General features: G+C 69.8%; 53 protein-coding genes. 29 read left to right on the forward strand and 24 right to left on the reverse strand.

Features of this window, described 5'->3' with window-relative positions:
* Positions 1–16: 16 nt before the first annotated feature.
* Both HKK74_RS30510 and HKK74_RS30515 read right to left on the reverse strand, forming a co-directional pair.
* A complete protein-coding gene (locus tag HKK74_RS30510; RefSeq protein ID WP_187246852.1) occupies positions 17–271 on the reverse strand; it encodes a WhiB family transcriptional regulator in 255 nt (84 codons plus the stop codon).
* Positions 272–568: 297 nt separating this feature from the next.
* Positions 569–1,486, reverse strand: coding sequence for a diacylglycerol/lipid kinase family protein (locus HKK74_RS30515; protein ID WP_222722931.1), 918 nt, complete (start codon positions 1,484–1,486; stop codon positions 569–571).
* A gap of 71 nt (positions 1,487–1,557) precedes the next feature.
* On the opposite strand from HKK74_RS30515, the gene HKK74_RS30520 reads away from it, so the two are divergent.
* A complete protein-coding gene (locus HKK74_RS30520; RefSeq protein ID WP_187246854.1) occupies positions 1,558–1,953 on the forward strand; it encodes a hypothetical protein in 396 nt (131 codons plus the stop codon).
* Between the two features lie 35 nt (positions 1,954–1,988).
* Here the strand turns inward: HKK74_RS30520 and HKK74_RS30525 are convergent, their stop codons facing one another.
* The 3 genes from HKK74_RS30525 to sodN form a co-directional block, all read right to left on the reverse strand.
* A complete protein-coding gene (locus HKK74_RS30525; protein ID WP_187246855.1) occupies positions 1,989–2,807 on the reverse strand; it encodes an RNA polymerase sigma factor SigF in 819 nt (272 codons plus the stop codon).
* Complete coding sequence (locus HKK74_RS30530) at positions 2,804–3,232, reverse strand: ATP-binding protein (RefSeq protein ID WP_187246856.1); 429 nt, start codon at positions 3,230–3,232, stop codon at positions 2,804–2,806. The genes HKK74_RS30525 and HKK74_RS30530 overlap by 4 nt, the downstream gene beginning before the upstream one ends.
* Positions 3,233–3,386: 154 nt before the next feature.
* Complete coding sequence (sodN, locus tag HKK74_RS30535) at positions 3,387–3,788, reverse strand: superoxide dismutase, Ni (protein ID WP_187246915.1); 402 nt, start codon at positions 3,786–3,788, stop codon at positions 3,387–3,389.
* Positions 3,789–3,875: 87 nt separating this feature from the next.
* Here sodN and sodX point away from each other — a divergent pair, with 87 nt between their 5' ends.
* Entirely contained in the window at positions 3,876–4,226 is a 351-nt protein-coding gene (gene sodX, locus HKK74_RS30540; protein ID WP_187246857.1) for a nickel-type superoxide dismutase maturation protease, read from the forward strand.
* Here the strand turns inward: sodX and HKK74_RS41650 are convergent.
* The 4 genes from HKK74_RS41650 to HKK74_RS30560 all read right to left on the reverse strand — a co-directional run bounded on the left by HKK74_RS41650 (position 4,163) and on the right by HKK74_RS30560 (position 7,557).
* Positions 4,163–4,732: a CGNR zinc finger domain-containing protein gene (locus HKK74_RS41650; RefSeq protein WP_187246858.1), complete on the reverse strand. Its 570-nt coding sequence runs from the start codon at positions 4,730–4,732 to the stop codon at positions 4,163–4,165. The two genes, sodX and HKK74_RS41650, sit on opposite strands and share 64 nt — an antisense overlap.
* A gap of 228 nt (positions 4,733–4,960) precedes the next feature.
* On the reverse strand, positions 4,961–5,797 hold the full coding sequence (locus HKK74_RS30550) for an amino acid ABC transporter ATP-binding protein (RefSeq protein WP_187246916.1): 837 nt from the start codon (positions 5,795–5,797) through the stop codon (positions 4,961–4,963).
* Between the two features lie 14 nt (positions 5,798–5,811).
* A complete protein-coding gene (locus tag HKK74_RS30555; RefSeq protein WP_187246859.1) occupies positions 5,812–6,660 on the reverse strand; it encodes an amino acid ABC transporter permease in 849 nt (282 codons plus the stop codon).
* Positions 6,661–6,669: 9 nt separating this feature from the next.
* Positions 6,670–7,557 (reverse strand): ABC transporter substrate-binding protein, encoded by an 888-nt coding sequence (locus HKK74_RS30560; RefSeq protein WP_187246860.1) that lies wholly within the window; start codon positions 7,555–7,557, stop codon positions 6,670–6,672.
* 385 nt (positions 7,558–7,942) lie between these two features.
* On the opposite strand from HKK74_RS30560, the gene HKK74_RS30565 reads away from it, so the two are divergent.
* A complete protein-coding gene (locus HKK74_RS30565; RefSeq protein WP_312881944.1) occupies positions 7,943–9,127 on the forward strand; it encodes an NAD(P)-dependent malic enzyme in 1,185 nt (394 codons plus the stop codon).
* A gap of 155 nt (positions 9,128–9,282) precedes the next feature.
* On the opposite strand, the gene HKK74_RS41095 is transcribed toward HKK74_RS30565, so the two are convergent.
* Positions 9,283–10,272 carry a C40 family peptidase gene (locus tag HKK74_RS41095; RefSeq protein ID WP_187246862.1) on the reverse strand — a complete coding sequence of 330 codons (990 nt, stop codon included), beginning with the start codon at positions 10,270–10,272 and terminating at the stop codon, positions 9,283–9,285.
* A 258-nt stretch (positions 10,273–10,530) separates the two neighbouring features.
* Between HKK74_RS41095 and HKK74_RS30575 the strand changes: the two genes are divergently transcribed.
* On the forward strand, positions 10,531–11,499 hold the full coding sequence (locus HKK74_RS30575) for a zinc-binding dehydrogenase (protein ID WP_187246863.1): 969 nt from the start codon (positions 10,531–10,533) through the stop codon (positions 11,497–11,499).
* Between the two features lie 122 nt (positions 11,500–11,621).
* Here HKK74_RS30575 and HKK74_RS30580 read toward each other — a convergent pair whose 3' ends face one another.
* From HKK74_RS30580 to HKK74_RS30595, 4 genes are all read right to left on the reverse strand, one after another.
* Positions 11,622–12,365, reverse strand: coding sequence for a PadR family transcriptional regulator (locus HKK74_RS30580; RefSeq protein ID WP_187246864.1), 744 nt, complete (start codon positions 12,363–12,365; stop codon positions 11,622–11,624).
* Positions 12,365–13,195, reverse strand: coding sequence for a DUF4097 family beta strand repeat-containing protein (locus tag HKK74_RS30585; RefSeq protein WP_187246865.1), 831 nt, complete (start codon positions 13,193–13,195; stop codon positions 12,365–12,367). The genes HKK74_RS30580 and HKK74_RS30585 overlap by 1 nt, the downstream gene beginning before the upstream one ends.
* A gap of 127 nt (positions 13,196–13,322) precedes the next feature.
* Positions 13,323–13,502: a DUF6104 family protein gene (locus HKK74_RS30590; protein WP_187246866.1), complete on the reverse strand. Its 180-nt coding sequence runs from the start codon at positions 13,500–13,502 to the stop codon at positions 13,323–13,325.
* 97 nt (positions 13,503–13,599) lie between these two features.
* Positions 13,600–17,340 carry a multifunctional oxoglutarate decarboxylase/oxoglutarate dehydrogenase thiamine pyrophosphate-binding subunit/dihydrolipoyllysine-residue succinyltransferase subunit gene (locus HKK74_RS30595; protein WP_312881946.1) on the reverse strand — a complete coding sequence of 1,247 codons (3,741 nt, stop codon included), beginning with the start codon at positions 17,338–17,340 and terminating at the stop codon, positions 13,600–13,602.
* Positions 17,341–17,623: 283 nt separating this feature from the next.
* On the opposite strand from HKK74_RS30595, the gene HKK74_RS30600 reads away from it, so the two are divergent.
* A complete protein-coding gene (locus HKK74_RS30600; RefSeq protein ID WP_187246868.1) occupies positions 17,624–18,376 on the forward strand; it encodes a DedA family protein in 753 nt (250 codons plus the stop codon).
* Between the two features lie 104 nt (positions 18,377–18,480).
* Here HKK74_RS30600 and HKK74_RS30605 read toward each other — a convergent pair whose 3' ends face one another.
* Entirely contained in the window at positions 18,481–19,563 is a 1,083-nt protein-coding gene (locus tag HKK74_RS30605) for an NAD(P)H-dependent amine dehydrogenase family protein (RefSeq protein ID WP_187246869.1), read from the reverse strand.
* Positions 19,564–19,773: 210 nt separating this feature from the next.
* Here HKK74_RS30605 and HKK74_RS30610 point away from each other — a divergent pair, with 210 nt between their 5' ends.
* Both HKK74_RS30610 and HKK74_RS30615 read left to right on the forward strand, forming a co-directional pair.
* Positions 19,774–20,673 (forward strand): SDR family oxidoreductase, encoded by a 900-nt coding sequence (locus HKK74_RS30610; RefSeq protein WP_187246870.1) that lies wholly within the window; start codon positions 19,774–19,776, stop codon positions 20,671–20,673.
* A gap of 79 nt (positions 20,674–20,752) precedes the next feature.
* Positions 20,753–21,625, forward strand: a complete 873-nt coding sequence (locus HKK74_RS30615) for an enoyl-CoA hydratase/isomerase family protein (protein WP_187246871.1) — start codon at positions 20,753–20,755, stop codon at positions 21,623–21,625.
* 79 nt (positions 21,626–21,704) lie between these two features.
* Here HKK74_RS30615 and HKK74_RS30620 read toward each other — a convergent pair whose 3' ends face one another.
* The 7 genes from HKK74_RS30620 to HKK74_RS30650 are packed head-to-tail and all read right to left on the reverse strand — an operon-like array spanning position 21,705 to position 28,799.
* The gene (locus HKK74_RS30620) at positions 21,705–23,072 is read right to left on the reverse strand and encodes an alkaline phosphatase family protein (RefSeq protein WP_187246872.1); all 1,368 of its coding nucleotides are present in this window, start codon (positions 23,070–23,072) and stop codon (positions 21,705–21,707) included.
* Positions 23,069–24,268 (reverse strand): metabolite traffic protein EboE, encoded by a 1,200-nt coding sequence (gene eboE / locus HKK74_RS30625; protein ID WP_187246873.1) that lies wholly within the window; start codon positions 24,266–24,268, stop codon positions 23,069–23,071. Before eboE ends, HKK74_RS30620 begins: the two co-directional genes overlap by 4 nt.
* A 9-nt stretch (positions 24,269–24,277) precedes the next feature.
* A complete protein-coding gene (locus HKK74_RS30630; protein ID WP_187246874.1) occupies positions 24,278–25,141 on the reverse strand; it encodes a TatD family hydrolase in 864 nt (287 codons plus the stop codon).
* A 5-nt stretch (positions 25,142–25,146) separates the two neighbouring features.
* Positions 25,147–25,851 (reverse strand): EboA domain-containing protein, encoded by a 705-nt coding sequence (locus tag HKK74_RS30635; protein ID WP_187246875.1) that lies wholly within the window; start codon positions 25,849–25,851, stop codon positions 25,147–25,149.
* A 4-nt stretch (positions 25,852–25,855) separates the two neighbouring features.
* The gene (locus HKK74_RS30640; RefSeq protein WP_187246876.1) at positions 25,856–26,749 is read right to left on the reverse strand and encodes a sugar phosphate isomerase/epimerase family protein; all 894 of its coding nucleotides are present in this window, start codon (positions 26,747–26,749) and stop codon (positions 25,856–25,858) included.
* Positions 26,746–27,654 carry an SCO3242 family prenyltransferase gene (locus HKK74_RS30645; protein WP_187246877.1) on the reverse strand — a complete coding sequence of 303 codons (909 nt, stop codon included), beginning with the start codon at positions 27,652–27,654 and terminating at the stop codon, positions 26,746–26,748. The genes HKK74_RS30640 and HKK74_RS30645 overlap by 4 nt, the downstream gene beginning before the upstream one ends.
* Positions 27,651–28,799 (reverse strand): inositol-3-phosphate synthase, encoded by a 1,149-nt coding sequence (locus HKK74_RS30650; protein WP_187246878.1) that lies wholly within the window; start codon positions 28,797–28,799, stop codon positions 27,651–27,653. The genes HKK74_RS30645 and HKK74_RS30650 overlap by 4 nt, the downstream gene beginning before the upstream one ends.
* A 211-nt stretch (positions 28,800–29,010) precedes the next feature.
* Here HKK74_RS30650 and HKK74_RS30655 point away from each other — a divergent pair, with 211 nt between their 5' ends.
* The 3 genes from HKK74_RS30655 (at position 29,011) to HKK74_RS30665 (ending at position 32,554) form a co-directional block, all read left to right on the forward strand.
* Positions 29,011–30,189 (forward strand): ROK family protein, encoded by a 1,179-nt coding sequence (locus tag HKK74_RS30655; protein ID WP_187246917.1) that lies wholly within the window; start codon positions 29,011–29,013, stop codon positions 30,187–30,189.
* A gap of 135 nt (positions 30,190–30,324) precedes the next feature.
* Complete coding sequence (locus tag HKK74_RS30660; RefSeq protein WP_222722929.1) at positions 30,325–31,515, forward strand: ROK family transcriptional regulator; 1,191 nt, start codon at positions 30,325–30,327, stop codon at positions 31,513–31,515.
* Between the two features lie 31 nt (positions 31,516–31,546).
* The gene (locus HKK74_RS30665; RefSeq protein WP_187246879.1) at positions 31,547–32,554 is read left to right on the forward strand and encodes a sugar phosphate isomerase/epimerase family protein; all 1,008 of its coding nucleotides are present in this window, start codon (positions 31,547–31,549) and stop codon (positions 32,552–32,554) included.
* A gap of 97 nt (positions 32,555–32,651) precedes the next feature.
* Here HKK74_RS30665 and HKK74_RS30670 read toward each other — a convergent pair whose 3' ends face one another.
* Positions 32,652–33,578: a polyprenyl synthetase family protein gene (locus HKK74_RS30670; protein WP_246492147.1), complete on the reverse strand. Its 927-nt coding sequence runs from the start codon at positions 33,576–33,578 to the stop codon at positions 32,652–32,654.
* A 650-nt stretch (positions 33,579–34,228) separates the two neighbouring features.
* On the opposite strand from HKK74_RS30670, the gene HKK74_RS30675 reads away from it, so the two are divergent.
* From HKK74_RS30675 to HKK74_RS30705, 7 genes are all read left to right on the forward strand, one after another.
* Entirely contained in the window at positions 34,229–35,599 is a 1,371-nt protein-coding gene (locus tag HKK74_RS30675; RefSeq protein ID WP_187246881.1) for a cytochrome P450, read from the forward strand.
* Positions 35,590–36,537, forward strand: a complete 948-nt coding sequence (locus tag HKK74_RS30680; protein ID WP_222722930.1) for a terpene synthase family protein — start codon at positions 35,590–35,592, stop codon at positions 36,535–36,537. Before HKK74_RS30675 ends, HKK74_RS30680 begins: the two co-directional genes overlap by 10 nt.
* Positions 36,534–38,120, forward strand: coding sequence for a prenyltransferase/squalene oxidase repeat-containing protein (locus HKK74_RS30685; RefSeq protein WP_312881952.1), 1,587 nt, complete (start codon positions 36,534–36,536; stop codon positions 38,118–38,120). Before HKK74_RS30680 ends, HKK74_RS30685 begins: the two co-directional genes overlap by 4 nt.
* A gap of 218 nt (positions 38,121–38,338) precedes the next feature.
* Positions 38,339–40,921, forward strand: coding sequence for a sensor histidine kinase (locus HKK74_RS30690; RefSeq protein WP_187246883.1), 2,583 nt, complete (start codon positions 38,339–38,341; stop codon positions 40,919–40,921).
* A gap of 117 nt (positions 40,922–41,038) precedes the next feature.
* Positions 41,039–41,467, forward strand: a complete 429-nt coding sequence (locus tag HKK74_RS30695) for a roadblock/LC7 domain-containing protein (protein ID WP_312881958.1) — start codon at positions 41,039–41,041, stop codon at positions 41,465–41,467.
* Between the two features lie 5 nt (positions 41,468–41,472).
* Positions 41,473–41,859 (forward strand): DUF742 domain-containing protein, encoded by a 387-nt coding sequence (locus HKK74_RS30700; protein ID WP_187246885.1) that lies wholly within the window; start codon positions 41,473–41,475, stop codon positions 41,857–41,859.
* Positions 41,840–42,460, forward strand: a complete 621-nt coding sequence (locus tag HKK74_RS30705; protein WP_187246886.1) for a GTP-binding protein — start codon at positions 41,840–41,842, stop codon at positions 42,458–42,460. The genes HKK74_RS30700 and HKK74_RS30705 overlap by 20 nt, the downstream gene beginning before the upstream one ends.
* Positions 42,461–42,615: 155 nt before the next feature.
* Here HKK74_RS30705 and HKK74_RS30710 read toward each other — a convergent pair whose 3' ends face one another.
* Entirely contained in the window at positions 42,616–43,461 is an 846-nt protein-coding gene (locus HKK74_RS30710; protein ID WP_187246887.1) for a sirohydrochlorin chelatase, read from the reverse strand.
* Positions 43,462–43,909: 448 nt separating this feature from the next.
* Here HKK74_RS30710 and HKK74_RS30715 point away from each other — a divergent pair, with 448 nt between their 5' ends.
* The 12 genes from HKK74_RS30715 to HKK74_RS30770 all read left to right on the forward strand — a co-directional run bounded on the left by HKK74_RS30715 (position 43,910) and on the right by HKK74_RS30770 (position 56,600).
* Complete coding sequence (locus tag HKK74_RS30715; RefSeq protein WP_187246888.1) at positions 43,910–46,309, forward strand: sensor histidine kinase; 2,400 nt, start codon at positions 43,910–43,912, stop codon at positions 46,307–46,309.
* Complete coding sequence (locus HKK74_RS30720; RefSeq protein ID WP_187246889.1) at positions 46,306–46,725, forward strand: roadblock/LC7 domain-containing protein; 420 nt, start codon at positions 46,306–46,308, stop codon at positions 46,723–46,725. The genes HKK74_RS30715 and HKK74_RS30720 overlap by 4 nt, the downstream gene beginning before the upstream one ends.
* Before the next feature lie 21 nt (positions 46,726–46,746).
* Entirely contained in the window at positions 46,747–47,121 is a 375-nt protein-coding gene (locus HKK74_RS30725; protein ID WP_187246890.1) for a DUF742 domain-containing protein, read from the forward strand.
* Positions 47,102–47,722: a GTP-binding protein gene (locus tag HKK74_RS30730; RefSeq protein WP_187246891.1), complete on the forward strand. Its 621-nt coding sequence runs from the start codon at positions 47,102–47,104 to the stop codon at positions 47,720–47,722. The genes HKK74_RS30725 and HKK74_RS30730 overlap by 20 nt, the downstream gene beginning before the upstream one ends.
* A 105-nt stretch (positions 47,723–47,827) precedes the next feature.
* The gene (locus tag HKK74_RS30735) at positions 47,828–50,071 is read left to right on the forward strand and encodes a sensor histidine kinase (RefSeq protein ID WP_187246892.1); all 2,244 of its coding nucleotides are present in this window, start codon (positions 47,828–47,830) and stop codon (positions 50,069–50,071) included.
* The gene (locus tag HKK74_RS30740) at positions 50,071–50,487 is read left to right on the forward strand and encodes a roadblock/LC7 domain-containing protein (protein WP_187246893.1); all 417 of its coding nucleotides are present in this window, start codon (positions 50,071–50,073) and stop codon (positions 50,485–50,487) included. The genes HKK74_RS30735 and HKK74_RS30740 overlap by 1 nt, the downstream gene beginning before the upstream one ends.
* Positions 50,480–50,905 (forward strand): DUF742 domain-containing protein, encoded by a 426-nt coding sequence (locus HKK74_RS30745; RefSeq protein ID WP_187246894.1) that lies wholly within the window; start codon positions 50,480–50,482, stop codon positions 50,903–50,905. Before HKK74_RS30740 ends, HKK74_RS30745 begins: the two co-directional genes overlap by 8 nt.
* Positions 50,886–51,482, forward strand: coding sequence for a GTP-binding protein (locus tag HKK74_RS30750; protein WP_187246895.1), 597 nt, complete (start codon positions 50,886–50,888; stop codon positions 51,480–51,482). Before HKK74_RS30745 ends, HKK74_RS30750 begins: the two co-directional genes overlap by 20 nt.
* 162 nt (positions 51,483–51,644) lie before the next feature.
* Positions 51,645–53,168 (forward strand): sugar ABC transporter ATP-binding protein, encoded by a 1,524-nt coding sequence (locus HKK74_RS30755; RefSeq protein WP_312881954.1) that lies wholly within the window; start codon positions 51,645–51,647, stop codon positions 53,166–53,168.
* Entirely contained in the window at positions 53,165–54,193 is a 1,029-nt protein-coding gene (locus HKK74_RS30760) for an ABC transporter permease (protein WP_187246896.1), read from the forward strand. The genes HKK74_RS30755 and HKK74_RS30760 overlap by 4 nt, the downstream gene beginning before the upstream one ends.
* Before the next feature lie 137 nt (positions 54,194–54,330).
* Complete coding sequence (locus HKK74_RS30765) at positions 54,331–55,380, forward strand: substrate-binding domain-containing protein (protein WP_187246897.1); 1,050 nt, start codon at positions 54,331–54,333, stop codon at positions 55,378–55,380.
* Between the two features lie 23 nt (positions 55,381–55,403).
* A complete protein-coding gene (locus HKK74_RS30770; RefSeq protein ID WP_187246898.1) occupies positions 55,404–56,600 on the forward strand; it encodes a Gfo/Idh/MocA family protein in 1,197 nt (398 codons plus the stop codon).
* The last annotated feature ends 33 nt before the right edge of the window (positions 56,601–56,633 follow it).

Genomic DNA, 56,633 nt, shown 5'->3' on the forward strand with positions numbered 1-56,633 from the left:
GAGGCGCGGCAAAAGATTACGCGTTGGCCTTCGCCCTGGCACGGGCGTTGCGGCGCTTGAGGGCGCGTCGCTCGTCTTCGCTCAGGCCACCCCAGACACCGGCGTCCTGACCGGATTCCAGAGCCCACTGAAGGCAGGCCTCGGTGACGGTGCAACGCCGGCATACCTGCTTGGCCTCTTCGATCTGCAGTAGCGCCGGACCGGTGTTGCCGATCGGAAAGAACAGCTCGGGGTCCACGTCACGGCAGGCTGCGCGGTGGCGCCAGTCCATGCGGCCACTCCTTCTTCAGCGTGGAGAGGGCACTCCACTTGTGAACAGTTTCACGATCTTATGGAAAAACCCAGGATGTGGATCTGCGATCCCGGGAAGAATTTTCGGTCTTTGGCGCTATCGATCGAGAGGCGGCTGATTCTGGCCCCTGGTCGCTCGGCGCACTTTGAGCGTGTCAGGGGCGCACAGGGCGACGCAAGACCTTTGAGAAAACTTTCTCAAAGTATGGGTGTCGCATGTGTCACACGTCTGAGTCGAACATGTTGCGCTCGGTAAAGCGCGCCCGCCGACCGCGTCTCACACCACGATGCGTAGTGCGTTGGGCACGGAGCGGAACACGACCTCCTCGCGTTCGCCAAGATAGTCGCCGTCGAGCTGGAAGGCGATGGGGCGCGACGAGCGGATGGTGACTTCCGTCGCATCGTGCAGGCTGACGCCGCCACCGCCCCGCCTGGGCGTCGTATGCGGCAGCATCATCTGGCCGATCACGTGCAGTACCGGCCGTACGTCCAGGCTGCGGGCGCCGAACACCGCCAGGCCGGAGTCGAACCCGGACAGCGGGCTGGGATTGATGGGGAAGGGGCCCAGATAGGTCCACGGTGCCGTGTTGGACACGACCGCGAGGAACAGGTCGCTTACGGGGGGAAGTCCCGGACATTCCACCGTCAGCGCCGGCCGCCGCCGGTCGGTGACCGCGAAGAACTGCCGCAGCAGGGTGCGCAGGTAGAGCGTGGGATAGGCCCGCGCGCCCGAGAGACGCAGCGCTTCCACCACCCGAACGACTTCGGCGTCCAGACCCACCCCTCCGGAGAAGGTGAAGTAGCGGTCGTCGGCGAGGCCCAGGCCGACATTGCGATGGCTGTCCGTTCTCAGCGCGGTGAGGATGTGCTTCGCTGAGCGATGTGGGTCGTTGGGCAGGCCGAGCGCGCGGGCGAAGACGTTGGCGCTGCCGGAGGGCAGCACCGCGAGCGCCGGCAGGTCGGGGGAGGGGCCGTGCGTCAGCAGTCCGTTGACGGCCTCATTGATGGTGCCGTCGCCGCCCAGGGCGATGACGAGGTCGTACTGCTCGTCGAGCGCCTTCCGGGCGAGCTGGGTCGCGTGACCGCGGTGCCCGGTGGTGGCGATCTCTAGATTGAGCTCGCCGGAGAAGGCCCGGACGAAGAGATCGCGGGCCCGCCGGGAAGCGGAGGTCGCCTTGGGGTTGGCGATGAGCATGGCGCGCACGGCGCCAGCGTATCCATGGTTCCGAGTCGGGGTGTCCGCGAGCGCGCAGTAGTGTTCCGGGTGTGACCGGACGTCCTATCACTCTGACCGCCGCCGCCGCCGTAGAGGCGACCGAGGGCATCGTCGCGCTCGGCTTCGGGTTCTACGTGGCCTGGGAGACGATCGTCGGCAAGCCGCTCGATCCCGCGAGTGCCATCGGGGTGACCTTGTTCGCGTTCCTCGCCGGTGCCGGGATGCTCGCCGTCGCACGCGGGCTGTTGCGAGCCGAGCGGTGGAGCCGCTCGCCGGCGGTGCTGACCCAGCTGTTCGCACTCCCGGTGTCGGTGTCGATGCTCCAGGGCGAGCAGTACGCGCTCGGTGTGCCACTGATCGTGCTGGCGCTCGCGGCCCTCGTCCTCGTGCTGTGCAAACCCAGCAACAACGCGCTGGTGCACGAGGAGGAGCCGCACGGAGAGTGAGGAACATCATGACCCGCGACGGGCGCGGGCCATGATCATTCCTCGGCGGTCAGGCCCTCACGGAGCTGGGCGAGGGTGCGGGCGAGCAGCCGGGACACGTGCATCTGCGAGATGCCGAGCTCGGAAGCGATCTGCGACTGCGTCATGTTGCCGAAGAACCGCAGCAGAAGGATCTTCTTCTCCCGTGCGGGAAGCTTCTCCAGCAGCGGCTTGAGCGACTCGCGGTACTCCACGCCCTCGAGCGAGTCGTCGATGATCCCCAGAGAGTCGGCGACCGCCGGGGCGTCCTCGTCGCCGGAGTCGGGAGCGTCGAGCGACACGGTGGAGTAGGCGTTGGCCGACTCGAGCCCCTCGAGCACCTCCTCCTCGCTCATCTGCAGGTGTTCGGCCAGCTCGCTGACGGTCGGCGCGCGCCCCTCACGCTGGGCGAGCTCGCTGATCGCCTTGGTGAGGGAGAGCTTGAGCTCCTGGAGCCGGCGGGGCACGCGTACCGCCCAGCCCTTGTCCCGGAAGTGCCGTTTGATCTCGCCCACGATCGTGGGTGTGGCGTACGTCGAGAACTCGACGCCACGCTCCAGGTCGAACCGGTCGATCGACTTGATCAGCCCGATCGTGGCCACCTGGATGAGGTCGTCGAGCCATTCGCCGCGGTTGCGGAACCGGCGGGCGAGGTACTCGACCAGCGGAAGATGCAGCTCGACCAGCTGATCGCGGATGCGCTGGCGCTCCGGATCGCCCTCTGGGAGCTCGTTGAGGCGTTCGAACAGCGTCCGCGCGCGAGTCCGGTCCGGAACCGCGGTCTCTGTCCGCTCGTTGCCGGAGCTGTTGCCCGCCAGGGTGGTCTTCTCCGTCACGGGGCTCCCGCCGCACCGCGGCGCTTCTGCAGCATCACGGTCACTCGGTCGTCGGCGCCGACTCGTGCGTCGACGTCCCCCGCGAGGGACGAGAGCACGGTCCAGGCGAACGTCTCACGACTGGGCACCTGCCCATCGACGGTGAGCACCGAGACGGCGATCCGCATGGCGTCGCCGGTGAGCTCGAACTCACACTCCAGATCGGTTCCGGGAACCGCCTGGGCGAGGAGCATCGCGCACGCCTCGTCTACGGCGATGCGCAGGTCCTCGATCTCGTCCAGGGTGAAGTCCAACCGCGCGGCGAGACCCGCGGTGGCGGTCCGCAGGACGGATAGGTAGGCGCTCGCGGCCGGCAACCGTACGGTCACCAGATCGCGTAGCGACAACTTCGTGCTGGCTGGCATGGCAGCGGTTTCCTCTGTCACGTCACTCCCTATGGGGGCTGGTCCGCTGCTTCGAAACTATCGTCTTAACGGTCCGTTGCGTACGTTCGGCGCGCTCAGTCTTGCAGGTCCGGTACGTGGTGTCACACGTGACGGGCCGGTTCCGCGACCGCGGAACCGGCCCCGCACAGGCGATTCAGGCCTGCTTGGTCTCCCAGAAGATCTTATCGATCTCCGCGATCTTTCCGAGGAGTTTGTCTGCGACCTCGATGTCGACGCTGCCCTTGGTGCCGCTCGCGCCGGCGAGCTTGGTGGCCTCGTTGAAGAGCTCGTGGAGCTGGGGGTACTTCTCGAAGTGCGGGGGCTTGAAATAGTCGGTCCACAGCACCCAGAGGTGCTCCTTCACGAGGTTGGAGCGCTCTTCTTTGATCTTGATGGCCCTGGACCGGAAGATCGGGTCCTCGTTCGAAGCGTACTTCTCACAGATGGCCTTGACCGACTCGGCCTCGATCCTGGCCTGTGCCGGGTCGTACACCCCGCACGGCAGGTCACAGTGCGCGGAGACGGTGTTCTTCGGGCGTAGAAGGTTTACGAGCACCTGCACGGTCCCTTCCCTGGTGTCGGATCATGCTCTCGGCACTGACATTACTCTTGTGCTCTTTCCCACCGAGCACAGAGGCATGACATGAGGTCACCGCTCCGGACCTTCGAGGTCACGGGCGAGTCGATGCTGCCGGCGCTGCGGCCGGGCGATCGTCTGCTCGTGCGCACCGGCGGGCGGGTCCGGGTCGGCGACGTCGTCGTGGCCCGCCATCCGGAACGGCCGGACCAGTTGATCGTCAAACGGGTCACGCACCGCACGGAGAGCGGCTGGTGGCTGGAGAGCGACAACCAGCGGGCGCCCGGGCGGCGGGACAGCTGGGACTTCGACGCCGTGCCGGACCGGTTGATCATCGGCCGGGTGGTGGTGCGCTACCGGCCGCAGTCCCGGCCGCCGATCTCGGCCTCGGCGTTCTCGCGGCGGCGGGCCCGGTAGGCCGCGACGTCGGCGCGACTGGCGCAGAGGTCGGAGCAGTGCCGCCGGGACCGGTTGGCGGTGGTGTCGAAGTAGACCTTGGCGCACAAGGGCGCCTGGCAGATGCCCAGCCGCTCGATGCCGTGGGTGCTGACGTAGACGGCCAGCCCCATCGACGCCCCGGCCGCGTAGCGGTCCGGCACCGAACCGCCCTCGGTCAGGTGCATGTGCCAGTCCTGACCGTCGTGGCCGGAGAGCTGCGGATGGATGGGGTGCTGGATCAGCAGCGAGTTCAGCCGCTCGATCGCGTCCTCGTGACGGCCCGAGACGGCCGAGGTGAAGATCATGCGCAACTCGCCGCGCAGGTCCCGCATCGCGTCGAGGTCCCGCCGCGTCAGCCGGCCACTGAGATGCGGGCGGATCTCGAGCAGGGTTTGCAGCGAGTCGAGGTCGCGTAGGGAGTCCTGAACCGGATCCTGCGTGTTCACAAGTTCGATCACGAGGTCTGCGTAAGAGGCGAGGTCCACGTGCGCTCCTCACGGAGTCGACCCGACCGTGCAAGTCATCCTGGTGCGTCGAGTATGGCACGTTCCGCCATCGCGGACCCGACCCGTTTCGGCGGCTCGTCGAACATTGTCCGCCTGAGCCGCGAAATGGCCGGCACATTCGTCGTGAGGGCGCGCGTGCCACGGATGATTCACGGTCCGGTCCGTACGCCGTGATTCACCGCCCGCGCGCCCCCGCGGCGATCGCGGTCAGTTGAAGCCGGTGGGCGTCACCGGGGGCGGCGGCTCGTCGGCCGGGCTCTTGCGGGCGCCGGCCTGGCGCTCCTCCAGGTCGGCGACCTCGCCGACCTGCGCGTGGGTCGGGTCGAGGACTCGGCGCAGGAAGACGCGGGTGCGTTCCTCCTGTGGGTCGCCGATGACCTGCTCGGCGGGGCCCTCCTCGACGATCACACCCTGGTCCATGAAGACCACCCGGTCGGCCACGTCGCGGGCGAACGCCATCTCATGGGTCACCACCAGCATGGTCATGCCCTCGTCGGCGAGCTGGCGCATGACCGACAGGACGTCGCCGACGAGCTCGGGGTCGAGCGCCGAGGTCGGCTCGTCGAAGAGCATCAGGGTCGGCTCCATGGCGAGTGCCCTGGCGATCGCGGCCCGCTGCTGCTGACCTCCGGACAGCTGCGCGGGGTAGCTGCGCACCTTGTCCGACAGCCCGACCCGCTCCAGGTTCGCCTGGGCGATCTTCTCGGCCTCGGCCTTGCTCCGCTTGAGCACCCTCCGCTGGGCGATCGCGACGTTGTCCAGCACGCAGAGGTGCGGGAACAGGTTGAACTGCTGGAACACCATGCCGACGCGCCGTCGTGCCGCGTTGATGTCCACGTCGGGGTCGGTGAGTTCGATGCCCTCGACCACGACCGTGCCACGGGTGGGCGTCTCCAGCGTGTTCACACAGCGCAGCAGGGTCGACTTGCCCGAGCCGGACGGGCCGATGACACAGATCACCTGGCCGCGGTCGACGGTGAAGTCGATGCCCTTCAGCACCTCGAGCTGACCGAACGACTTGTGCAGATCGCGGATCTCCACCATGGGGGTCAATGAGCTCACCGTGCCTTAACCTGGCGGGCCTCGAGACGTCGTACGAGGTAGCCCAGTGGGATCGTGATGATCAGGTAGGCGAGTCCCGCCGCCACGATCGGCGTGGAGTCGGCCTTCTGGGTGGCGAAGCTCTCACCCATCTTGGTGAGCTCGATCTGGGTGGCGCTCACCCCGATGACGAAGACGAGCGAGGAGTCCTTGAACAGCAGGACCAGCTCGTTGGTGAGGGGCGGGACCACGACCCGCAGCGCCTGCGGGATGATGATCGAGACCATGGCCCGGGTGTGCGACATGCCGAGCGAGCGGGCCGCCTCCATCTGTCCCTTCGGCACCGCCTGGATGCCGGCCCGGATCGTCTCGGCCATGTAGGCGGCGGCGACCAGGCCGAGCCCGATGGCCACCTGGGTGTAGACCCCACCGGGCGGGTTGCTGAAGGCGGGGAACGCGATCGGCAGGCCGAAGGCGACCAGGATCAGGATGAGCAGCGCGGGAAGCCCGCGGAAGATCTCGATGAAGACCAGGCCGAACCACCGGTACGGCGCCACCGACGACAGCCGCATCAGGGCGATGATCAGCCCGAGGACGAAGCCCACGACGTAGGCGGCCGCAGTGTAGAGGACCGTGTTCTTCAGCGCCACCGTGAGCAGGTCGGGGAACATCCCGTCGAGCGCTTTGGTGTCCAGGAGGTACTCGTGGATCCTGCCCCAGTCCGCCGCCGAGATGGCCACGACCACGACCACCACGAACAGGACGTACTGGGCCGCGCGGCTGATCCGCTGCCGCTGCCTGGGGCTGAGCCCGCTCCCGCCGGGGGACTTCCCGGCGGGAGCGGGCTCGTGCGTCGTCGTCGCCATCAGGTCAGATCAGCTGTCTGCCGGCATCGACTTGGGCTCTGAACCGATCCACTGCTTGTAGATCCTGGCCCAAGTGCCGTCCTGGATCGCGGTGGTGACGGTTTCGTTGATGATCTTGAGCAGCTCCGGGTTGCCGCCCTTCTTCACCGCGAAGCCGTACTGGGCACCGGTGCTGATCTCGGCCGCGACCTCGAACTTGGCGGAGACGTCGGGCTTCTTCATCCAGTCGTTGACCACGGGCAGGTCTTGCAGTGCCACGTCGATCGCTCCGGACTGCATGGCGAGGAGCTCTTTCCCGGAGTCCTTGTACTCGGTGGGCGTGAGGCCCTTCGCCTTGGCCATGTCGAGGCTGGTGGTGTCGGCCTGCACTCCGACCTTGAGCCCCTTGGCCTTGGCGTCCTCGATCGTCTTGAGCCCGGCGCCCTTCTTGGTCATCAGGGCGAGGTACTCGGGGAAGTACGGCCGGGAGAAGTCGAGGTTCTGCTTGCGCTCGGGCAGGATCGTCATGCCGGCCGCCGCCACGTCACAGCGGTTGGCGTTGAGCGCCGCCCCGCTCTTGATGACGTTGAAGTCCATGCTGATGATCTCTTGCTCGGCGCCGATCTTCTTGGCGACGAGGTCGATGATGCTGACGTCGAAGCCGACCGTCTCGTTCCCCTGCGGGAACTGGAACGGCGGGTACGGCAGGTTGGTGCAGACCTTGATCTTGCCCGGCGTGACGAGCTTGACGCCCGCCGCCGCGGGCGGCGCGGGTGAGCTCGACGTCTTGTCACCGGAGTCGCTGCTGCCACAGGCGGAGGCGAGGACGATGGCGGTGATGGCCGCTCCGAGCGCGAGCATTCGCGGACGGCGGCCATGCTCTGGCCGTTTATCGGCCGATCCGGGCCAGATTCGCATGGGGGTCCTCCCAGTAGAACAACGCGATTCGAAGATCGTAAGCGATCCTGATGTTTGGTGGACATTTTGGCTGACAACAGCGTCGGCGCTGGTTAAGGATGCGACACAATCGGACAACAGGTCTCTCCCGGAAAAACCTACCTGCTCAGACGAGGTGCACAAGGCACTGGTCCCCGGCGGCCGTGTCGCCGCTTGGACGTGTTTCCCATGAGGATCCCCGGTCGCTGGGTGTCTCACAGCTGCCTGGGTCTGGAGGTCAGGTATGCCACAATCGGGAAACGGGCGACCCCCGTACGTCGAGAGACGACCGCCTGCCTGCGCCACCTGGACCGGTGCCGCCGCGTGGCCGTCTGCCCGAGTTCGCAACCAATCTCAAGGGGTCGCTGTGACCGAAGAGTTCCCGAACACTGATGATCGAGATGCCGATCCCGCCTTCGCGTTGCACCGCGGCGGAAAAATAGAGATCCGTTCCACGGTCGCCGTGCGCGACAAGGACGATCTGTCACTCGCCTACACCCCCGGCGTGGCCCGCGTCTGCAGCGCGATCGCCGAGGAGCCCGAGCTGGTCAACGACTACACCTGGGTCTCCAGGGTCGTGGCGGTCGTGACGGACGGCACCGCCGTGCTGGGCCTGGGCGACATCGGCCCGGCCGCCGCGATGCCGGTGATGGAGGGCAAGGCCCTGCTGTTCAAGCAGTTCGCCGGCATCGACTCCGTCCCGATCTGCCTCGACTGCACTGATGTGGACGAACTGGTCGAGACCGTCATCCGGATGGCGCCGAGCTTCGGTGGCGTCAACCTCGAGGACATCAGCGCGCCGAGGTGCTTCGAGGTGGAGCGACGCCTGCGCGAGGCACTCGACATCCCGGTCTTCCACGATGATCAGCACGGCACGGCCATCGTGGTGCTCGCGGCCCTGCGCAACGCCTCGCGCCTCGTGGGCAAGCCGCTGTCGGCCATGCGGGCGGTGGTGGCCGGCGCCGGCGCGTCCGGTGTCGCGGTGTCGCGGATCCTGCTGAACGCCGGGATCGGTGACATAGCCGTGTCCGACAGCAAAGGGCTGATCTACGACGGCCGGGACGGCCTCAACGAGATCAAGCAGGCACTGGCCGCCGACACCAACAAGGCCGGCCTGACCGGGTCGACCGAAGAGGCGCTCCAGGGCGCCGACGTGTTCATCGGGCTGTCCGGCGGCACGGTCAGCGAGCAGGCCATCGCCGCGATGTCCGGCGACGGCATCGTGTTCGCGCTGTCCAACCCCACGCCGGAGATCCATCCCGAGGACGCGCGCAGACACGCCCGCGTGGTGGCCACCGGCCGCAGCGACTTCCCGAACCAGATCAACAACGTCCTCGCCTTCCCGGGGATCTTCCGCGGCGCGCTCGACGTGCGCGCGCACACGATCACCGAGGGCATGAAGCTCGCGGCGGCCGGCGCGCTCGCCGAGGTGGTGGGCGACGACCTCACCGCCGACTACGTGATTCCGAGCCCCTTCGACGAGAGGGTCGCGCCGGCGGTCATCAAGGCCGTCTCGGCACAGGCCCGGGCAGAGGGCGTCAACCGGATCTGAGGCCGGTCGCCGCCGGGCGGACCGACCTCGGGACGGCGCCGGGATCGGCCGGTGCTCAGATGCCCGGTGCTCAGATGCCCGCGCGCCGGGGTGCCCGGCGTCGAGATGCCGGAACAGGCGGCCCGTGCCCCGGCCGGGGCACGGGCCACGGCGTCTCAGGCGACTCGGACGGCTCCGGCGTAGGGGAGTCCGGCGATCGGTGCGATGCGCACGACGTCACCGGTCTGGGGTGCGTGGATCATTTCGCCGTCGCCGATGTAGAGGCCGACGTGGTGCAGATCGGCAAAGAAGAACACCAGGTCACCGGGGAGCAGGTCGTCCTGCGCGATCTGCGTTCCGGATGTCCACTGGCTGCCGGTGTGGTGCGGGAGCTTGACCTTGGCCTGCTTGTACGCCCACATGGTGAGACCCGAGCTGTCGAAGGACTTGGGCCCGGCGCGGCCGAAGAGGTACGGCGCGCCCAGCTTGGATCTGGCCGCCTTGACGGCGGCGAGCGCCTTCGCCGAAGCCTCCCCCGGACCGTCGGGGTCCGGGGTCTGCGGGGTCGCGGTGGGAGTGGCCTCGCCGCCCGCCCGGCGATCGCCGTCGCGGGCCTTCACGGCCGCTTTGAGGCGATCCTTCGACGTGCTGAGCAGTGACTCGATGCGTCCTTTCTGGGCGTCGATGTCCGCGGCGAGCCGTTGTACGGAGGCCGTCCGAGCCTTCTCGGTCCGTTCGGCGTGCGCGGAGGCCTGGGTGGCGATTCCCAGATCGCGCACTTTGCCGGCGTCCTGCGTGGCGAAGTACCTGAGCGCCGAGGCCCGGTCGAGCAGGTCCTGCGGGTCGGAGGCGCCGACGAACGCGGCCGTGCTCTCGTCGACGCTGCCGTTCATGTACGAAACGCCGGCCAGTCGCCGGATGCGCAACTGCATCTGCCGCAGGCTGCGCCGCTGGAGTTCGGCCTCGGCCTTGGCGGCGCGGGCCGCGCGCTTCGACTGGTCGAGGCGCACGCGCATGCCGTTGTACTGCTCGGTGAGGGTCTCGAGCTGTCCGTTCAGCCTGTCGGCCTCGGCCTTGAGCGCCTCGACCTCCGGGTCCGGCGCGGCCGCGCCCGCGACGCCTGTTAGGACCATGGCGGCGAGCAAGGCGGCGATGACAGGAATCACGGGCTTGACGGCTCGTCGGAGCGGACCCTGGCGGGGGTCGGATAGGTCCACCGATGCTCCTGTTCTGGACGGGGGAGGAGTGATCCCCGATCAGGGAAGATCGTAGGAACTGTCCGGCGTCACCGCTACCGGGATGCGCGAACCGAACTGGGAGGACTCTCTTCGGTGTCTTTGGGTAGCCGGATGATCCCGAAGCGATGCCGATCGCGGTCGCGATGCGGTTCCCGCGTGCACCCGGCGGCGGTCTACGCTGACGGCATGTTCGCTGTCACGGCTGCCCGGATCGACTCAGACAACCCGCTCAACGGACTGGAACTCGGGGAACGACCCGAGCCGGCGGTGCCCGAGGGGTGGACCACCGTAGCGGTGCGCGCCACCGCGCTGAACCACCACGACCTGTGGACACTGCGGGGCGTGGGCGTGCGCGCGGACCAACTCCCGATCGTCCTCGGCTGTGATGCCGCCGGGGTCGATGAGGACGGCAACGAGGTCATCGTGCATTCGGTGATCGGAGACCCGGACCGGGGCGGCGGGGACGAGACCCTCGACCCCAAGCGATCGCTGCTCTCGGAGAAGTACGACGGGACGTTCGCCGAGCGGGTCGCGGTGCCGCGCCGCAACCTGGTGCCCAAGCCGGAGGCGCTGTCCTTCGAGGAGGCGGCCTGCCTGCCGACGGCATGGCTCACCGCCTATCGCATGCTGTTCGACAAGTCCGGCCTTCAGCCCGGTTCGACCGTGCTCGTACAGGGCGCCGGCGGCGGCGTGGCCACCGCGCTGATCGCGCTCGGGGCGGCGGCGGGTTACCGCGTCTGGGCGACCAGCCGCAGCGAGGCCAAACGCGAGCGCGCGCTGGAGCTGGGCGCCGACGCCGTCTTCGAGTCCGGTGCCCGGCTGCCCGAGCGGGTCGACGGGGTCATGGAGACGGTCGGCGAGGCCACGTGGGCACACTCGGTGAAGTCGCTGCGGCCCGGCGGGCGCATCGTCGTCTGCGGTGCGACCAGCGGGCCGATGCCGCCCGCCGAGCTGACCCGGGTGTTCTTCCTCCAGCTGTCGGTCGAGGGCTCCACGATGGGCACCCGCGACCAGCTCGTCCGGCTGGCGCGTTTCTGCGCGACCACCGGCGTACGGCCGCTGATCGACCGTACGCTCCCGCTGGGACGGGCCCGCGAAGGTATCGCCGCCATGGCCGAGGGCGACCTCTTCGGCAAGGTCGTCTTCACCCCCTGAGCCCGGATCACCGTCGTGATCATGCAGTTGTTCGCGCCGCGTGGGCGGTGTCGGTCGTGGGCGGGTGCGCTCAAGTGCATGATCACGGTGGAGGGTGGCCGGGGTGCTCACCCCTGGCGTGGTCAGTCGAGGGCGGGTGGGTTTCGGAAGATCTCAGTGCGCAGGCGTTCGGAGGTCTCGTCGAGCAGTGCGCGGGCGGCGGCCAGCGCCTCGTCATCGGCGTGGGCGCCCCACGCCTCGGTGCGGGCGTCCTCGACGAACCTGCGCAGGGTCTGTTCGAACTCGAGCCGGGGATCGCCGCCGCCCGTGACGGCGTCCGCTCCCCACACCGAGCGCCACGCGTTCTCCCAGTTCTGGCGCAGCTCGTCCTTCAGCGCCTGTCCCTGCTCGCGCCACTGGCCCTTCTGCCGCCGCCACTCCTCCTTCTGCCGCTCCGTGCTGTCCTTCCAGGAGGTCCAGGCCGTCGTACGCCCCTGGTCGCGCACCTCCCGCGCCGCCTGGGTGAGCTCCTCGCGCAGCGACCGTACGGTCTTGCGAACGTCCTGTTGCACCCCGCGGGCGAACTCCTGGGCCGAGGCGGAGATCTCCTCTTCGAGCTCGGCGAGCTCGTCCATCCGCCGTTCCAGCTCCGCCCGCCCTTTGCCGGTGAGCTGGTAGACCTTCTTGCCCTTGATCACCTCGTGCGTGACGAGGCCCTCGGACTCCAGCCGCGCCAGCCGGGGATAGATCGTGCCGGGGGAGGGCGAGTAGACCCCGAGGAACCGGTCCTGCAGGAGGCGGATCACCTCGTAGCCGTGCCGGGGGCTCTCCTCGAGCAGCTTCAGCAGGTAGAGCCGCAGCCGGCCGTGGCCAAAGACGGGGGACATCAAACCTCCACATCGGGCTCGCCGCGGTGGCGAGCGTAGTTTGCCGGGCGGCTCAGCAAGGTGATGTCGCCGGACACCGTCGTGACCGTCACCTCTCCCGCCCCGTCCCCCAGGGTGCCGGTGACGTTCTTCGGCATCGCCCCACCGGCCGGATCGAGCTCGGCGAAGGAGCTGTCGATCCGGCCGCCCACCGTGTTCATCCCGATCCGGGCCGACACCGACGCGGGGAGCCGCAGCGTCACCTCTCCCGCGATCGTGCTGGCCTGGATTCCGCCGTTCGGGGTCAGGTCGACGTCGGCCGCGATCCGCCCGCTCACCGAGCGCGCGGTCAGCCGGTCGAGCGAGCCGCCCGCCAGACCGAGGTCACCGGACACGGAGATGAAGTCGACGGTCCCGTCGAGGCATTGGGCCTCGATCGCGCCGGAGACCGTGTTGGCCGCGATGTGCCCGGTCACGCCGTCGAGGGTGACGTCCCCGGTGGCGCTCTTGAGCGACACACCCGCGGTCAGCCCGGTGATGACGGCGTCGGCGCCGACCAGATCGACCTGAACGGGACAGTCCGGCGGCACGGTCACCGTGACGTCGGCGCTGCACCGCCGGCCGTTCAGCCAGGTGCGCAGTCCCTCCCAGAGGGGGTTGCGGTGCGTGATGCCGAGCATGCCGGCGTCATGGTCGATCTCCAGCGGCTGCCCTTGGACGTCCGTCACCCGGACCGAGGGTCTCTCGCCACCGGTGAGCACGGAGAGGCTTCCGCTCACCAGCACCACCTTGAGAGCGACGACCCCGTCGAAGTCGAGGTTCGTGGCCTCCTCGATCGTCCACCGCGCCATCACGCCCAGCCTTCCCGCTCGACGATCCCTCCAGAAAACGATATATCGCGTCTGGCCCAAGTCAATCTCTGCTGAATCGCCTCGCTCCGCTCGGCGACTCGGGGCGCACCCCTCGCGGTCACTACGGTCAGTCTTCGTCCTCGTCGTCCAGGCGGGCCAGCCAGGTGGCGAGGCGTTCGACGGGCGACTCGAACTCGGGGTTGAGATCCACGAACTCGCGCAACCGCTCCGCGATCCAGGCGAGGGTCACCTCCTCGGGGCCGCGCCGGTCGGCGAGTTCTTCGATGCCCCTGTCGGTGAAGTACATGGTGCCTCCGGAAGACGACTCCGCCGTGATCTCGCGGGTCGTTCGCCCGAACGACCCGCGAGATCACGGCGGAGAGACGAGGGAGAGGGCCGGTGGGCTATGCCTCTCCGAAGAGCCGGTCGAGCAGGGCCTTCTGCTCGATCTCGTGCTGCTTGATCGAGCCGACGGCGGGCGAGGAGTTCGCCCGCCGGGACACACGGGCGAGCTGACGACCGTCGAGATGCGGCGGCAGCGCGAGGGCCATGAACGGCCACGCCCCCATGTTCTTCGGCTCGTCCTGAACCCAGACGATCTCGGCGTCGGAGGGGTACTTCGCCAGCTCCGCCTTGATCTCATCGATCGGCAGCGGGTAGAGGCGCTCGACCCGGACGACCGCGGTGTCGGACCGTCCGGAGGCCATCGCCTTCTCGCGGGCCGCCATCACGTCGTAGTAGATCTTGCCGCAGGTGAGCAGGACCCGCTTGACGCCCGAGGACTCGATCGACGCGTCGTCCGGGATCACCGGCTGGAACACGCCCGTGGTGAAAGCCGACGTCGGCGACGTCGCGCCCTTGTGCCTGAGCAGCGACTTCGGCGTGAAAACGATCAGCGGCTTGTGGCGCCCGGACCGCACCTGCCAGCGCAGCAGATGGAAGTAGTTCGCCGGGTTGGTCGGGTAGACCACCGTCATGTTGTCCAGGGCGCACAGCTGCAGGAAGCGCTCGATGCGCGCCGAGGAGTGGTCGGGCCCCTGACCCTCGTAGCCGTGCGGCAGCAGTAGCACGACCGACGAGCGCTGCCCCCACTTCTGCTCGCCCGACGAGATGAACTCGTCGAGGATCGACTGGGCGCCGTTGACGAAGTCGCCGAACTGCGCCTCCCAGGCCACCAGGGCGTCCGGCCGCACCAGCGAGTAGCCGTACTCGAAGCCCACGGACGCGAACTCCGACAGCAGCGAGTCGTGCACGTAGAACTTCGAGGTGCCCTGGCCGAACTGCTTGAGCGGGGTGTACTCCTCGCCGGTCTTGCGGTCGACGAGCACCGCGTGCCGCTGACCGAACGTGCCCCGGCGGCTGTCCTGGCCGACCAGCCGGACGGGGTGGTTGTCGATCAGCAGAGAGCCGAACGCGAGCAGCTCGCCGGTCGCCCAGTCGATCGCGTCGTCCTCGATCATCTGTGCGCGGCGGCCCAGCACCGGCTGCAGCCGCGGATGCGGGGTGAAGCCCTGGGGCAGGTTCAGCTGGGACTCGACGACCCGCTTGACCGTCTCCTGCGAGATCGCGCTGTCGACCGACGCGTGGTCGACGGGAATCCGCTCCTCGGCCTCGGGCTTGACCACCGAACCGGGCTCGGCGGGACGCTTGAGCGCCTCGCGGGTCTCGGTGAAGGCCCGCTCCAGCTGTTCCTGGTAGTCGCGCAGCGCCTGCTCGGCCTCTTCGACGGTGATGTCGCCACGGCCGATCAGCGCCTCGGTGTAGAGCTTGCGCACCGAGCGCTTGGCGTCGATCAGGTCGTACATGAGCGGCTGGGTGAACGAGGGGTTGTCGGCCTCGTTGTGACCGCGTCGCCGGTAGCAGACCAGGTCGATGACGACGTCCTTCTTGAACGCCTGCCGGTACTCGAAGGCCAGCTGGGCGACCCGGAAGCACTGCTCAGGGTCGTCGCCGTTGACGTGGAAGATCGGCGCCTGGATCATCCGCGCCACGTCGGTGCAGTAGACGCTCGAGCGTGAGTACTCCGGCGCGGTGGTGAAGCCGACCTGGTTGTTGACCACGATGTGCACGGTGCCGCCGGTGCGGTAGCCGCGCAGCTGCGACAGGTTGAGGGTCTCGGCGACGACGCCCTGGCCCGCGAACGCCGCGTCGCCGTGGAGCAGGACCGGGAGGACGGTGAAGCCGCCCTCACCGACGTCCAGGATGTCCTGCTTGGCGCGGGCGACGCCCTCGGCGACCGGGTTGACGGCCTCGAGGTGCGAGGGGTTGGCCACGAGCGAAGTGCGGATCTTGGCCCCGTCGGGGCCGACGAAGTCGCCCCCGGCGCCCAGGTGGTACTTCACGTCGCCGGAGCCCTGGGCGCTGCGCGGGTCGAGGTTGCCCTCGAACTCGCCGAAGATCTGCCCGTAGGACTTGCCGACGATGTTGGCCAGCACGTTGAGCCGGCCGCGGTGCGCCATGCCGATGACGACCTCGTCGAGGTGCCATTCGGCGGCGGCCGTGATGACCGAGTCGAGCAGCGGGATCAGCGACTCGCCGCCCTCGAGCGAGAAGCGCTTCTGCCCGACGAACTTGGTCTGCAGGAACGTCTCGAACGCCTCGGCGCTGTTGAGCCGGCGCAGGATGTGCAGCTGCTCCTCGCGCGAGGGCTTGTCGTGCGGCACCTCGACCCGGTCCTGGATCCAGGCCCGCTCTTCGGGGTCCTGGATGTGCATGTACTCGATGCCCACGGTGCGGCAGTAGGAGTTGCGGAGCACGCCGAGGATGTCGCGCAGCTTCATGGTGGGCTTGCCGCCGAAGCCGCCGGTGGCGAACTCGCGCTCGAGGTCCCACAGCGTCAGCCCGTGCTGGAGGATGTCCAGGTCGGGGTGGCGGCGCTGGTTGTACTCCAGCGGGTCGGTGTCGGCCATGAGGTGGCCGCGCACCCGGTAGGCGTGGATCAGCTCGTGCACGCGCGCGATCTTGGCGACGTCGTCCTCGTGCGTGGCGCTGATGTCGGGCACCCACCGTACGGGCTCGTACGGGATCCGCAGCGCTTCGAAGATCTCGTCGTAGAAGCCCTCTTCGCCGAGGAGCAGCTGGTGGACCCGGCGCAGGAAGTCACCCGACTGGGCGCCCTGGATGATCCGGTGGTCGTACGTCGACGTCAGCGTCATGATCTTGCTGATCGCGAGCCGGGACAGGGTGTCCGGTGAGGCGCCCGCGTACTCGGCGGGGTACTCCATCGCGCCCACGCCGATGATGCAGCCCTGACCCGGCATCAGGCGGGGCACGGAGTGCACCGTGCCGATCGTGCCCGGGTTGGTCAGGCTGATCGTGGTGCCCTGGTAGTCCTCGATGGCCAGCTTGTTGTTGCGCGCCTTGCGGACGACCTCTTCGTAGGCCGCCCAGAACTGGCGGAAGTCGAGGGTCTCGGCGGCCTTGATGTTCGGCACCACGAGCTGGCGCTGGCCATCGTCCTTCTTCAGGTCGATCGCCAGGCCGAGGTTGATGTGCTCGGGCTTGGCCAGGACCGGCTTGCCGTCGACCTCGGCGTAGCTGTTGTTCATCTCCGGCATCGCCTTGAGCGCCTGCACGATGGCGTAGCCGATGAGATGGGTGAAGGAGATCTTGCCGCCGCGACCGCGCTTGAGGTGGTTGTTCGCCACGATGCGGTTGTCGATCAGCAGCTTGGCGGGGACCGCGCGCACGCTGGTGGCGGTCGGCACCTCCAGGCTCGCCTCCATGTTGGTGACCGTCCGGGCGGCCACACCCCTCAGGCGTATCTGTTCGGCACCGGTGGGCACCTGTGGCGCCGGGGTGGCCGGCTTCGCGGGCGCCTTCTCGGCGGGCTTCGCGGGCGCCTTCGCGGCGGCCTTGTCCGGTGCCTGCTTCGCGCCCTCGGCGGGACCGGGGAGACCGGGGGGAGCGGCCGGTGCGGCCGGCTCGGCCGGTGGCGCGGCCGACGGTTCGGCGGCGGCATCGAGAGTGGCCTTCAGGGCCGGACGTGAGTCCGGCTGGTAGTCGGCGAAGAAGTTCCACCAGGCTCGGTCGACCGAATTCGGGTCTTCCAAATACTTCTGGTAGAGCTCGTCCACCAGCCACTCGTTGGGGCCGAAATCGGCCTTGCTCAGGTCGGCAGGGGTGCGCGACGACTCGGTCGACACGGCGGAGATCGCCCTCTTCCGCAGCTCGCAGGTGGGTTCTGAAATCGACTCAAGGCTACTCGCCTGCGGGAGGCGCCGAGGCATGCCCTCGGTCACACCTCCGCACAACCCCGATTATCAATGATCTTCGTGCGCGTCGCGTCCGGTTCGCGTGGATCAGGGGCCGGCGGGGCCGCGGCGTCCCTCGTCTCGCCGTGCGTTCCGCTCCCGTCCGCGACCGGTCCGCCGCCCGCGGATAGGCTGCCCGCAGTGCCTGTGCTCTTCGGCGGGGGGCGGATCGGTAATGCTCGAGACCTTCAATGACCTGGTGCGGGGGCTGCCCTCGCCGTTGATCTATGGCGTCGTCGCGGCGCTCGTGTTCGCCGAGGCGGCGCTCTTCTTCGGATTCGTCTTCCCCGGGGAAACCGCGATCATCGTCGGTGGCGTGCTGGCCAGCCAGGGGCGGCTCTCGGTTCCGCTGCTATTGATCATCGTGGTGGTCTCGGCGATCGTCGGCGACTCGGTGGGCTATGAGATCGGCCGTAAGTACGGGACTCGGGTGCTGAACACCCGTCCCATGCGAAGGCATCGCTCGAAGGTCGACAAGGCACAGGCGCTGATCCGCAGGAGAGGCGCCTTCGCCGTCTTCATCGGCCGATTCACTGCCCTGCTGCGGGCGCTGATGCCGGCCCTCGCCGGCAGTGCCCGGCTGCCGTACCGGAGATTCCTGCTCTTCAACGCCATCGGCGGCATCGTGTGGGGTGTCGGGTTCACCCTCGGGGGCTTCTTCCTCGGCACCGCCTTCGAGCACACCGCGCAGCTGCTGGGCAGGGGGCTGGCCGGCGCGGCGGCGGTGCTGGTCGTCGCCGCCGCGGTGGTCTGGTCCGTGCGCAGGCACCGCAGAGAGGCGACGGGCGAGCGGGCCGCGGCCAAGATCCTCGATGCGGCGTCCGACGAGGTCGGCGGTGTCGGTGGTGTTCGCGGTCCCAGCGGCGCCACGAGCCCCGCGAACCGCGCGACGGGCATCGTCGAGGACGCGCCGGGGGAGGCCGGCTGACCCCGCCGAGGGCGGTGTGATCTCACGGCCGCGGGCGCCGGCCCCGCCACCTCCGTGATCCGCGCCGAAGGATCGCCGGCGCGCGCCGTCAGGAACGGGCCGCGTCAGGAACGGGCCGCGCGGCCGGTGAGGAGCGGCAGATCGAGGAACGTGCGGATGCCGGCCGGCGCACCGCACACGGCGGGGACGGCGTTCAACGCGAACGCGGCGGCGGCCGTGATGCCGTTGGAGACCCAGTCCTCCTCGGCGGTCAGCGTGATCGAGGGCCGCCCGTGCACGCGCACGGCATAGCCCGGCCGCTCCCAGGCGGTGACCCGGCGCGCATCGGACTTGTGCACGCACTCGATGGTCACCACCGGGCGGCCCCTCACCACCCCGGAGAAGGTCCAGCGGCCGGCGGCGACGGTACCCCGCGGAATCGGCACGGCCTGGATCTCGAAGTCCTCGTCGGCGAGCAGGTACTCATGGCTGACGTCGACCTGGTCGAGCGTGACGCCGAGGCCCGCGCCGACCAGCTGAAGGCTCTCGGTGAACAGGTCGCGCATGGCGGCCCGGTAGGTCGGCAGGGCCTCGAGGTAGGCCTCCTCGGTCTTCCCGAGCCCGCCCATCTCATGGATGAGCAGGCGGGACGGGTGGCCGGAGAAGTCGGCGCATTCGCGCACGTAGACATGATCGACGCGCTGGCAGACACCGGACAGCACGAGCGGCAGCACCTCGGTCGTGAACCCGGGGTTGACGCCCGTGCCGAGCACCGATGTCTCACCCGCCTTGCAGGCGTGTTCCAGCTCGGCGGTGAACTCCGGGCCGCGAGCGTATGGGTACAGCATCCCGGCCAGGCTGACGACGTTCTTCCCCGAGGCCAGCAGCTCGCAGACCGTGTGCAGGTCCTTGCGGGGATCCCCGCCGATGGACTGCGCGATGAGCGGCGCGTAGATCACGCAGTCGGCGTCGAGCGCGAGGATCCCGTTCGGATCGTCGGTGGCGATCACATCGGTCGGCGGCCTGCCCACCAGCGTCCCGGCGTCGACGCCGACCTTCGCCGGGTCGAAGACGCGCACTCCCGCGAGCTCGAACTCGGGACGCTCGATGACCCCCCGGATCACGCTGCGCCCGACGGCTCCAGTGGCCCACTGGACAACGCGGTACCGCGGCGCTGTCCCGTCGGCGGCCTCGACCGCTGAGCGCATGGTGATCTTCCTCCGTGCGGCATCCACGATGGTGATGGACGTTACCGCCCTGCCTCCCGGTTATCGGCGAAATCACGGCATCTGACTTTTTCCGCTCACGAGAGCCGGTACCGAGTGAGATTCGGTTAGGTGGTACCACTGGGTGATCCCACGTGGTTAACGTGGGCGTTGCCTGACATCCACCCGGCGCCGACGATGAGGAGACACGGTATGACGGAACTTCGGTTCGACGAGCGGGTGGCGGTCGTCACCGGCGCCGGGCACGGGCTCGGCCGGCAGCACGCGCTGGAACTCGCCGCGCGGGGCGCGAAGGTCGTCGTGAACGATCTCGGTGGCGACGTGCACGGCGGCGGCGCTTCGAGCGGCCCGGCACAGGAGGTCGTCGACGAGATCACCAAGAACGGCGGGCAGGCGGTCGCCGACGCCGGGAACGTCGCGACCGAAGAGGGCGCCCAGGGGATCGTGCAGAGCGCCCTCGACGCCTTCGGCAAGGTCGACATCGTCGTCAACAACGCCGGGATCCTGCGCGACAGGTCGGTCAAGAACATGAGCGCCGCGGAGTTCGACGCGGTCATCGCCGTGCACCTGCGCGGTTCGTTCCTCGTCGCGAGGGCCGCCTGGTCGCACCTGCGCGACCAGGGGTACGGCCGCGTGGTCAACACGTCGTCGCCGTCCGGCCTGTTCGGTAACTTCGGCCAGGCCAACTACTCGGCCGCCAAGATGGGGCTGGTCGGTCTCACCAAGACGCTGGCGCTCGAAGGGGCCAAGTACGGCGTCAAGGTCAACGCGATCGCGCCCGTCGCCTACACCCGGATGACCGAGGACCTGTTCCCGCCCGAGTTCGCCGGCAAGCTGGGTGTCGAGCTCGTCACGCCGCTGGTGGCCTGGCTGGCGCACGAGAGCGTCGACGTGACCGGCGAGACCTACTCCGTCGGGGGCGGCCGCATCGCGCGGGTCTTCGTCGCCGAGGGCCCTGGCTTCGCCAAGAAGGACGGTCTCACCATCGAGGACGTACGCGACAACTGGCAGCAGATCAACGCGGAGACCCCGTACATCGTCCCGAAGAACATCGGGGAGCAGACGTCCGCGACGTTCGAGGCGCTGAAATAGCCGACGGTCCGGTTGCAGATCCGACTTCGGGCCGGCGGCGGCCCGGCAGGGCCGGCGACGGCCCGTCCCTGGGAGGGAAATGGCGGAGCTCATCGTCGAGCGGCGCGCCGGCGTGGCCGTGCTCACGCTGGCCCGGCCGAAGCGGCTCAACGCGGTCACGCCCGGCCTCGTCGAAGAGCTGCACACGGCCCTCGACGCGCTGACGGCCGACACCGCCACCCGGATCGTGATCCTCACCGGGCAGGGGCGTGCCTTCTGCGCGGGGATGGACATCAAGGGCGGCGATCCGGGACGGGAGGCCGCCCGGCCACCGGACGGCACGACGGCGGTCGGCGAGATGCCGGAGACCGAGCCGGAGACGCAGCCGGGGACCGAGCCGGAGGGCAGGACGCAGCAGATCTACCGCGGCATCGCGCGTGGCGGGGAGGTCGTGGCGAGGCTGCGGGAGATCCCGCAGCCCGTGATCGCGGCATTGCACGGGCCGGTCGTGGGCATGGGCATCTCGCTGGCCTTGGCCTGCGACCTCCGCGTCGCCGATCCGTCGACCCGGTTCGTCGCGCCGTTCCTGAACATCGGCCTGTCCGGCGGGGACGTCGGGCTGTCGTGGCTGCTGCCCCGCGTCGTCGGACCGGGCCGGGCGGCCGAGATCCTCTACCGCGCTCAGACGCTCTCCGCGTCCCGGGCGTACGAGCTCGGCATGCTGACCGAGGTGACCGGCGAGAACGGCGACCTGGCGGCCGCCCTGAAACTCGCCGACGAGTTGCTGGCCAAGTCGCCGTACGGGCTGCGGCACACCAAGGAACTGCTCAACCTGTCGCTGGACGGTCCGACGCTGCGCCAGCACCTCGCCGTGGAGAGCCGGACCCAGACGATGGCCTTCTTCACCGAGGACCTCGCCGAGGGAACGGCCGCCGCGGTGGAGAAGCGGACTCCGCGGTTCCGCGACCGCTGACCGCCACCGCCCTCGGCCGGTTCGCGGCGGCCCCGCAGCGAACCGGCGGTCCACACGCGACCCGCCGCGGTGCGGCGGCTCACTCCCGGGCGAGCCTCAGCAGCAGGTCCTTGACCTCCGTGGCCTGATAGCGCTCCCGGGCCGCCGACGGGTCGGAGCAGAGCAGCACCGGGCCGTCGGCGGGGTCGGCGGGCAGCAGCCCGTGGCTGCCGCGGACAGCGGAGCCGTTCAGCGCGACCACGCTCATCAGATAGCGCATGCCGAGTTTCTTGCGGGCGAGGGCCAGACCCGCCTTCAGTTTCACCGCAGGGTCGGCCGGATTCAGGAACAGCTCGGCGGGGTCGTACCCGGGCTTGCGGTGGATGTCCACGAGCCGGGCGAAGTCCGGCGCGCGGTCGTCGTCGAGCCAGTAGTAATACGCGAACCAGGCGTCGGGCTCGGCGAGCGCGACCAGGTCCCCGGACCGCTCGTGGTCGAGGCCCCGCTCGGCCTTGCCGCCGGAATCGAGGACCTCCGCCACGCCGTCCAGCCCGGCGAGGACCTCGCGCGTCCGGGGCAGGTCGGCGTCGTCGCGCACGTAGACGTGGGCGATCTGGTGGTCGGCGACCGCGAAGGCCCGCGACGTCCACGGATCGAGGTACTCCATCCCGTCCTGGGTGTGCACCTCGAGCAGGCCCGCGCGGCGCAGAGCCCGGTTGATCTCCACCGGACGGGACACGGAGGTGATGCCGTACTCCGACAGTGCCACCGTGGTCGCGCCCCGGCGCCGCGCGGCGGCCAGCAGCGGTCCGAGCAGGGCGTCCAGGTCGGCCGCCGCCTGAGCCGCGCGCGGGTCGTCCGGCCCCCATCGCTGCAGGTCGTAGTCGAGATGCGGAAGGTAGACCAGGGTCAGGTCGGGGCTCTCCTCGGTGATCAGCAGTTCGGCCGCCGCGCAGATCCAGCGCGAGGAGGGCAGGCCCGCTGTGGGTCCCCAGTAGGTGAACAGGGGGAAGGTGCCGAGCCGGTCGGTGAGCCGGTCATGCAGCGACGGCGGCCAGGTGTAGCAGTCCGGTTCCTTGCGGCCGTCGGCGTAGTAGACCGGTCGCGGAGTGACCGTCCAGTCGGTGGCGGCGCCCATGGCGTACCACCAGCAGACGTTGGCGACCGTGTAGCCGGGACGCTCGCGGCGCAGCGCGTCCCACACCTTCTCGCCCTGGACGAGCGCGTTGTGCTGGCGCCACAGCAGGACCTCGCCGAGGTCGCGGAAGTACCAGCCGTTGCCCACCACGCCGTGCTCGCGCGGCAGCGTCCCGGTGAGGAAGGTGGACTGCACCGTGCAGGTGACGGCGGGCAGCACGGTGCCGAGTTCGGCCTGGAACCCGTCGGCGGCCAGCTTGGACAGGTTGGGCATGTGGGGGAGCAGCCGGGGGGTGAGGCCGACGACATCGAGCACGACCAGGGGCGTCATGAGATCTCCTCTTCGAGGCCGAGCTTCAGGAGCTCGTCGCGGGTCCAGTCCAGCTCGGCGGCGATCCCCCGGATCAGCCGCTCATCGGCGGTCATGGCCGGCGGTTCACCCGGGCGCCCGGCGGCGACCGCGTCGTCCGGGAGCACCGACCAGGTGTAGGTCTCGACCTCGACGTGGTCGGTCCGGGCGGCCGGCCCGGCCAGCAGCGCGCGCAGGGTCCCGGTCAGCTCCGCGCGGGTTCCGGTCAGCGGGCCGGGCGGGTCGGCGTGCAGCGGCAGGTGGAAGTGCACCCGCCACGGCGTGTCACCCGGCAGCCGTCCTCGGCCGTCGAGGGCGCCCGGCAGGTCGTCGGCGCCGCGCAACTCGCCCGCCACCAGGGCCCGCGTCTGGTGCAGGTAACGCGGTTCGGCGAACGCCGCGAGGGCGTCGTGCGACGCACCGGGCCGGGCGGCGTGCAGGGCCACCGAGGCCTGCGTCTTGACGACCGGCAGGCCGGCCGAGCCGAGCCGGGCCAGTGCCGCGTCGGGGTCCTCGAACGCCACGGCCAGGTGGCAGGCGTCGAGGCAGATGCCCACCCGGTCGGTGTCGAGGCCGGACAGGTGCGCCACCGCGTCGGCGGTGGTCTCCACGACGCACCCGGGCTCGGGCTCCAGGCCGGCCCGGACGGTCCGCCCGGTCTCGGCCGCCAACCGGGCCAGGCCCTCGGCGAGCGCGTCCAGGTTGCGCCGGGCGGCGTCGGCCTTGCCCGCGTCCCACCAGGGCAGCCAGCCGAGCGGAAGGGTCGACACGCTCCCCCGCGCCACGTCGGCCGGCAGCAGTTCGGTGAGCACGCGGGCGAGGTCGAGCGTGTAGGAGAGCCGGGCCGGGTCGGCCCAGTCCGGCAGGTACACGTCCGTCTTCACCACCTCGTGGCCGAACCCCTCGTACGGAAAGCCGTTGAGCGTCACCACCTCGAGGCCGCCGGCCGCCAGCGCCGCGCGCAGCGGCCGGACCGCCCCGGGGTCGGCGGCGAGCCCGGCCGCGACCGGCCGGGGCAGCCACAACCCGACCGACAGGCGTGGTACGCCCAGCCGCTCCCTGACCGGCACCGCGAAGCGTTCCAGCCGGTCGAGGATGCCGGGCAGGTCGTCGGCGGGATGCACGTTGGCGCAGTAGGCGAGATGGACGGTGCTCCCGTCGGGATGCCGCAGTCGCACGCCGCCCCCTCAGGCCCGGCCGCCGCGCAAGACCGAGTTCCCGGCGAACAGCGCGCCGGAGTCGGTCGGCTCGCCGGGTACGTCCAGCACCAGGCGGCCGCTCTGGCCGTAGAACGCCACCGGGTTGTGCCACAGCACCTGGTCGACGTCGGCGTCGGTGAACCCGCCCGCCAGCATGGCCTCGCCGGTCCGCCTGGTCTTCAGCGGATCGCTGCGGCCCCAGTCGGCCGCGGAGTTGACCAGCATCCGCTCGGTGCCGTGCTCACGCAGGATCGCGACCATGCGGTCCTCGTCCATCTTGGTGTCCGGATAGATGGAGAACCCCATCCAGCAGCCGCTGTCGGCGACCAGGCCGACGGTGACCTCGTTGAGATGGTCGATCACCACGCGCTCTGGCGCGATGCCCGACTCGCGCACCACGTCGAGCGAGCGGCGGGTGCCCGCGGCCTTGTCGCGGTGCGGGGTGTGGACGAGGACGGGCAGGTCGTGGTCGACGGCGAGGGCGAGCTGGTGGGCGAACACCTCGTCCTCCTCGGGGGTCATCGAGTCGTAACCCACCTCGCCCACCGCGACCACGCCGTCCTTCTCCAGATAGCGCGGCAGCAGCTCGAGGACCGGGCGGCAGCGCGGGTCGCCGGCCTCCTTCGGATTGAGCGCCATGGTGCAGTGGTGCCGGATTCCGAACTGGGCGGCGCGGAACGGCTCCCAGCCGACCAGGCCGTCGAAGTAGTCGACGAAGCTGCCCACCGAGGTGCGCGGTTGGCCGAGCCAGAACGCGGGCTCGACCAGCGCGCGCACTCCGGCGGCGTGCATCCGCTCGTAGTCGTCGGTGGTCCGCGATGACATGTGGATGTGCGGGTCGAAGATGCGCATCGGGCCTAGACCTTCTGGTCGGGGGATTCGGGGGATTCGGGGGACCGTGTGCCGGCGGTCGGCGGGTCGAGGAACCCGGCCACGTCGGGCGGCACGTCGCGGCCGGCGGCGGTCCGCTCGCGGGCGTAGTCGGCCATCATCCGGGCCAGCTCGGCGTCGGCGCGCCGGGCCAGACCGTCCACCACGGCCAGCGGAACGCCCACGAACACGCACTTGAGCACGGCCTGCCGCCAGGCGTGGTCGGCCAGCCGTGCTCCGCCGTACGGGCCGAGCGCCGCGGCGACCAGCCGGGTGTCGTTGGTGCGCAGCGCGTCGTGCACCAGCGGCAGCGCGCCGTCGCCGAGTTCGGCGTCGAGGACGGCGAGTGCGCGCAGCACACCGCGGCGCTCCGCCGCGTCGCCGTACCGGTAGAGGTCGGTCAGCCGGGCCGCGAGCGCGTCGCCCGTGCACGGCAGCTCCAGCAGCAGCACCACTCTGGCCGCGTCGTCGACGCTCCACCCGTCCCATCCGGTGCCCTCGGCTCTGAGCGGGCCGCGGCCGCATCTCCGGCCGACGGCCGGCAGCGCCGTCGCCGCCGCCTCGGGGGCGGCGGCGATCCGCTCGCGCGCCTCACTCAGCCACCCGGCCGCGCCGGGTGACAGGTGCGGCTCCAGCGCGGAGAGGAGCGCCTCGCGCGCTCCGTCGCGCGCCACCGTCTGGTCGTGTGTCATCTCGTCATGTGTCATCACGTCGCCGGGGCGGGGGCCGCCCCTGCCTCCCTTCGGCGTTCTCTTCCGCGTTCCCTTCGGCGGCCTTGAGGAACTCGATCGACCGCTGGGCGATCGCGGGAGCCGCGTGACTGTGCCGGGGCAGTTCCACGGCCACCAGGCCGCCGTAGTCCACCTCGACGAGCGCGTCCAGTACCGGGGGGAAGTCGATCTCACCGGTCCCGAACTCCAGGTGTTCGTGCACGCCACGCCGCATGTCGTCGATCTGCACGCCCGCGAGCCGCGGACCGGCCCGCCGCACGCAGTCTTCGACCGGCCACGGCTCCAGGCAGCGGCAGTGCCCGATGTCGAGCATGATCCCGAAGTGGTCCGGGTCGCCCAGCAGGCCCGCGAGGCGCTCGAAGCGGTCGATGGTGTCGATGAACATGCCGGGTTCGGGCTCGAACGCCAGGATCACCCCTCTCCGGTCGGCCTCCCGCACCACCTCAGCGGTCCCGCGGACGAGCCGGTCCCAGAGCACCCCGTCCGGGGCGTGATCGCTCGCGGTCCCGCTCCAGAACGAGACCGCCTGAGCGCCGAGGTCGGCCGCGATGCGCACGGCCCGGATCAGCAGGTCGACGCGCGGCTCGGCGACCTCGGACACCAGCGTGGGCTGGTGCTTGTGCCAGGGATCGAGCAGGTAGCGGGCCCCCGTCTCGACCACCACGGACAGGTCGAGGGCCCCGAGCCGCGCCGCGACCTGCTCGACCGCCTTGGGCAGGTCGGCCGCGAACGGGTCGAGGTGCCGGACATCGAGGGTCAGCGCGACACCGTCGTACCCGAGACCGGCGATCACGGCGAGCGCGTCGTCGAGCCGGTGGTCGGCGAACCCGTTGGTGCCATAGCCGAAACGCAGGGTCATGTAGCCGACACCTTCCGGGCGAGTCGGCGGGCGAGGGGATGCACCGCCGCCAGGGCCAGCGCGGTGACCGGCCGTCCCCTCGCGGCGGTGAGCGAGGCCTGCAGCGGGATCAGGCCGAGGATGCCGGCGCCGACGGCTTGGCGAACGCGCTCGGCGTTCGGCCGCCGCGCCGCCGCAAGCTGCGCGCCGCCGACCGAGGTGACATAACGGCCGAGCAGCCCCGCCGCCGCCGCGGCGCCGCCATCGCGGCGTCCGGCGACGATCTCAGCGATCACGACGGGCATGGCGAGCCCGCCGATCGTGGCAGCCCGCCCGACCTGCCGGGGAGTGGCGCCGCTGACCTCGCTGCGGCTGAGCAGGGTGACGGCGTACGTGTGGGTGCCGACGGCGAGCGCGGCGGGCACCGCGGCGCGCGCCCGGCCGGTGCTCGCGCCGAGCATGACGTCGAGCCCCCGGCACGCGGCCATGGCGGCCGGCCCGGCGCGGGTCGACTTCAACCTGAGGTCATAACCCCAGATCGCGGCGGTCAGCGGAAGCGCGAACCGGAGCGCCCGCCGGCCGCCGCCGGCGGTGGCGAACGCGAGCCCGGCCCCGGTCAGCACGGAGGCGACGGCCAGTGCGGTGCCCGGCCGCACCCGTCCGGACGGGATCGGCCGTTCCGGTCGTTCGGCGGCGTCGACCTCCCGGTCGGCGAAGTCGTTGAGCGCCATGCCGGCCCAGTAGAGGCAGACGGCGGAGGACGCGATCGCCGCGGTCCGGGGGCTGTGCGGCACACCGGCCGCCGTCGCTCCGCACAGGATGTCGCCCGGTACCGACAGCGCCGCGGGGGCGCGCACCAGCTCGACCAGATCCCGCACGGTGTTCTTCCGCCCCGCCCGGCCGGGACGCTCCTCGGGCCCGCTCATGCGTACCCCCGGGTCGCGAAGGCGTGGAGCATGTCGTACTGCGCCGCCAGATCGTGCACGGGCGTTCCGATCGGGTCCTTGAAGAAGTAGGCCAGCTCGGGCAGCGGTCCCGCCCGGCCGGCGGCGTGCGCCGCCGCGACGAACCGCGCCAGGTCGAGTACGAGCGGAGCCGCGAGGGCCGAGTCATAGCCCTGCCAGGTGAACTGCAGGGTCATGCGGGCACCGAGGAAGCCCTGGAACGTCACGTGGTCCCACGCGGTCTTCTGCTCGCCGAGGTCGGCCACGTAGTCGATGTGGAGAGGCCCCTCGACGGGGTAACCGAGCGTCTCGTCGACCAGCCGGCGCTTGGACTCGAGCTTGCTCGCGGCCGTCGCCGGGTCGGCGAGGTTGGCGCCGTCACCGCCCCCGAGCAGGTTGGTCCCCGACCAGGAGCCCACGCGCAGGTGCCGGCCGGCGAACATGGGAGCGAGCGCCGCCTTGAGCAGGGTCTCGCCGGTCTTGCCGTCGCTTCCCGCGTACGGGACGGCGCGTACCCGAGCGAGCTCGGAGAGGGCCGGCAGCCGCGCTCCGACGGACGGTGTGAAGTCGACATGGCCACAGCCCGTGTCGAAGGCCGCGTAGGCGTAGCAGGCGCTCGCCGGCAACACCATCGTGCCGTGGGCGATCGCGCGGGTGAGGTCGTCGAGCGTGGCGTGCTCGGGCCGGGCGGGCGTGGGCGGCTCGGTGGACGCGACGTTCACGACGACCACCCGGTCCAGCCCATGCCGCTCGCGGAAGGCGGTGATGTCGGCGGAGAGCCGCCGCAGGGTCTCGGCGGGGTGCCGGGTCCGGCCGTCGGCGCCGCCGGTGACGATGTCGGCGTCGACGGCGGCCAGCTCGTCGGCCAGGCGCGCGGGCAGCCCGGCCGGGATCACGCCGGCCTGCGCGAGTCGTTCCGCCCGCTTGCCGAGCGGAATCCCGGAGAGGTCGTGACCGCCGAAGACGAGGTCGGCGAGGAGGGGCAGGTCGGCGGCCGGAAAGCCGGGCACGTCCGAGACCATGCCGATGCGGTCGGCGAGTCCCGCGCGGATCGCCAGCGCGCCCGTGATCGCGGTGGTCGCCACCGATCCACGGGCACCGGCCAGCCACACCCCAGTACGCCCCATCGCGGCAACTCCCATCGATCCGATCACGTGCAGGCGCCCCCCAGAATCCGCTGGAAATGACACTTTGTCTAGATACTGATAGAAGTTTGGTTGGTCCTGCTAAAACTCTTTTCAGCGTTCACAAAAGTGGTTACGTTCCGAGAACAAACACTGACCAGTATCGAACTCGGCGATCAAGACGGGTCTGACACGGAGGACGAACGTGACGCGGATGCCACTGCGTCCGGAGAACGCGCACCATGCGCGCTTGCTGCGGGTGCTGCGGGAAGGTCCCCGCTCGCGCGCCGAGCTCGGTGAGGTGGTCGACCTCTCCCGATCGACTCTGTCCGCCGAGGTGAACCGGCTGATCGAGCTCGGGCTCGTCGAGGCCGATGGTCTGGCCGCCTCGCGCGGGGGCCGCCGCTCCGGCATCGTCAAGCTCGCCTCGCGCCTGCGCTTCGTCGGCATCGACGTCGGCGCGACGTCCATCGACGTCGCGGTGACCGGCGGCGAACTGGAGATCCTCGGCTCCGTGGGCGAGCCGTTCGACGTACGCGAAGGACCGGCGGTGGTGCTCGAGAAGGCGATGTCACTGCTCGGCAAGCTCCGTGACCAGGGCCTCGCACCGGAGATCCACGGCGTGGGCATCGGGGTGCCGGGCCCGGTCAGCTTCCGCGCGGGCGTCCCGGTGATGCCGCCGATCATGCCGGGCTGGGACCGGTTCCCGGTCCGCGAGGAGCTGAGCCAGGAACTCGGCTGCCCGGTGATGCTCGACAACGACGTCAACATCATGGCGCTAGGTGAACTGCACTCGGGACCGGCCAAGTCGGTGGACGACTTCCTGCTGCTCAAGCTCGGCACCGGCATCGGCTGCGGCATCGTCGTGGACGGGACGATCTACCGGGGGGTCTCGGGCAGCGCCGGGGACATCGGGCACATCCGGGTCGACGACACCGGTCCGCCGTGCTCCTGCGGTAACACGGGCTGCCTGGAGGCGTTCTTCGGCGGCGCCGCCCTGGCCCGTGACGCCGAGGTCGCCGCGAGATCCGGCAGGTCGCCGTACCTTGCCCAGCGGCTCGCCGAGTCCGGGATGGTCACCGCCGCGGACGTCACGGCGGGCACGGCGGCGGGCGATCCGACGAGCGCGCAGCTCATCCGTGAGGGCGGTCACCGGGTCGGGCAGGTGCTGGCCGGCCTGGTCAGCTTCTTCAACCCGGGCCTGGTCATCATCGGGGGCGGGGTCGCGCAGATGGGCCATACACTGCTGTCGGAGATCCGCAGTGTCGTCTACCGCCGGTCTCTGCCGCTGGCCACCGGCAACATGCCGATCGTGCTCTCCGAACTGGGCGCCACATCAGGTGTCATCGGAGCCGCCCGGCTCATCAGCGACCACGTCTTCTCCGCCGAGTAGAGCCGGTTCTCCGCCGAGGTCCCGCAACGAGCCGCCCGCTTTGTCCTTACGCAGACTTAAGATCGGCGGGCCTGGTGCAAAGGTATTCTCATCTCGAGCGAAAGTGGATACCTTCACGCTAGAGGGGGCGGTGTGATGCGGATGACGTCTCGGCCGGAGAACAGGCACCAAGCGCGACTGCTCGGCCTGCTCCGCGACGACGGCCCGCGGTCACGTGCCGAACTCGGCGACGTCGTCAAGTTGTCGAGATCGAAGCTGGCCGTCGAACTCGACCGGCTGATCGATCTCGGCATGGTCGAAGCCGCCGGGCTGGCCGCCTCGCGTGGCGGTCGCCGTTCGGGGATCGTACGGTTGTCCTCGCGCCTGCGGTTCGTCGGGCTCGACATCGGCGCCACCTCGATCGACGTGGCCGTCACCAACGGTGAGTTGGAGATCCTCGGCCATATCGCCGAGCCGTGCGACGTGCGGCAGGGCCCGAACACCGTCCTCGATCGGGCGCTGGAACTCCTCGCCAAGCTCCGTGACCAGGGCCTCGCGCCGGAGATCCACGGGCTGGGCGTCGGCGTGCCCGGGCCGGTCAGCTTCCTCGAGGGCAGGCCGGTGGTGCCGCCCATCATGCCGGGCTGGGACCGGTTCCCCATCCGCGAGATCATCAGTCAGGAACTGGGCTGCCCTGTGCTCGTCGACAACGACGTCAACCTCATGGCCCTGGGCGAGCTGCACGCCGGGCTGGCAAAGTCCGTCGACGACTTCCTCCTCGTCAAGATAGGAACCGGCATCGGCTGCGGCATCGTCGTCGGTTCGGCGATCTACCGGGGGGTCTCCGGCTCCGCCGGCGACATCGGGCACATCCGCGTCGACGACAACGGGCCCACGTGCGCCTGTGGCAACCCGGGCTGCCTGGAGGCGTTCTTCGGCGGCGCGGCACTCGCCAGGGACGCGCTCGCCGCGGCGCGCGCCGGCGACTCGGTCATTCTGGCCGAGCGGTTCGCCTCGGCCGGAGAGCTCACGGCGGCCGACGTGGCCCAGGCCGCCCAGGCCGGAGACCCGGTCGCCGTCGAGTTGATCCGCGAGGGCGGGCGGCGGGTCGGCCAGGTGCTGGCCGGGCTGGTCAGCTTCTTCAATCCCGGTCTAGTGATCATCGCGGGAGAGGTGGCCGGGGGGTTCGGGCACACCCTGCTCGCCGAGATCCGCAGCGTCGTCTACCGCCGGTCGGCGCCGCTGGCGACGGGCAATCTGCCGATCGTGCTGTCCGAACTGGGAGACACCGCCGGGGTGATCGGGGCGACCCGGCTCATCAGCGATCAGGTCTTCTCCGCCGCCTGAATGGGGGCGGCACAACCGCGTGGAGGTAAGAATGCCCCGACCCATCACCCTGTTCACCGGACAGTGGGCCGATCTGCCGTTCGAGGAGGTCTGCCGGCTCGCCTCCGAATGGGGCTATGACGGCCTGGAGATCGCCTGCTGGGGTGATCACTTCGAGGTCGACAAGGCGCTGGCCGACGAGTCCTACGTGCCCCGCAAGCTGGAGACGCTCGAGAAGCACAACCTCAAGGTGTGGACGATCTCCAACCACCTGGTCGGGCAGGCGGTGTGCGACGACCCGATCGACGAGCGGCACCAGGGCATCCTGCCGGCCAGGATCTGGGGCGATGGCTCGCCCGAGGGCGTCCGGCAGCGGGCCGCCGAAGAGATCAAGGACACCGCGCGCGCGGCCGCCAAGCTCGGGGTGAACACGGTCGTCGGCTTCACCGGCTCCTCGATCTGGCACACGGTCGCGATGTTCCCCCCGGTGCCCGAGTCGATGATCGAGCGCGGTTACCAGGACTTCGCGGACCGGTGGAACCCGATCCTGGACGTGTTCGACGAGGTGGGCGTCAGGTTCGCGCACGAGGTGCACCCGAGCGAGATCGCCTACGACTACTGGACGACGGTGCGGGCGCTCGAGGCGATCGGGCACCGGCCCGCCTTCGGGCTCAACTGGGACCCGTCGCACTTCGTGTGGCAGGACCTCGACCCGGTGGGCTTCCTGTTCGACTTCAAGGACCGGATCTACCACGTCGACTGCAAGGACGCCAAGGTGCGCACCGGCAACGGTCGGCGCGGCCGGATGTCCTCGCACCTGCCCTGGGCCGACCTGCGGCGCGGCTGGGACTTCATCTCCACCGGCCACGGCGACGTGCCCTGGGAGGACTCCTTCCGCGCGCTCAACGCGATCGGCTACGACGGGCCGATCTCGATCGAGTGGGAGGACGCGGGCATGGACCGCCTGCTCGGCGCGCCCGAGGCGCTGTCCTTCGTACGCAAGCTGGTCGCCATCGAGCCGCCCGCCGTCGCCTTCGACGCGGCCTTCTCCTCGGACTGACGTCACGAGCGCGTGGGCTCGTGGGCCCGATTCCGGCCCACGAGCCATCCGCGCCGTGCGGGCCGGTCACGTGCCCGCGTCCGGGTCCGATGTCACCTCAGTGAGCGCGGTCGACCACGAACCTCGCCAGCGCGGCCAGCTCACCGGCCGCCGTGCGCTCGAGTTCCGGAGCCTCGAGAAGGCGCAGGGCCTCGTGGAGGTGCAGCTCGGCCCGCTCGCGGGTGTAGGCCAGGCCGCCGAGCTCCCGGACCAGTCCGGCCGCCCGCCGCAGGGTCACGTCGTCGGGACGCGCGCCGAGCAGAGAGGCGAGGCGGGAGGCGCCGTCGCCGCCACTGGCCAGCGCCGCGACGATGGGGAGGGTCTTCTTCCCGGATCGCAGATCGCTGAAGACCGGCTTGCCGGTGACCTCCGGATCGCCCCAGATGCCGAGGAGATCGTCAACGGCCTGGAACGCCAGCCCGAGATGGCGGCCCAACCTCGACATCGCGGCGGTCGCCGAGGGGGAGCCGCCACCGAGCAGTGCGCCGACGGCGGCGGCGCAGGCAAGGAGCGCGCCGGTCTTGCCCGCCGCCATCGCCTGATACTCCTCCACGGTGACCGCGTCCGGGCAGCTCCATGGCCGGCTTTCGAAGGCCACGTCCTCGGCCTGGCCACGGACCAGCTCCAAGAGCGTGGAGGACAATCGCCGGAGCGCCGCCGCGGCCTGCGGAGTGCCGGCCTGTGCCAGGGTGTCCATCGCCAGCGCGAGCAGCGTGTCGCCGGTGAGGACGGCCGGCCCGACGCCGTAGGCCTTCCACACCGTGTCGCGGTGCCTGCGGCGTTCGTCGCCGTCCATGATGTCGTCGTGCACGAGTGAGAACGTGTGGACCAGTTCGATGGCGACCGCGCCGTCAACGGCCGCCTCGGGACGCGCGCCCGAGGCTCGCGCGGCGAGCAGCACGATGGCGGGGCGCAGGCCCTTCCCGTTCTGGCCGACCCGGGAAGTGCCGTCGAGCTCGCGCCAGCCGAGCGCGAAACCGGCCATTTCGCCGATGTGCGGATGCAATTGTTGGACGGCCCTCCGCAACACCGGGTCAACCAATCCGCGGGTCCGTGTCAGAATCTGCGTCACGTCACGCACTGTGGCTTGCGGCTGAGGCGTCTCAGGCGGCATCGCGGGATCTTCCTACTGGCATCGTCGGCACTGAAAATCTGCCAAAGATCCTTTTCCCGTTTGGGCAATCATCTGAAACCTGTACTTGTACGGTTTTTATAGAATATACACACCGTAGTCGGTCGACTGCATATGGTGCCTCACCTTGCTGTGAGTGATGTCAGCGACTCCTCGCGCGACGGTTCGCAGGTCAAGATAGGTGATCAGAGTCACATCCAAGTGGATGAATATTGGATCATCTCTGATCTTGTAGCCCGAAGTCGGGCATGTGATACTTCGGTGAGCAACCAACGACAGAAACAGCCCTGAGGTAAACATCTCCCTCTCCTGGAGGAAGCGTTGGTCACGAATGGGTTCGGTTCGAACTTGACTCCCCGGCCCGGCGACTGATTCCATTTCCCGCCCTCGGCTCCGCGACCCCTCCACCGAATGGCTAGTCTTCCATCGGCTTGTCCGTACTACGTTTTGTTGTGCGTTGCCTTATGGCATATTTTGCCGACCGCGGCATCAGGGAGTGAGCGATGTCCACCGCTATTGGCGCCGGCCCGGCCCGAAAGGCCAGGCTCTTCCCCCTCTACCGGACGCTTCCGGGATTCGTGCGAGACCCGCTCAGGCAGATCGAACGGATCAGCGAAGCCGCAGGCGGCGAGGTCCTGAGGCTGGACCTCGGAGCGTCCCGGCCCTTCCTGGTGACGCGCCCTGATCACGTTCAGCAGGTTCTGCGGCGGGAGTCGGAGAACTTCGTCCGCGATGGCGTGTTCTGGAGGCCGTTGCGCGCCTTGATGGGCGACAGCATCCTCGCCGAGGGCGACGAATGGGAGCTCAGCAAGCGAGTGCTGCAGCCGGTCTTCACCACGCGCAATGTCAACGCGCTCACCGAGCTCATGGCGCACGCGATCGGCGACGCGGTGGACAAGCTCGAAGAGCCGGCGCGCACTGGCCGGCCGATCGACGTGCTCCCCGAGATGAGCCGCATCGTCAACGAGACGGTGATCAAGGTCCTGTTCGGAGACAAGATCTCTCCGGTCGAGGCGGACCGGATCATACCGGCCATGGATCAGGTCGCCACCTCCATCACGTTCCGGTTCCTGCTCCCCTTCGTGCCGCACTCGATCCCGTTGCCCGGCGACCGTGCCTTCCGCGATGCCGTCAAGGTCATGGACGAGACGTTGTTCGGGCTGGTCGAGAAGTACCGGGAGGATCCCGGAGACGGTAAGGACGTCTTCACCGCGCTCTGCCATGCCCGGACGGCCGATGGCGGCGAGCTCACCGACCGGTGGGTGCGCGACAACCTCCTCGCCATGTTCGCCACCAGCACCGAGACCACGACCGTGGCGTTGAGCTGGCTCTGGCCGTTGCTCGACGACCATCCCAAGGTCGCTGAGAAGCTGCAGGAGGAGGTCGTCCGCGTGGTGGGCGACGAACGGGTCCGCCCGTCGCACCTGAGCGACCTGCACTATGTCCGCCGGACGGTTCAGGAACTGCTGCGCCTCTATCCGGTCGGCTGGATGTTCCCCCGGATCGCCACGAAGCCGACCAGCATCGGCGGCGTGCCGATCAGGCCGGGGAACACGGTACTGATCAGCCCCTTCCTCACTCACCGCCTCGAGAGCGTGTGGGACCGGCCCCTGGAGTTCGATCCGGACCGGTTCCTGCCCGAGCGCGCGGCCGGACAGCACCGGTACGCCTACTTCCCGTTCGGCGGTGGACCGCACCAGTGCATAGGCCGGCATGTCTTCAACGTGGAAGCGCAGATGATCCTCGCCAGCATCCTGAGCCGGTTCCGTCCCGCCCTGTCCGCGTCGGTACCCGCCATGCCCCGCATCGGCGCGACCCTCCGCCCAAGGCAGGCCCTCGAGATGAACCTGACCCCCATCCGGCGGTGCGCGTGACCGCGAAGGACGGCACGGATCCGTTGTGGGAGGCCGCAGTGGGTTCGTGGACGTCCGGCGATGCGCTACGCGAGGCGGTTTCGGCCGGAGTGGTCATGGCGCAAGCGGTGAGGTGCGCGCGTGACATGGCCGGCTGGGCGGAGAAGTATCCGACCCTGTTCTCCGCCAAGCCGATCGACGTGACGCTCTTCAACGGCGTCGCCTGCGCCAACGCCTTCGGTTCGCCAGGACTGACCGCGGGGGAGCTGCGCATGGTCAACCGCGTCTGCCTGTGGTATTTCGGCCTGGACTGGATGGTGGACCACCTCGCCACCTCGCGTGCCGAGGTCGACGACATCGCCCGGCGCTGCCTGGACGTCGCCGACGGCGCGTCGCCGGCCGATGGCGACGAGCTCGCCTCCTTCCTCGCCGAGATCCGTGACGAGTTGGCCGCGAGCCCCACGTACTCGAGTTTGCGGGACGTGTGGCGTGACGAGCTGCGGCGGGCACTCGACGCCACAGCGCGCGAGTGGACCTGGAAGGCTCTGCGCGCCGCGGGGAAAGGAACTCCGCCGACCCTCGATGAGTACCTCGAGAACGCCGACAACATCGGATCGGCGTGGATCAATCTCTCCCACTGGATCGCGGGCGGCGACCGGCGTCTCCCGGAACACCTCGAAGAGCTCAACGCGGCCGGGCGCGAGGTGCAGAAGGTCCTGCGTCTCCTCAATGACCTCGCCACCTATGACCGGGACCTGTCCTGGGGAGACCTGAACGCGCTGATGCTCGGCGCCGACCGCGATGAGGTGACCCGGCACATCGCGCTCCTCGTCGGCCGCTGCCGGGAGCTCATCCTCCCTTTGCGAGCCCGATGTCCCGAACAGGCGGAGTACCTGGAGCGGCAGGTCGGTTTCAGCAGTGGCTTCTACGCGCACGGCGACTACTGGGGAACACTGTGACCGCCGGCGTCAGGACGGCCGGCGACGGGCGGCTCGTCGATTTCACCGTGGCCGCCCGGCACCTGGTCGGTGGCCTGATGGAGCGGCCGACGGGCCGGGTCTCCGCTTCGGTCTACGAGACCGGGCGGCTGGTCACGCTGGCTCCCTGGCTGACCGGGCACACTGAACGGCTGAGGTTCCTGCTGGAGACCCAACGGCCGGACGGCGCCTGGGTCTCACCGCTGCCCGCCTACGCTCTCATCCCCACACTCAGCGCGACCGAAGCCCTGCTCTCGACGCTGCGTAAGCCCGATCCGCATGGGCACGCGGGCGTCCCGCGTGCTGAGTCGGAGAAGGCGGCCGGCCGAGGGCTCGCCATCCTGTCCCGGTGGCTGGACGGCACGCACGCTCTGGAGCTGCCGGACATGCCGGCGGCCGAGCACATCGCACCGGTGCTGATCAACATGATCAACCAGCATCTGCGGCACGAGGGCGTGCGGCTCCAGTCATCCCCCGGCCTGGACGGCAGTACGGTCGAGAAGGTACAAGCCCTACTGGCACGCGGCGGCCAGGTCCCACAGAAGTTCTTGCACGCGCTCGAGATCGCGCAGGAGGCGGCTCGTGGTGCGCCCTCGGTCCGGCCGGAGCCCACCGGATCGGTCGGCGCCTCTCCCGCGGCCACCGCTGCCTGGCTTGGTGACCACGAGTCGGCCGATTGGGGCGGCTCGGCCCGGCGATTCCTCGAGTCCGCGGCGCGGCGGGACGGGGGACCGGTTCCCACGGCGATTCCGATCGCCAACTTCGAACGGGCCTGGGTGTTGAGCTGGCTGGCGAGTGCGGGAATCGAGCTCGCAGTGCCGCCGGAGATGATCAGTGAGCTCCGCTCGGCGCTGGGTCCGAACGGAGCCTCGGCGGGCGCGGGACTGCCCGCGGACGCCGATACCAGCGCCGGGGTGCTGTACGCCCTCTCGCTGCACGGTGCTCCGCAATCGCCCGACCTGCTCTGGGCGTACGAGACGGAGACGCATTTCTGCACGTGGCAGGGGGAGAACGGCAGATCGGTGACCACGAACGCGCACGTGCTCGAGGCGTTCGGCCATCACCTCCAGAGCACCGGCGGAGGGGAATCGGCGGGCCGGTACCAGGCGACCGTCGCGAAGGTCTCGTCCTGGCTGTGCGCCCAGCAGGGCGACGACGGGGGATGGCGGGACCGATGGCATGCCTCTCCGTACTACGCGACGGTGTGCGCTGCCCTGGCGCTCCACCGGTTCGGCGGCGCGGCGTCGGCTCCGGCCGTGGAGCGCGCAGTCCGGTGGGTGGTCGGGACTCAGCGACCCGACGGGTCCTGGGGGCGTTGGGGCGGGACGGCGGAGGAGACCGCGTATGCGCTGCAGGTCCTCGTGCTCACCGGGGGCGGGGCGAGCGAGGAGACGGCGCGTGCGGCGACGCGTGGCGGCGGCTATCTGCGGTCCGTGGCGGAGAGTGCCATGGAAGCCAATAATCCACCTCTTTGGCATGATAAAGACCTGTATTGCCCTATTGCTGTCGTACGAGCGGCGGTCCTCGCGGCGCTTCATCTGACCCGGCGCAACGTACTTGCATGAGATGTGATCCCAAACACGTCGGGGGTATTTAGGCGTTTTGTGAACTTACAGGTAAACGATTCACCTTGAGTGGGCTTAGTCGTGTTGGTAAGGTTCTGCGACGTGCGCGCAACGGGTCTATGCGACCTTCGCGTCGTTCACCCCCGTCATCACGTGTCTTGCTGCAGGTCGACGCGCCGCGCATCGCAGGCACCTTGCCAATTGTTGGGGCGATTGTCATGCGCATCCGCAACGCACGACTGCGGACCAAGATTGTGGCCTTGCTGCTGTCGCTCACAGCACTATGGATGTTCGCCGCGTGGGTGACCCTGCGAGAAGGCGTGAACCTCCTCTGGGTGAGCACGATGGACCGCGTCGCGGCGCCGAGCGACCCGTTGCTGGTCGAACTGCAACGCGAACGACGGCTCTCGGTGACGTACCTGGCCGACCCTCGGCAGCAGCGGCGGGACGCCCTCCTCGCCCAGCGGGCTCGCACCGACAGTGCCAAGGCCGTGGTGGTGCGGGCCGCACGCACCGGCGCGGTCAGACGGGCGGCGGACGACAACGCCGACCGCCGCATCGACGAGATGGTCGGCCTCCTGGACGGTCTCGGTCAGGAGCGGCGCTCCATCGACATGCGACAGATGGACCGCCGGCGGGTCATCGACGAGTACGCCATGGTCGTCGAGTCGGTCTTCAGGCTCTACGACTCGATAGCGACTCTGGACGACGACGACTTCGCCACCGACACCCGCATCGAGATCGCGGTCAACCGCAGCTGGGAGCTCCTCTCACAGGAGGACGCGCTGGTGGCGGGCGTGCTCACGACAGGCAGGCTCGGCGCCGCGGACCAGCTCGAGATCGCCAAGCTCGTCGGAGCACGGCGTCTCAACACGGCACGCGCTCTGGCCGACCTCGAACGGGCGGACGTCCAGGCGTACAAGGAACTGGCGAACAACCGGCGGCTCAGCGAGGTGGCCAGGCTCGAAGACCTTCTCCTGCGGTCGAGCCGGCCGGGTCAGCCCATTCGGATGACTGCCGAGCAATGGCGCGGCGCCACCGAGCCCGCGGTGGCGGAGATGCGGCAGAGCATCCAGCGGGCCGGTGACCGTCTGGTGGCCCGGGCCACGCCGATCGCCGTCTGGGTGGTCGTCCGCCTGCTTCTGGCGGGCGTCCTCGGGCTCTTCGCGGTCATCGCGTCCATCGTCGTCTCCATCACGACGGCACGGGCCCTGGTCCGGCAGCTCGAGCGGCTGCGGACGGCCGCGTGGGAGCTGGCCGACCAGCGGCTGCCGGCCGTGGTCGAGCGGCTCGGACGTGGGGAAGATGTCGACGTCGCCGCCGAGGCGCCCGAGCTCGAGTTCGGCGACGACGAGGTCGGCCAGGTCGGCCAGGCGTTCAACGCTGTGCAGCAGACCGCCATCAAGGTCGCGGTGGAGCAGGCGGAGCTGCGGCGCGGCATCCGCGACGTCTTGCTCAGCCTGGCGCGGCGTACCCAGACACTCGTGCGCAGGCAGCTCAGCCTTCTCGACGTGATGGAGCGGCGCGAGCTCGACCCGACCGAGCTCGAGGACCTGTTCCGGGTCGACCACCTCGCCACCCGGATGCGGCGCAACGCCGAGAACCTGATCGTGCTGTCCGGGGCCACCCCCGCGCGTGGGTGGCGGCGGTCGGTGCCGATGGTCGACGTGCTGCGCGCCGCCGTCGCCGAGGTCGAGGACTACACCCGCGTCAACGTGCTGCCCGTCGGAGGGGTGACCCTCGCCGGGCGGGCCGTCGGCGACGTCACCCACCTGCTGGCCGAGCTCGTCGAGAACGCTGTCTCGTTCTCACCCTCGTACACGGTGGTGCAGGTGGGCGGCCACATGGCGGCGAGCGGCTATGCGATCGAGATCGAGGATCGCGGGCTGGGCATGGGCGAGGAGGCCCTGCATAAGGCCAACGAGCAGATCGCCAGCTCGCCGGAGTTCAACCTGTCGAGTACGGCGCGGCTGGGACTGTACGTGGTCAGCCGGCTCGCCGACCGCTACGGGATCCGGGTGTCGCTCAAGCGCTCGGCCTATGGCGGCACCACCGCCATCATCTTGATCCCGCGGGAGTTCGTCATCGCGGAAGGAGAGATCGATCCTCTCTTCGAAGAGATCTCTGAACCGGCCGCCGACGGAGTGTCCGGCCCGATGCGGGAGAGCCGCGCCGAGGTGTTGCGGGCGATCGGCTCTGGCGGCCTGGGTGACGCCGGGTCTCCTCTGCCGGTGCGAGGCGGAGGCCACGGCACGGCCACCGCACTGGACGCCCGGCCGGGGCCCGCGGACACGACGAGCGGCGGGACGTCCGCTGGATGGCGCGACGACGGCGTCGGTGTGTCCGGCGGCGCGTACGGCAGCGCGTCCGACGATGTGGGCGGCGCGGGTGGCTCCGCCGGCGATCCGTACGACCGCCAACGGCCGGGCACGGCGCGTCGGCCGGAGGGCGGCGAGCACGCCGGCGCAGCGACCGGGGACCGCCAGGAGCACGGGGAACCCGGTGAGCCCCGGAAGCACGAGACGGCCGGAGGGAAGCCCATGGCCGAGACGACCTATACCCCTTCCGGTCTGCCGTTCCGGGTGCCCCAGGCGAGCCTTGCCCCGCCGTTGCGCACCGACGAGTCGCGTACGGCCGCGGACCAGGACGGCGAGGGCGATGTGCCCCGGTCGCCGGAGGAGGTGCGCAAGGTGATGGGCGCCTACCAGGCGGGTACCCGCCGAGGCAGATCCGACGCGGTCCGGTCGGCGGACGACCGTCCCGCGTCGGACACGCCGCCGGGCGGGCCCGATGACGAGTGAGAGACCGGACCGCTGAACGCCCCGGCGACGATCCTGATCAACGCGTGACGAGCCGGTGCCGCCGAGCCGCCGCAGGCGACGACGCGGCGGCCGCCTGCAGAAAGAGGACAACGAGTGGTGCACAGAACCGGTTCTTCCACCGACCTGGCCTGGTTGCTGGACGACCTGATCGGTCGGGTGCAGGAGGCCCAGCACGCGGTCGTTCTCTCCGCGGACGGCCTGCTCATGGCCTCGTCGGAGGGACTCGACCAAGATGACGCCGAACATCTGGCCGCCGTGGCGTCCGGGGTCCAGAGTCTCGCCAAGGGCGCCAGCGAGCGGTTCGGCGCCGGGCCCGTACGGCAGACCGTCATCGAGATGCGATCGGCGTTCCTCTTCGTCACCGTCGCGGGGCAGGGCGCCTGCCTGGCGGTACTCGGCTCGGAGGAGTCCGACGTCGGCCTGATCGCCTATGAGATGGCCATGCTCGTGGCGCGCGTCGGGGAGTTCCTCAGTACACCCAGCCGATCGGCGGCCACCCAAAGCGGCTTCTCTTCCAAGAGGTAGGCGACATGCGCTCTTCCGAGGAGTTCGACGACGAGAGGTGGCTCGACGAGCACGCCGGCCCGCTCGTGCGCCCCTATGTGATGACTCGCGGCCGGATCCTCCCGATCCGGGGGAAGTTCGACCTCATCTCGCTGATCGTGACCGTCCGGCCGGTACCGATGAGCGAGGTGGGCTTCGGCCCCGAGCACCTGGCCATCGTCGACCTCTGCCACGAAATGCTCTCGGTGGCGGAGATCGCCGGACGGCTCGACCTGCCCGTCGGCACCGTACGAGTCCTGCTGGGCGATCTGCTGCACCGCGGCTTCATCGCGGTAGAGGAACCGCAACCCGAGGTGAACATGAGCGACGAGGCGATGTACGAGGCGGTGCTCGATGGACTACGGACTCTCTGAGCGTGGGGCGGGGCGGCCGAAGCCGCCGATCGCGATCAAGATCCTGATCGCGGGTGGCTTCGGTGCGGGCAAGACCACTCTGGTGGGCGCGGTCTCCGAGACGCAGCCGCTGCGGACCGAGGAGATCCTCACCGACCAGGGCGTGGCCGTCGACGACGTGTCGGGCGTGGAGGGCAAGAACACGACCACCGTCGCGATGGACTTCGGCCGCATCACCATCAAGAACCGGTTCGTCCTGTACCTGTTCGGCACGCCCGGGCAGGAGCGCTTCTGGTTCATGTGGGACGAGCTGGCGCTCGGCGCTCTCGGCGCCATCGTGCTGGCGGACGCGCGGCGTCTGGCGGACTGCTTCCCCTCGGTCGACTACTTCGAGCGGCGCGGCACGCCCTTCATCGTCGCGGTGAACTGCTTCGAGGGCGCCCGGCAGTATGAGCTCGACGAGGTCCGCCTCGCGCTCAACCTGGCGCCGGAGATTCCCGTCGTCCTCTGCGACGCCCGCGAGAGAGACTCCGGCAAGAAGATCCTCATCACCCTGGTCGAACACGCGAAGGCGAGGAACACGGCGCCCCCCGAGAAGATGGCGGGGACGCCCGCGGGCTGACCCACGGGCTCGCCGTCGTACCGGGTGGTGGGAGGCCGGGCCGGCCTCCGGGCCGATGGCCGCCGTGCCCGGCGGGCGGCGGGCACGTCCCGTGCCGCCGAGCACCGGTCGTCCGTCCGGTCAGCGGTTCGCGTGGCCGGTCGGCCGTCCGGTGGTCAGTCGGTGAGGACCTTTTCCAGCGCCTCCGCGTAGCGCAGCGCGGTCAGCTGCACGAGAGAGGGATGGGCGCCGAGCGGCTGAGCGGACTCGGCACCGGTTTCGGCGGCGAGGTCGATCAGCTGGTCGGGCTGTGCCTCCGGGCCGATGAAGCAGGGGGCGATGGCCAGCCGGGTCGTGCCGCTGGCCTTGAGCCGCCTCGCCACCTCACCTGCCGTGGGGATGTCGTCCAGAGAGACGGGCACCACGGGCACGGCGAGCCGGGACGCGAGCAGTACGCAGTTGATCTCGGTCTCCTGCGCCGCCGCCTCTCCGCCCGTGGCGGCGAGCAGGATGCCGTCCGCGGCGGTCACCATGGTCAGCAGCCGGACACGATCGGCGCGGGCCAATCCGGCCTCCGCGAGCCTCACGTGCAGCGCCTCGGCCACGAGCGGGTGCGGTCCGAGCGGCTCGGCCAGCACGATCGGCCAGTCGTCGGAGTGCACCGCGTCGACCGCCGCGCGCAACTGCGCGTCGATCTCCGCGTTCGGTCCGGTGGTCTGCGGCACCACGACGGCGGCCGGCATTCCGTCGGAGAGGTCCGGGTCCAGACCGGTCAGGACGGCTCTGAGGTCGTCGAGGTGGGCGGCGTGCACGGGCAGGCCGGGATGCGCGACTCTGGCGAAGGCGGCGAGCTCGGCGATCGCCAGCGTGCCGGGGACGCCCGACCGCCCGGGGGCGGCGAGGATCAGGGCGGGAGAGTCCGGCGGAATGGCGAACGCGCCCTCGCCGCGGTGACGCCCAGAGCGACGAGACCGCCGTTGCCGTGCGGGAAGGGGGGTGGGCTGATCGCTGAAAGAAGTCACAGATGGAAGGCTAACTGTCCAAAACGGGCTTTTGGGCTGATTAGGGGTGATGTCGCCGACAGTGAACTACCAATGATCTAGATCGTACTCCCTTCTGAGGACTGTCACGACAGGCACTCGAACTCGGCATCGATGCAGCTCACTCGGGCATTCGCGAGTGGGGTGCGCGAGCCGCGGCGACATCGCCGATCCGCGCGCGGTAGCAGGTCGGTACGGGATTTGCCGAAATCACGCGCTTTAGCATTATCGGTCCGGGTCTAGCGCGCTAAGGTGCCGGTGCGTGTTCATCTGGAGACGAAGGGAGACCTGATGCCTGCGGAGGCGACGCCGGCCGCCGACCTCACGCCGGACCCCGCCGTCCTTCAGTGAACGACACCGGAAAGAGCAGGGGTCACAGAGTACGTACTTGTTCGGCTTCGCCAGTCAGATGTCGTCACCATGAGGTGCCATGCGATCCCGTATGCGGTCGATCCGGTTCAAGGTATTCGTGCTACTTCTCATCCCGACGATCTCACTCGTGGGCCTCTGGACGTACGCGGTGAGCCTCACTCTGACCGACGTGCTGGAGAAGCGCCGATACGACACCGCCGCCACGGAGTACGGCGAACTCATCCAGGGCCTGGCGGGTGCCGTCGCCGCCGAACGGCAGGCCTCGGTGATGGTTCTGAGCACGGGTGACGTCGCCCCTCGCCGGGAACTGTACGCGGGCCGCGGCAGGACCGACGGAATGGTCGACCGGTTCCGGCGGATCAGCCGCGAGAACCGATCCGAAGGGGTCAACACCCGCATCGCCGATCGGAGGCTGGACGGCCTCCTCCGGACGCTGGACGGGCTGGGAACCACCCGGCAGGGGGTCGACGCCGGGAGCGTGGACCGGCTCCAGGCGCTCCGCTCGTACAACCTGATGGTGGACGAGCTGTGGGGCTTCAGCGAGGGCCTGACCGTCACCACCGACGTCCGGCTGTACCGGTGGGCGGACGCCACGATCCTCGGTGCCCATGCCACGGAGATCATCAGTCGCGAGAGCACGTTGGTCGCGGGCGCGCTGGCCACCCGCGGCAGGCTGTCCGTGGAAGAGCGGCGGGTCTTCGTGGAGATGGTCACCCAGCAACGCCAGTTGTGGGCCAGGCAGCGTTCGCTCATGGATCCCGGGGCCTACGCCCGGCTGGAGCGGCATTTCGCCGGGCCGGTCTATGCCGACGTCAAGGCGATGGAGGACCGGCTCCTCGATGAGACCGGGGATCTCACTTCCGCCGACGCGACCGACTGGCAGAACAAGGTGCCCCCGCTGATCGCCGCTCTCGACACCGCGCACGTTGAGAGCAACACGGCACTCGCCGCTCATGCCGACGACCTCCGCCGGGAACTCCTCCTGCGCCTCGTCCTCGGCGGCGGCCTCGGCCTGCTGGCCATCGTCGCCTCGATCGTGATCTCGGTCCGGTTCGGCCGCCGCCTGTCGAGGGAACTGGTCGATCTGCGGTCGTCGGCCACGGAACTGGCCGACGTGCGGCTGCCCGCGGTCGTCGAGAGGTTGCGACGCAGCGAGGATGTCGACGTCGCGGCCGAGGCGCCGGAGCCCAGGCTCGGCAAGATCAACGAGGTGTCGGCCGTCGCCCGGTCGTTCGCCACGGTACGGCGGACCGCCATCGAGGCGGCCGTGGGCCAGGCCGAGCTCCGGAAGGGCGTCAACCAGATCTTCCTCAACATCGCCCGGCGCAACCAGTCGCTGCTGCACCGCCAGCTGTTCATGCTGGACGCGCTGGAGAGCCGCGCCGAGCCGGACGTGCTGGAGGATCTGTTCCAGCTCGACCACCTGACCACTCGCATGCGCCGTCACGCCGAAGGCCTGATCATCCTCTCCGGCGCCGCTCCCGGCCGCGGCTGGCGCGATCCGGTGCGCATCGTCGACGTGCTGCGCGGCGCCGTCGCGGAGGTCGAGGACTACGCCCGGGTGGCGGTTCTCACCACTTCACAGGACGCAGTGATCGGCACGGCCGTCGCTGACGTGATCCATCTGATCGCCGAGCTGATGGAGAACGCCACGAGCTTCTCACCTCCCAACACAGAGGTGCATGTGATGGCCGACATGGTGAGCAACGGGCTCGCCGTTGAGATCGAGGACCGAGGGCTCGGAATCAGCCCGGCCGTCCTGGATGAGATCAACCAGAAGCTGGCGGATACCCCGGAGTTCGACCTCGCCGATACCGATCAGCTCGGGCTCTTCGTCGTCAGCCGTCTCGCCGAGCGGCACGGGATCCACGTCTCGCTGCGCCGCTCGCCGTACGGCGGGACGTCCGCGATCGTCCTGCTGCCGCACGGAATCTGCGTGTCGCGCAACGATCTGCCAACGCTGCCGGAGCCCGGTGGCATGGCGCCCGCTCCGCGCGAGACGCGAGCCGACGTCCGCCTGCTGCGCAACGTCGCCCGGACCCGCCGGTCGGACACGGCGCCCGAGCGGGCACCCCTTGAGCAGGCACCGATCGAGCAGGCACCGCTCCAGCAGGCACCGCCCGAGCGGGCACCGTTCCAGCAGGCAGCGCCGGAGCAGGCACCGCCCGAGCGCGCGGTGCCGCCGGCGCGGGCGGCCGAGCAGGCGCCGTCCGATGCCGGCGCGCCGGCCGCCACGCACGCCGGACTGCCGCGGCGGATCCGCCAGCAGAACCTCGCGCCACAGTTGCGCGGAAAGTATCCTTCGCAGTCGGCCGGTGATCGCGAAGCCGGCGGCGAGGGCGCCCGGTCACCCGAACAGACCAGTGCCATGCTCGCCTCCATGCAGGCGGGATGGCGCCGCGGACGAACCGAAGCGAAAGACAAGATGAGACCAGTTGACGGCGAGGGGCCGAAATGACACAGACCAATATGACGACCGAACTGAACTGGCTCCTGAACGAGCTGGTGGGCAGGGTCCACCACGTGCGGCAGGCCGTCGTGCTCTCCCGTGACGGACTGGTCGTGGGCGCGTCACAGGGCATGAGCCGCGAGGACGCCGAGCACCTGTCCGCACTGGCCGCGGGTGTGCAGAGCCTGGCCCGTGGCGCCGGACGGCACTTCGTGGGCGGGGAGGTCCGGCAGACGATCATCGAGATGGAGTCGGTGTTCCTCTTCGTCACGGCGGCGGGCCAGGGCACGTGTCTCGCGGTGCTGAGCTCGTCGGACGCCGACGCGGGGCTCATCGCCTACGAGATGGCGACGCTGGTCAAGCGCGTCGGCCTGCACCTGTCCGCCAACCCGCGAACTGCCGGCGAGTACCCCGCCGGAGGATGACCCCCAGAGGATGACCCCCAGATGAGCGCGCCGAAGGACACGTGGCTCGACCGGGAGGCCGGGCCGGTCGTGCGGCCCTACGCCGTGACCCGGGGGCGAACGCGTCCTCAAGGTGACGACTTCGACCTGATGGCCGTTGTCACGGTGACCGCGCAGGCGCCGCTCGACCCCCGTCGGCTGAGCCCTGAGCATCTGCGGATCCTGCAGGTGTGCGCGGTGCCGACCCCGGTCGTCGACGTGGCCGTCGACGTCGCCGTCCCACTCGGCGTGGCTCGCGTGCTGCTCGGTGACCTGCGTGACGAAGGTTTGATCACGCTGGTCACCGAGCCGGAGACGGGCAAGGGCCCTGAAGAGGGCGTACTCAGGGAAGTTCTCAATGGACTACGCGCGCTCTGATCCGGCCGGCGGTGCCGAGCAGCTGGTCACCACGAAGATCGTGATAGCCGGTGGGCTCGGCGTGGGCAAGACCACGATGATCGGCGCGATCAGTGAGATCCGGCCGCTGCGCACCGAAGAGGTGTTCACCGACCGCGGTGTCGGCGTCGACGACATCGCGGGCGTGGAGGACAAGGCGACGACCACCGTCGCCCTGGACTTCGGCCGGATCACCATCCACGAGGCGCTGGTGCTCTATCTGCTCGGTACCCCTGGTCAGCAGCGCTTCTGGTTCATGTGGGACGAGCTCGCATTGGGCGCGCTCGGTGCGATCGTGACGGCGGACACACGCCGCCTGACGAACTGCTTCCCGGCGATCGACTATTTCGAGCATCGGGGCACTCCTTTCATCGTCGGCGTCAATTGTTTCGACGGTGCCGCTCGGTATAAGCCGGAGGACATCAGAATCGCTCTCGACCTCGACCCCGAGGTCCCGGTGGTCCTTTTCGACGCACGCGAACGGGAGTCCGTGAAGCACGTTCTCATCACGGTGGTCGAACATGTGCTCGGACGGGCCTCGGCCAAGCGCGGCCGGGGTGACGTGCCCGCGTCCAGGATGTGAGCCGGAGGGGGCGATAGAGGAGAAATCGTCACTTTACGTCCATGGGAAGTCACGGGCGTAGTAAGATCAACGGCATACCGAATACACCCGGGAGGCTTCGCCGCCATGCCGACTTCCCCGCCGGTGTCCCGCCATCGGTCGATCGGAACGAAGCTTGTTTCTCTCCTCGCCCTGCCGCTGGTCGCGTTGCTGGCGCTGTGGATTTTTTCTGCCACCATAACCCTCGGTGCGGCATTGCAGTTGACGCACTCCAAAACGCTCGACGAAAAGCTTCTGCGTCCCACTCAATCGCTCATCGAGGCGGTGCAGCGGGAAAGGCGCCTGTCCATCGAGTACCTCGCCCGCGACGCCGCCGTGAACCGGGCGGCGTTCGGTGGCCCCCGTGCCCAGACGGATCGGGCGAGAGAGGCCTTCCGGCGCTCGGTGGCGGACGACGGCCTCAGGGGCGTCATCGAGTGGGACACGACGCAGCGGGCCGACGGCCTGGTGGCGAAGCTCGGCGCGATCGACGCGCTGCGCCGGTCGGTCGACAGCCGCACGGTCGACCGGCGGCGGGTGCTCGACGAGTTCAGCGCACTGGTCGACAGTGCACTCGGCATCTACGCCCGGGTCGATCCGAAGGACGGCCGGATCGCGAGGGACGGGCGGACATTGACCACGTGGGGCATGGTGCAGGAGCTGCTGTCCCGTGAGGACGCGCTGCTCACCGGGGTGCTCACGGCCGGCCGCTACACCGCCGCGGAACGCGAGCAGTTCGCCCGGCTGGTCGCGCAGCAGCGCTACACCTTCGCCAACAGCGAGCCCTATCTGCAGCCGGGTGACCTGGCCCGCTTCAGGGAGTTCAACTCCGCTCCGGAGGTGATCCGGTTCCGCGCCCTCGAGGACCGGATGTCACATGAGGGGGCCCGGCCGTCGGTGGACGCGCGTACCTGGCACACCTCGGCGGCACAGGTCAGCACGAAGTTGTGGGGACTCGGGATGGCCGCGGTCAAGGATCTGACCGACCGCGCGGAGGGCTATGCCGTCGTGGTCCTCGCCCGTCTCGCGCTCACCGGGGGGCTGGGCTTCGTCGCGATCGTGGTCTCGCTCATCGTCTCGTTCCGGGTCGGCCGAAGGCTGATGCGGGAGTTCCGCGGCCTGGTCCGAGCGGTCAATCACTTCAGCGACAAACGGCTCCCCGAGGTGGCCGAGCGCGCCCGGCGAGGCGAGGACGTCGATCCGGACTTCGACGCGCCCGACCTCACCTTCGCGATCTCGGAGGCCGAGGAGCTCAACCACGCGTTCGTGAAGTCCCGAAGGGCGGTGGTCGGCGCCGCGGTCAACGAAGCGGCGGTCCACCGGGCGGTGAGCGAGGTCTTCGTGAACCTCGCCCGGCGCAACCAGGTGCTCTTGCAGCGTCAGCTGAAGCTGCTCGACGCGATGGAGCGGCGGTCGGACGATCCGGCCGAGCTGGCCGACCTGTTCAAGCTCGACCACCTCTCCACCCGGATGCGGCGCCACGCCGAGGGCCTGGTGATCCTGTCGGGTAAGCCGGCGGGCCGTGCGTGGCGCCGGCCCGTACCGCTGGTGGACGTGCTGCGCGGCGCGGCCGCCGAGGTCGAGGACTACCCGCGGGTCAAGGTGCTGCCTTCCGAGCCGGCCGCGCTGGCCGGAGCGGCCGTCGCCGACACCATCCACTTGCTCGCCGAGCTGATAGAGAACGCCACGCTGTACTCGCCACCCACCACCCCGGTCCAGGTCAGGGGGCACCGGGTGCCGAAGGGTTACGCCGTCGAGATCGAGGACCGGGGGCTCGGGCTCGACGCCGACATGCTCGACCTGCTGAACCGGCGGCTCGCGGAACCGCCGGAGTTCGACCTCTCGGAGATCGCCCGGCTCGGCCTGCTGGTGGTCGGCCGGCTCGCCCAGCGGCACGACATCGACGTGACCCTCCGCGCTTCGCCGTACGGCGGCACGATGGCCATCGTCCTCATCCCGGCCACCGTGATCGAGGACCTGCCGGAACCGGAGACCGCCGCACCGGCGGCCGCGGCCTCGCGCGGCTTTGTGAAGGCCGCGAACGCCGACACCGACGCGGACGCGAACCGGGCAGAGCCCGGCGGTGCGGGTGAGTTGCCGCGCCGTCGGCGGCAGGCCAGCCTGGCCCCCCGGCTCCGGGCGGAGCCCGCCGCCGACGGGGCGGAGCCCGAGCCGGCCGCACCGGAGCCGGAGGCCGACCGGCCTCCTGAAGTCGTACGCAGCAGGATGACCGCCATGCAGCGGGGATGGCGGCGCGGGCGGATGGATGCCGACCCGTCCGACGACCCCGCGGGACCGTCGCCACGACCGGGTACAGAGGAGAACGGCTGATGGTTGAAGCAGTTTCAACAGGTGAGCTCAACTGGCTGCTCGACGGCCTGGTCAAACGGGTGACGGAGGTGCGTCACGCGGCGGTGCTGTCGAGCGACGGTCTTCGGATCGCCTCGTCCGGCGGCCTCGGCAGATCCGAGTCCGAGCATCTGGCCGCGGTGGCGGCCAGCTTCCAGAGCCTGGCCAGGGGTGCCGGACGGGAGTTCGGCGGCGGTGCGGTCCGGCAGACCATCGTCGAGATGGAGAACGCGTTCCTGTTCGTGACGGCGGCCGGCCAAGGAGCGTGCATGGCCGTGCTGGCCGACGCCGAAGCCGATGTCGGAGTCATCGCCTACGAGATGGCCATGCTCGTCACCAGGGTCGGGGCACACATGGCGACGACGCCCCGGCCCGCCTCGGCCGACCGTCATGACTGACCGGCCCCCGTCCGAGGGGGCCGACTTCGGCGAGGGCTGGCTCGACGACGAGGCGGGCCCGGTCGTGCCCGCCTTCGCGCTCACCGGAGGCCGGACCCACAGCGGACATGGCGAACTCGACCTCGTCAGCGTCGTCGCGACCGCCGAGACGCGTCCGGTGTCGCCGAGCGGCGGCCTCGCCTTCGGCCGGACGCCGGTGCTCGGACCGGAACATGAGATGATCTTGGTACTTGCCCGAAACCCGCTCTCGGTCGCAGAGGTCGCCTCCGACCTCGACCTCGCTCTAGGCGTGGTACGGATCTTGCTGGGAGACCTGCTCGATTACGGTCTGATCCAGGTCCGGCAGCCGACGCGGGTCGCCCAGTTCCCCAGCGAGCGTGTACTCAAGGATGTGATCAATGGACTCCGGGCGCTCTGACACGACGGATCCGTCCCTGGCTGTCAAGATCGTGGTCGCCGGAGGGTTCGGTGTCGGAAAGACGACGTTGGTGGGCTCGGTCAGCGAGATCCGCCCGTTGCGCACCGACGAGGACCTCACCGAGAAGAGCGTGGGCATCGACGACCTGTCGCTGGTGCAGAGCAAGACCACCACGACGGTGGCCATGGACTTCGGCCGCATCACCCTTCGTACCGGCTTGGTCTTGTACCTCTTCGGCACCCCGGGTCAGGACCGATTCTGGTTCATGTGGGACGAGCTCTCGCAGGGGGCGCTCGGCGCGGTGGTGCTGGTCGACACCCGGCGCCTCGCCGACTGCTTCGCGTCCGTGGACTACTTCGAACGGCGCAACGTCCCGTTCATCGTCGGGATCAACCGGTTCGACGCCGCCTCCGGGCACTCGACCGAAGCGGTCAGGGCCGCCCTGGACCTGGGCCCCGACGTACCGGTGATCACATGCGACGTACGGGACAGGGAGTCCGGCAAGCAGGTGCTCATCACTCTCGTCGAGCACGTTCTCACCTCGATGTCCGGCCGCCGCGACACCGTGCCCGGCTGAGGCCCGGCTGAGCCCCCGCGGCCCCGTGGTCAGGTCGTCTTACACCGGGGCGCGGCTAGGTTTGTCCACGAAGAGATGAAAGTTTGAGAGATCTTAGAGAAAGGTCTTCTCAAGACGGTCAAAGGTCGGTACTTTCACGCCAGGCACCATGAAGGGAACGGCGTGAATGAAGATCCCCTGACCGGCAGACCGCTCCTTGTCATGAGCGGCATCGTCAAGGCGTTTCCGGGTGTGCGGGCCCTGGACGGCGTCGACCTGGAAGTGACCGCCGGTGAGGTGCACTGCCTGCTCGGCCAGAACGGTGCCGGCAAGTCGACCTTGATCAAGGTCCTGTCGGGGGCGCATCAGCCGGACGACGGGGAGGTGCGGCTCGACGGCGAGACCGTACGGCTGGCCAACCCGACCGCGGCGATGCGCCAGGGGATCGCCACCATCTACCAGGAGCTGGATCTGGTCGACGGCCTGACGGTCGCCGACAACATCTTCCTCGGGCACGAGCACGCGACCTACGGCTTCAGCCGCAGGTCCGAGATGAACCGGGCGGCCAGGGAACTGCTCGGCCGGCTCGGTCACCCCGAGATCTCGCCGACGGTAGAGGTCGGGCGGTTGCCGGCCGCCCGCAAGCAGGTCGTCAGCATGGCGCGGGCGCTGTCCCACGAGGCTCGGCTGATCGTGATGGACGAGCCGTCGGCGGCCCTCGCCCACGACGAGGTGGACAACCTCTTCAGGATCATCCGTGAGCTGGCCTCGGCCGGGGTCGGCGTCATCTACATCTCGCACCGGCTCGCCGAGATCCGCGAGATCGGCGACCGGGTCACCGTGCTCAAGGACGGCCGTACGGTGGCGGTCGGCCTGCCGGCCAAGGACACGCCCACCGCCAAGATCGTGTCACTGATGACCGGGCGGACGGTCGAGTACGTGTTCCCCGATCGTCCCGAGGCCCGGGCCGACCGGCCGGAGGTGCTGCGGGTCGAGGGACTCACCCTGCCCGGAGCGTTCGAGGACGTCAGCTTCAGCGTGCGGGCCGGCGAGATCGTCGGGCTGGCGGGGCTGGTCGGCTCCGGCCGCTCCGAGATCCTGGAGACCATCTACGGGGCGCGCAAGCCGTCCACCGGCCGGGTCCTGCTCGACGGCCGACCCGTGCGACCGGGCAGCACCAGCGCCGCCGTACGGCGTGGCATGGGCCTGGCCCCGGAGGAGCGCAAAAGCCAGGCGCTGCTGCTGAACGACAGCGTGGCCGGCAACATCAGCCTGGCCGGAATGAGCCGGTACGCGTCCTTCGGCTGGATGGACCGGAGCCGGGAGCTGGCCGAGGCGCAGGAGCAGGTCAAGGCCCTCGACATCCGGCCGCCCGATCCGCGGCGCCCGGTCAAGACGCTCTCCGGAGGCAACCAGCAGAAGGCGGTGCTCGCCCGCTGGCTGGTCAACGGACGCAAGCTGCTGCTCCTCGACGAGCCCACCCGCGGTGTGGACGTCGGGGCCCGCGTCGAGTTGTACGCGGTGATCCGCCGGCTCGCCGACGAGGGCATCGCGGTGCTGCTCGTGTCGAGCGAAGTACCCGAGGTACTCGGGCTCGCCGACCGTGTCCTCGTGGTCCGCGAGGGCCACCTCATCCACGAGGCGCCCGCTCCCGAACTGGACGAGAGCGACGTACTCCACATGATCATGGAAGGGAGCCCGCGTTGACCTCTCCGGCCTCGAAGACCGAAGATTCCCCGTCCGCGCCCGGGTCCGCGGCGACAAAGCGACGGGAGAGCCTGCCGGTCTTCGCACGCGTGAGGGACGCCCGGCACCTCGGCCTGCTCTTGGCGCTGGCGCTGCTGGTGCTGATCGGCCTGGTGACCAAGCCGGAGAACTTCGCCACCTCCAGCAACCTCGTCGGCATCCTGGCGCTCGCCGCCACCATCGGCGTCATCACCGTGGGCATGACCTTCGTGATCACCGGTGGCGGCATCGACCTCTCGGTCGGCGCGTCGATGGCGCTGGCCTCGGTATGGGCCACCACGCTGGACACCCAGGCGCTCGGCCCGGTCGCCATGGTGGCGTGCGCGATCCTGGTCGGCGCAGGGGTCGGTTTCGTGAACGGCGCCCTGATCTCCTACGGCCGGATCGTGCCGTTCATCGCCACGCTCGCGATGCTCGTGGCGGCGCGGGGCCTCGCCCAGCGCATGTCCGACCGCAAGACCCAGCTCATCAGGCCGGAGAACAACGAGATCGAGGCGCTGTCCACGACCCGGGTCCTCGGCCTGCCGCTCGTGGTGTTCATCTTCGCCGCGGTGGCTGTGGTCGGCTGGCTTCTGCTCAACCGCACGACGTTCGGCCGCCGTACGTTCGCGGTCGGCGGCAACCCTGAGGCGGCACGGCTGGCCGGCATCGACGTCCGGCGGCACACACTGCTCCTGTACACGCTCTCGGGGGTGTGCTGTGGCATCGCCGCCATCATCATCATGGCGCGGACGACGACGGGCTCCAGTACCCACGGCGACCTCTACGAACTCGACGCGATCGCCGCGGTGATCATCGGTGGCACGCTGCTGACCGGTGGCCGCGGCACCCTCTTCGGGTCGATCCTCGGTGTCCTCATCTTCACGGTCATCACCAACCTGTTCATCCTGAACGGTCTGGAGACCAGCGACCAGCTCATCGCCAAGGGAGTGATCATCGTCATCGCCGTGCTCCTGCAGCGGCGCAATCTCGAATCGTCCACCTAGCACCTTCAATCCCCGCGACTCCCGCCCCCGCCGGGATCCACATAGGACCAGCTCGCAGGGCCAGAGGAGCGGCGCCCGACGCGCCGGTCCCCGGGCCGATGCGTCCCACCCCGAACCTTCCTCTCAAGGAGTACGACATGACACAGAGCCTCAACCGCCGGGGCCTGCTCATCGGCGGAGCGGTGGTCGGCGCCGGCGCGCTCGCCGCGGCGTGCACGGGCAACGACCCCGAGGAGAGCACCCCCTCGCAGCAGTCGGTCGCCGCCGGCGGTGACAACGACAAGGCGGGCAAGCAGGTCACCATCGGCTTCTCCGCCCCCGCCGCCGACCACGGCTGGATCGCGGCCATCGCGAAGAACGCCGCGGCGCAGGCCAAGCAGTACTCCGACGTGACGTTCCGCGCGGTCGAGCCGACCAACGACATCAACCAGCAGATCGCGGCCGTGGACTCGCTGATCTCGGCGAAGGTCGGCGCTCTGGTCCTGCTGCCGAACGACGGCGAACAGCTCAACCAGGTCGCCCGCAAGGCCATGGACGCGGGCATTCCGGTGGTGAACCTGGACCGGGTCTTCCCCGACAAGCTGTCGTACCGCACGTGGGTCGGGGGCGACAACTACGGCCTGGGCGTCGCCGCGGGCGACTACATCGGCACCAAGCTCAAGAGCAAGGGTGTGTCCAACCCGGTCATCGTGGAGATCCAGGGGATCGCCACGCTGCCGCTCACCCAGGACCGCAGCAAGGGCTTCGCCGACGCGCTCAAGACCTACGGCTTCAGCGTGACCGCCAAGCAGGACGCCAAGTTCACCGTCGAGACCGGTAACCAGGTGGCCAGCAACCTGCTCCAGGCGCACAAGAAGATCGACGCACTCTGGAACCACGACGACGACCAGGGCGTCGGCGTGCTCGCCGCGATCAAGCAGGCCAACCGCAAGGAGTTCTTCATGGTCGGAGGCGCCGGATCGGCCAACGCCATGCGGGAGATCAAGGCCGGCGGCCTGCTCGAGGCGACCGTGACCTACAGCCCGACGATGGCCTCGTCGGCCATCAAGCTCGCCCGGCTCATCGCCCAGGGCAAGGGCATGACCGACCTGGTCGAGCGGCAGGTGCCGCAGTCGATCACCCTGGCATCCGAGACGGTGACCAAGGAGAACGTCGACCAGTACATGCCACTGGGCTTCGAGTCCTGACCGCGAACGACAGGGGGAATTCCATGCCTGACCACCAGAAGCCCGCGCTCGGAGTCGGCGTGGTGGGCTACGCCTTCATGGGGCGGGCTCACTCGCAGGCTTGGCGGAACGTCGGCGCTTTCTTCGATCTGCCGTACCGGCCGGTGATGGCCGCGCTCGTCGGCCGCAGCCGGCCAGCGGTGGACGAGGCCGCGGCCCGGATGGGCTGGGCGTCGGTGGAGACGGACTGGAAGGCCCTCCTGCGCCGCGACGACGTGCAGGTCATCGATGTGTGCACGCCAGGGGACTCCCACGCCGAGATCGCGGTCGCCGCGCTCGAGGCGGGCAAGCACGTGCTGTGCGAGAAGCCCCTGGCGAACACGGTGGCCGAGGCGGAGGCGATGGCCGCCGCCGCCGCACAGGCGCGCGAGCGCGGAGTGCGCTCGATGGTGGCCTTCAACTACCGGCGGGTGCCCGCGGTCGCGCTCGCCCACCGGATGGTCGCCGAGGGCCGGCTCGGACAGATCCGGCACGTACGTGCGCAGTATCTGCAGGACTGGATCGCCGACCCCGAGTTCCCGCTCGTATGGCGGCTCCAGCGGGACAAGGCGGGGTCCGGTGCGCTCGGGGACATCGGCGCGCACATCATCGACGTCGCGCAGTTCGTCACCGGCGACCGCCTCGTCGGGGTCTCGGCGCTCACCGAGACGTTCGTCAAGGAACGGCCGCTGGCCGAGGCCTCCGCCGGCCTGGCCGCCGGCGGCTCGGCCACCGCGCGCGGCGAGGTGAGCGTGGACGACGCCGCGCTGTTCATCGGCCGTCTCGACGGCGGCGGGCTCGCGTCCTTCGAGGCCACCCGGTTCGCCACCGGGCGCAAGAACTCCCTGCGCCTGGAGGTCAACGGCTCGGCGGGCAGCCTGGCCTTCGACTTCGAGGCGATGAACGAACTCTGGTTCCACGACAACACGGTGGACCCGGACACCGCCGGCTTCCGCCGGATCCTCGTCACCGAGCCGACCCATCCGTACGCGGGGGCGTGGTGGCCGCCCGGCCACGCGCTCGGTTACGAGCACGCCTTCACCCACGAGGTCGCCGACTTCACGACCGCCATCGCCGACGGTACCGACCCCGCACCGTCGTTCGCCGACGGGCTACAGGTCCAGCGGGTCCTCGCGGCGGTCGAGGAGAGCGCCGCGGGCGGCAGCGGCTGGACGGCGATCCAGACCACGGAGGCCGTCTGACCGCACCCGCCTGACCATATGCCTGCTCACCCC

Source organism: Actinomadura alba (assembly GCF_014323705.1).
GTDB classification, from domain to species: domain Bacteria; phylum Actinomycetota; class Actinomycetes; order Streptosporangiales; family Streptosporangiaceae; genus Actinomadura_C; species Actinomadura_C alba.

Bases quoted from the DNA above. Each gene is read 5' to 3' on its own strand.
- HKK74_RS30610 (WP_187246870.1), top strand. From the start codon at position 19,774: ATGACGGAACTTCGGTTCGACGAGCGGGTGGCGGTCGTCACCGGCGCC.
- HKK74_RS30585 (WP_187246865.1), bottom strand. From the start codon at position 13,195: ATGGCGCGGTGGACGATCGAGGAGGCCACGAACCTCGACTTCGACGGG.
- HKK74_RS30590 (WP_187246866.1), bottom strand. From the start codon at position 13,502: ATGTACTTCACCGACAGGGGCATCGAAGAACTCGCCGACCGGCGCGGC.
- HKK74_RS30765 (WP_187246897.1), top strand. From the start codon at position 54,331: ATGACACAGAGCCTCAACCGCCGGGGCCTGCTCATCGGCGGAGCGGTG.
- HKK74_RS30630 (WP_187246874.1), bottom strand. From the start codon at position 25,141: ATGCGCATCTTCGACCCGCACATCCACATGTCATCGCGGACCACCGAC.
- HKK74_RS30645 (WP_187246877.1), bottom strand. From the start codon at position 27,654: ATGAGCGGGCCCGAGGAGCGTCCCGGCCGGGCGGGGCGGAAGAACACC.
- HKK74_RS30665 (WP_187246879.1), top strand. From the start codon at position 31,547: ATGCCCCGACCCATCACCCTGTTCACCGGACAGTGGGCCGATCTGCCG.
- HKK74_RS30640 (WP_187246876.1), bottom strand. From the start codon at position 26,749: ATGACCCTGCGTTTCGGCTATGGCACCAACGGGTTCGCCGACCACCGG.
- HKK74_RS30750 (WP_187246895.1), top strand. From the start codon at position 50,886: ATGGACTCCGGGCGCTCTGACACGACGGATCCGTCCCTGGCTGTCAAG.
- HKK74_RS30705 (WP_187246886.1), top strand. From the start codon at position 41,840: ATGGACTACGGACTCTCTGAGCGTGGGGCGGGGCGGCCGAAGCCGCCG.
- HKK74_RS30770 (WP_187246898.1), top strand. From the start codon at position 55,404: ATGCCTGACCACCAGAAGCCCGCGCTCGGAGTCGGCGTGGTGGGCTAC.
- HKK74_RS30555 (WP_187246859.1), bottom strand. From the start codon at position 6,660: ATGGCGACGACGACGCACGAGCCCGCTCCCGCCGGGAAGTCCCCCGGC.
- HKK74_RS30635 (WP_187246875.1), bottom strand. From the start codon at position 25,851: ATGACACACGACCAGACGGTGGCGCGCGACGGAGCGCGCGAGGCGCTC.
- HKK74_RS30515 (WP_222722931.1), bottom strand. From the start codon at position 1,486: ATGCTCATCGCCAACCCCAAGGCGACCTCCGCTTCCCGGCGGGCCCGC.
- HKK74_RS30510 (WP_187246852.1), bottom strand. From the start codon at position 271: ATGGACTGGCGCCACCGCGCAGCCTGCCGTGACGTGGACCCCGAGCTG.
- HKK74_RS30560 (WP_187246860.1), bottom strand. From the start codon at position 7,557: ATGCGAATCTGGCCCGGATCGGCCGATAAACGGCCAGAGCATGGCCGC.
- HKK74_RS30605 (WP_187246869.1), bottom strand. From the start codon at position 19,563: ATGCGCTCAGCGGTCGAGGCCGCCGACGGGACAGCGCCGCGGTACCGC.
- HKK74_RS30725 (WP_187246890.1), top strand. From the start codon at position 46,747: ATGAGCGCGCCGAAGGACACGTGGCTCGACCGGGAGGCCGGGCCGGTC.
- HKK74_RS30660 (WP_222722929.1), top strand. From the start codon at position 30,325: ATGCGGATGACGTCTCGGCCGGAGAACAGGCACCAAGCGCGACTGCTC.
- HKK74_RS30600 (WP_187246868.1), top strand. From the start codon at position 17,624: ATGCTCGAGACCTTCAATGACCTGGTGCGGGGGCTGCCCTCGCCGTTG.
- HKK74_RS30550 (WP_187246916.1), bottom strand. From the start codon at position 5,797: ATGGTGGAGATCCGCGATCTGCACAAGTCGTTCGGTCAGCTCGAGGTG.
- HKK74_RS30615 (WP_187246871.1), top strand. From the start codon at position 20,753: ATGGCGGAGCTCATCGTCGAGCGGCGCGCCGGCGTGGCCGTGCTCACG.
- HKK74_RS30675 (WP_187246881.1), top strand. From the start codon at position 34,229: ATGTCCACCGCTATTGGCGCCGGCCCGGCCCGAAAGGCCAGGCTCTTC.
- HKK74_RS30735 (WP_187246892.1), top strand. From the start codon at position 47,828: ATGCCGACTTCCCCGCCGGTGTCCCGCCATCGGTCGATCGGAACGAAG.
- HKK74_RS30575 (WP_187246863.1), top strand. From the start codon at position 10,531: ATGTTCGCTGTCACGGCTGCCCGGATCGACTCAGACAACCCGCTCAAC.
- HKK74_RS30715 (WP_187246888.1), top strand. From the start codon at position 43,910: ATGCGATCCCGTATGCGGTCGATCCGGTTCAAGGTATTCGTGCTACTT.
- HKK74_RS30580 (WP_187246864.1), bottom strand. From the start codon at position 12,365: ATGTCCCCCGTCTTTGGCCACGGCCGGCTGCGGCTCTACCTGCTGAAG.
- HKK74_RS30620 (WP_187246872.1), bottom strand. From the start codon at position 23,072: ATGACGCCCCTGGTCGTGCTCGATGTCGTCGGCCTCACCCCCCGGCTG.
- HKK74_RS30730 (WP_187246891.1), top strand. From the start codon at position 47,102: ATGGACTACGCGCGCTCTGATCCGGCCGGCGGTGCCGAGCAGCTGGTC.
- HKK74_RS30650 (WP_187246878.1), bottom strand. From the start codon at position 28,799: ATGGGGCGTACTGGGGTGTGGCTGGCCGGTGCCCGTGGATCGGTGGCG.
- HKK74_RS30700 (WP_187246885.1), top strand. From the start codon at position 41,473: ATGCGCTCTTCCGAGGAGTTCGACGACGAGAGGTGGCTCGACGAGCAC.
- HKK74_RS30745 (WP_187246894.1), top strand. From the start codon at position 50,480: ATGACTGACCGGCCCCCGTCCGAGGGGGCCGACTTCGGCGAGGGCTGG.
- HKK74_RS30740 (WP_187246893.1), top strand. From the start codon at position 50,071: ATGGTTGAAGCAGTTTCAACAGGTGAGCTCAACTGGCTGCTCGACGGC.
- HKK74_RS30655 (WP_187246917.1), top strand. From the start codon at position 29,011: ATGCCACTGCGTCCGGAGAACGCGCACCATGCGCGCTTGCTGCGGGTG.
- HKK74_RS30690 (WP_187246883.1), top strand. From the start codon at position 38,339: ATGCGCATCCGCAACGCACGACTGCGGACCAAGATTGTGGCCTTGCTG.
- HKK74_RS30720 (WP_187246889.1), top strand. From the start codon at position 46,306: ATGACACAGACCAATATGACGACCGAACTGAACTGGCTCCTGAACGAG.
- sodX (WP_187246857.1), top strand. From the start codon at position 3,876: ATGAGGTCACCGCTCCGGACCTTCGAGGTCACGGGCGAGTCGATGCTG.
- HKK74_RS30670 (WP_246492147.1), bottom strand. From the start codon at position 33,578: ATGGCCGGTTTCGCGCTCGGCTGGCGCGAGCTCGACGGCACTTCCCGG.